General features: G+C 43.1%; 49 protein-coding genes. 5 read left to right on the top strand and 44 right to left on the bottom strand.

The genetic code is table 11. From position 1 onward, the window contains the following. Window positions 1-92: 92 nt before the first annotated feature. The 6 genes from ACPW7N_RS23415 to ACPW7N_RS23390 form a co-directional block, all read right to left on the bottom strand. The gene (locus ACPW7N_RS23415) at window positions 93-317 is read right to left on the bottom strand and encodes a hypothetical protein (RefSeq protein ID WP_425653893.1); all 225 of its coding nucleotides are present in this window, start codon (window positions 315-317) and stop codon (window positions 93-95) included. 52 nt (window positions 318-369) lie between these two features. Further along, window positions 370-1227 carry a DUF92 domain-containing protein gene (locus ACPW7N_RS23410; protein ID WP_425653892.1) on the bottom strand — a complete coding sequence of 286 codons (858 nt, stop codon included), beginning with the start codon at window positions 1225-1227 and terminating at the stop codon, window positions 370-372. Window positions 1228-1235: 8 nt separating this feature from the next. Next, on the bottom strand, window positions 1236-1763 hold the full coding sequence (locus ACPW7N_RS23405) for an ACT domain-containing protein (RefSeq protein ID WP_425653891.1): 528 nt from the start codon (window positions 1761-1763) through the stop codon (window positions 1236-1238). 90 nt (window positions 1764-1853) lie between these two features. After that, window positions 1854-2168 (bottom strand): DMT family transporter, encoded by a 315-nt coding sequence (locus ACPW7N_RS23400; protein ID WP_425653890.1) that lies wholly within the window; start codon window positions 2166-2168, stop codon window positions 1854-1856. Between the two features lie 3 nt (window positions 2169-2171). Further along, entirely contained in the window at window positions 2172-2507 is a 336-nt protein-coding gene (locus ACPW7N_RS23395) for a DMT family transporter (protein ID WP_425653888.1), read from the bottom strand. A 23-nt stretch (window positions 2508-2530) separates the two neighbouring features. Next, window positions 2531-3109 (bottom strand): TetR/AcrR family transcriptional regulator, encoded by a 579-nt coding sequence (locus tag ACPW7N_RS23390; protein WP_425653887.1) that lies wholly within the window; start codon window positions 3107-3109, stop codon window positions 2531-2533. 217 nt (window positions 3110-3326) lie between these two features. On the opposite strand from ACPW7N_RS23390, the gene ACPW7N_RS23385 reads away from it, so the two are divergent. After that, window positions 3327-4007, top strand: coding sequence for a C40 family peptidase (locus ACPW7N_RS23385; protein WP_425653886.1), 681 nt, complete (start codon window positions 3327-3329; stop codon window positions 4005-4007). 57 nt (window positions 4008-4064) lie between these two features. Here ACPW7N_RS23385 and ACPW7N_RS23380 read toward each other — a convergent pair whose 3' ends face one another. From ACPW7N_RS23380 to ACPW7N_RS23350, 7 genes are all read right to left on the bottom strand, one after another. After that, window positions 4065-4445 carry a DUF4183 domain-containing protein gene (locus ACPW7N_RS23380; protein ID WP_425653883.1) on the bottom strand — a complete coding sequence of 127 codons (381 nt, stop codon included), beginning with the start codon at window positions 4443-4445 and terminating at the stop codon, window positions 4065-4067. Window positions 4446-4460: 15 nt separating this feature from the next. Further along, window positions 4461-4850, bottom strand: a complete 390-nt coding sequence (locus tag ACPW7N_RS23375) for a DUF4183 domain-containing protein (protein WP_425653882.1) — start codon at window positions 4848-4850, stop codon at window positions 4461-4463. 157 nt (window positions 4851-5007) lie between these two features. Then, a complete protein-coding gene (locus ACPW7N_RS23370) occupies window positions 5008-6093 on the bottom strand; it encodes a YheC/YheD family endospore coat-associated protein (protein ID WP_425653880.1) in 1086 nt (361 codons plus the stop codon). A gap of 93 nt (window positions 6094-6186) precedes the next feature. Continuing rightward, on the bottom strand, window positions 6187-7095 hold the full coding sequence (locus tag ACPW7N_RS23365; protein WP_425653879.1) for an RluA family pseudouridine synthase: 909 nt from the start codon (window positions 7093-7095) through the stop codon (window positions 6187-6189). A gap of 15 nt (window positions 7096-7110) precedes the next feature. Further along, window positions 7111-7836 (bottom strand): glycerophosphodiester phosphodiesterase, encoded by a 726-nt coding sequence (locus ACPW7N_RS23360; RefSeq protein ID WP_425653877.1) that lies wholly within the window; start codon window positions 7834-7836, stop codon window positions 7111-7113. Between the two features lie 77 nt (window positions 7837-7913). Next, the gene (locus tag ACPW7N_RS23355) at window positions 7914-8258 is read right to left on the bottom strand and encodes a thioredoxin family protein (RefSeq protein WP_425653876.1); all 345 of its coding nucleotides are present in this window, start codon (window positions 8256-8258) and stop codon (window positions 7914-7916) included. Window positions 8259-8340: 82 nt separating this feature from the next. Beyond that, window positions 8341-9228, bottom strand: a complete 888-nt coding sequence (locus ACPW7N_RS23350) for a LysR family transcriptional regulator (RefSeq protein WP_425653875.1) — start codon at window positions 9226-9228, stop codon at window positions 8341-8343. A 123-nt stretch (window positions 9229-9351) separates the two neighbouring features. On the opposite strand from ACPW7N_RS23350, the gene leuC reads away from it, so the two are divergent. Both leuC and leuD read left to right on the top strand, forming a co-directional pair. Next, the gene (gene leuC, locus ACPW7N_RS23345; RefSeq protein ID WP_425653874.1) at window positions 9352-10770 is read left to right on the top strand and encodes a 3-isopropylmalate dehydratase large subunit; all 1419 of its coding nucleotides are present in this window, start codon (window positions 9352-9354) and stop codon (window positions 10768-10770) included. Window positions 10771-10798: 28 nt separating this feature from the next. Continuing rightward, on the top strand, window positions 10799-11386 hold the full coding sequence (gene leuD, locus ACPW7N_RS23340) for a 3-isopropylmalate dehydratase small subunit (protein WP_425653873.1): 588 nt from the start codon (window positions 10799-10801) through the stop codon (window positions 11384-11386). Between the two features lie 78 nt (window positions 11387-11464). Here leuD and ACPW7N_RS23335 read toward each other — a convergent pair whose 3' ends face one another. Further along, the gene (locus ACPW7N_RS23335; protein ID WP_425653872.1) at window positions 11465-11623 is read right to left on the bottom strand and encodes a hypothetical protein; all 159 of its coding nucleotides are present in this window, start codon (window positions 11621-11623) and stop codon (window positions 11465-11467) included. Between the two features lie 149 nt (window positions 11624-11772). Further along, complete coding sequence (locus ACPW7N_RS23330; protein WP_425653870.1) at window positions 11773-12321, bottom strand: helix-turn-helix domain-containing protein; 549 nt, start codon at window positions 12319-12321, stop codon at window positions 11773-11775. Between the two features lie 144 nt (window positions 12322-12465). Here ACPW7N_RS23330 and ACPW7N_RS23325 point away from each other — a divergent pair, with 144 nt between their 5' ends. Further along, complete coding sequence (locus ACPW7N_RS23325) at window positions 12466-13359, top strand: DMT family transporter (RefSeq protein WP_425653869.1); 894 nt, start codon at window positions 12466-12468, stop codon at window positions 13357-13359. Window positions 13360-13550: 191 nt separating this feature from the next. On the opposite strand, the gene ACPW7N_RS23320 is transcribed toward ACPW7N_RS23325, so the two are convergent. Beyond that, on the bottom strand, window positions 13551-13709 hold the full coding sequence (locus ACPW7N_RS23320; RefSeq protein WP_425653867.1) for a hypothetical protein: 159 nt from the start codon (window positions 13707-13709) through the stop codon (window positions 13551-13553). Window positions 13710-13925: 216 nt separating this feature from the next. Between ACPW7N_RS23320 and ACPW7N_RS23315 the strand changes: the two genes are divergently transcribed. After that, on the top strand, window positions 13926-14447 hold the full coding sequence (locus ACPW7N_RS23315; RefSeq protein WP_425653866.1) for a GNAT family N-acetyltransferase: 522 nt from the start codon (window positions 13926-13928) through the stop codon (window positions 14445-14447). Window positions 14448-14496: 49 nt separating this feature from the next. Here the strand turns inward: ACPW7N_RS23315 and ACPW7N_RS23310 are convergent, their stop codons facing one another. The 28 genes from ACPW7N_RS23310 to ACPW7N_RS23175 all read right to left on the bottom strand — a co-directional run. Beyond that, on the bottom strand, window positions 14497-16161 hold the full coding sequence (locus ACPW7N_RS23310) for an AMP-binding protein (protein WP_425653865.1): 1665 nt from the start codon (window positions 16159-16161) through the stop codon (window positions 14497-14499). A gap of 108 nt (window positions 16162-16269) precedes the next feature. Beyond that, complete coding sequence (locus tag ACPW7N_RS23305) at window positions 16270-16461, bottom strand: DUF6954 family protein (RefSeq protein WP_425653864.1); 192 nt, start codon at window positions 16459-16461, stop codon at window positions 16270-16272. A gap of 141 nt (window positions 16462-16602) precedes the next feature. Continuing rightward, on the bottom strand, window positions 16603-17067 hold the full coding sequence (locus ACPW7N_RS23300) for a hypothetical protein (protein WP_425653862.1): 465 nt from the start codon (window positions 17065-17067) through the stop codon (window positions 16603-16605). A gap of 128 nt (window positions 17068-17195) precedes the next feature. Beyond that, window positions 17196-17687 (bottom strand): YajQ family cyclic di-GMP-binding protein, encoded by a 492-nt coding sequence (locus tag ACPW7N_RS23295; RefSeq protein WP_425653861.1) that lies wholly within the window; start codon window positions 17685-17687, stop codon window positions 17196-17198. A gap of 42 nt (window positions 17688-17729) precedes the next feature. Beyond that, window positions 17730-18518, bottom strand: a complete 789-nt coding sequence (locus ACPW7N_RS23290) for an SDR family oxidoreductase (RefSeq protein WP_425653859.1) — start codon at window positions 18516-18518, stop codon at window positions 17730-17732. Window positions 18519-18582: 64 nt separating this feature from the next. Further along, window positions 18583-18981, bottom strand: coding sequence for a DUF350 domain-containing protein (locus ACPW7N_RS23285; RefSeq protein WP_425653857.1), 399 nt, complete (start codon window positions 18979-18981; stop codon window positions 18583-18585). 26 nt (window positions 18982-19007) lie between these two features. Further along, window positions 19008-20261, bottom strand: a complete 1254-nt coding sequence (locus ACPW7N_RS23280) for a glutathionylspermidine synthase family protein (RefSeq protein ID WP_425653856.1) — start codon at window positions 20259-20261, stop codon at window positions 19008-19010. Further along, window positions 20233-20637 (bottom strand): hypothetical protein, encoded by a 405-nt coding sequence (locus tag ACPW7N_RS23275; protein ID WP_425653855.1) that lies wholly within the window; start codon window positions 20635-20637, stop codon window positions 20233-20235. The genes ACPW7N_RS23280 and ACPW7N_RS23275 overlap by 29 nt, the downstream gene beginning before the upstream one ends. A gap of 35 nt (window positions 20638-20672) precedes the next feature. After that, window positions 20673-21104 carry a hypothetical protein gene (locus ACPW7N_RS23270; RefSeq protein ID WP_425653854.1) on the bottom strand — a complete coding sequence of 144 codons (432 nt, stop codon included), beginning with the start codon at window positions 21102-21104 and terminating at the stop codon, window positions 20673-20675. A 145-nt stretch (window positions 21105-21249) separates the two neighbouring features. After that, window positions 21250-22653, bottom strand: a complete 1404-nt coding sequence (locus ACPW7N_RS23265; RefSeq protein ID WP_425653852.1) for a nucleoside recognition domain-containing protein — start codon at window positions 22651-22653, stop codon at window positions 21250-21252. Next, the gene (locus ACPW7N_RS23260) at window positions 22625-23353 is read right to left on the bottom strand and encodes a FeoB small GTPase domain-containing protein (protein WP_425653850.1); all 729 of its coding nucleotides are present in this window, start codon (window positions 23351-23353) and stop codon (window positions 22625-22627) included. The genes ACPW7N_RS23265 and ACPW7N_RS23260 overlap by 29 nt, the downstream gene beginning before the upstream one ends. Window position 23354: 1 nt before the next feature. Then, window positions 23355-23606: a FeoA family protein gene (locus tag ACPW7N_RS23255; RefSeq protein ID WP_425653848.1), complete on the bottom strand. Its 252-nt coding sequence runs from the start codon at window positions 23604-23606 to the stop codon at window positions 23355-23357. Between the two features lie 191 nt (window positions 23607-23797). Next, entirely contained in the window at window positions 23798-26884 is a 3087-nt protein-coding gene (locus ACPW7N_RS23250; protein WP_425653847.1) for an efflux RND transporter permease subunit, read from the bottom strand. Between the two features lie 2 nt (window positions 26885-26886). Then, window positions 26887-28110, bottom strand: coding sequence for an efflux RND transporter periplasmic adaptor subunit (locus tag ACPW7N_RS23245; RefSeq protein ID WP_425653845.1), 1224 nt, complete (start codon window positions 28108-28110; stop codon window positions 26887-26889). A gap of 190 nt (window positions 28111-28300) precedes the next feature. Next, window positions 28301-29428: an FtsW/RodA/SpoVE family cell cycle protein gene (locus ACPW7N_RS23240; RefSeq protein ID WP_425653843.1), complete on the bottom strand. Its 1128-nt coding sequence runs from the start codon at window positions 29426-29428 to the stop codon at window positions 28301-28303. A 117-nt stretch (window positions 29429-29545) separates the two neighbouring features. Then, window positions 29546-31366, bottom strand: a complete 1821-nt coding sequence (gene pepF, locus ACPW7N_RS23235) for an oligoendopeptidase F (protein WP_425653842.1) — start codon at window positions 31364-31366, stop codon at window positions 29546-29548. 192 nt (window positions 31367-31558) lie between these two features. After that, window positions 31559-32947, bottom strand: a complete 1389-nt coding sequence (locus ACPW7N_RS23230) for a right-handed parallel beta-helix repeat-containing protein (RefSeq protein ID WP_425653840.1) — start codon at window positions 32945-32947, stop codon at window positions 31559-31561. Between the two features lie 130 nt (window positions 32948-33077). Then, window positions 33078-34373 (bottom strand): UDP-glucose dehydrogenase family protein, encoded by a 1296-nt coding sequence (locus ACPW7N_RS23225; protein WP_425653839.1) that lies wholly within the window; start codon window positions 34371-34373, stop codon window positions 33078-33080. Between the two features lie 16 nt (window positions 34374-34389). Further along, a complete protein-coding gene (locus ACPW7N_RS23220; protein ID WP_425653838.1) occupies window positions 34390-35478 on the bottom strand; it encodes a glycosyltransferase in 1089 nt (362 codons plus the stop codon). A gap of 21 nt (window positions 35479-35499) precedes the next feature. Further along, window positions 35500-36462 carry an NAD-dependent epimerase/dehydratase family protein gene (locus ACPW7N_RS23215; RefSeq protein ID WP_425653837.1) on the bottom strand — a complete coding sequence of 321 codons (963 nt, stop codon included), beginning with the start codon at window positions 36460-36462 and terminating at the stop codon, window positions 35500-35502. Window positions 36463-36476: 14 nt separating this feature from the next. Next, the gene (locus ACPW7N_RS23210; RefSeq protein WP_425653835.1) at window positions 36477-37274 is read right to left on the bottom strand and encodes a glycosyltransferase family 2 protein; all 798 of its coding nucleotides are present in this window, start codon (window positions 37272-37274) and stop codon (window positions 36477-36479) included. Next, a complete protein-coding gene (locus ACPW7N_RS23205) occupies window positions 37264-38316 on the bottom strand; it encodes a glucose-1-phosphate thymidylyltransferase (protein ID WP_425653834.1) in 1053 nt (350 codons plus the stop codon). Before ACPW7N_RS23205 ends, ACPW7N_RS23210 begins: the two co-directional genes overlap by 11 nt. 98 nt (window positions 38317-38414) lie before the next feature. Beyond that, complete coding sequence (locus ACPW7N_RS23200) at window positions 38415-39554, bottom strand: glycosyltransferase family 4 protein (protein WP_425653833.1); 1140 nt, start codon at window positions 39552-39554, stop codon at window positions 38415-38417. Window positions 39555-39978: 424 nt separating this feature from the next. After that, entirely contained in the window at window positions 39979-40305 is a 327-nt protein-coding gene (locus ACPW7N_RS23195) for a hypothetical protein (RefSeq protein WP_425653832.1), read from the bottom strand. A 91-nt stretch (window positions 40306-40396) separates the two neighbouring features. After that, window positions 40397-41080 (bottom strand): DnaD domain-containing protein, encoded by a 684-nt coding sequence (locus ACPW7N_RS23190; RefSeq protein ID WP_425653831.1) that lies wholly within the window; start codon window positions 41078-41080, stop codon window positions 40397-40399. A gap of 115 nt (window positions 41081-41195) precedes the next feature. Next, window positions 41196-42485, bottom strand: coding sequence for an asparagine--tRNA ligase (gene asnS / locus ACPW7N_RS23185; protein WP_425653830.1), 1290 nt, complete (start codon window positions 42483-42485; stop codon window positions 41196-41198). 168 nt (window positions 42486-42653) lie between these two features. Further along, window positions 42654-43832 (bottom strand): pyridoxal phosphate-dependent aminotransferase, encoded by a 1179-nt coding sequence (locus tag ACPW7N_RS23180; protein WP_425653829.1) that lies wholly within the window; start codon window positions 43830-43832, stop codon window positions 42654-42656. A gap of 223 nt (window positions 43833-44055) precedes the next feature. Then, a partial coding sequence (locus ACPW7N_RS23175; RefSeq protein WP_425653828.1) for a WIAG-tail domain occupies window positions 44056-47403 on the bottom strand: 3348 nt, incomplete at its 5' end.

Raw genomic sequence — 47403 nt, 5'->3', positions numbered from 1 at the left:
CCCGGGTTCCTACTTCTACTTGTTGATGCTGCATATCGTTCTTGCACCCCTATCTTTTGTTACATTACACATTACACATTACACATTACACATTACACGAAGCATTGCAGTTTTTGGTTACGTTGCTCACGCTCTTCCGCAGAAGACAGATCGTATTTTTTGAGCAGATGAAAAATTTCGTTTAGCGTTTGTTGTTCACGCTCGTTTTGTAAATAAGCTTGCAAAGCAGCATACAAGTCCTGTGGTAGAAAAGATGACTGCTCCTCCAATTTCTTGATCACGTCTTCTGTGCTATGATCCAATTTGCACTCACTCATGTGTCTCTCTCCTTTGACAGATTTTGAGTGATATCTGTCGATAATTTATCCATCACAGTAAAATGCTGAAAATCAATACTGAAAACAATGCACCAATCACGGAACTGATGACGTTTACGAGATCATTGTTTAACCAGGGTAATCCACTGGTGTGCAGCGTCTGTTCATTGCAATGCATTTTTCTCTCCACTGCTTTGCCACAAACCTTGCATTGATACGTAGCCTGCCATGTAGCACCTAACAGTGAATCGAAAAGAGAACCAATCAATCCTGATATTCCCCCTGCAACGAGAAGCTTCCACCACTGTACCAGCATGGATGAAGTTCCCACAGTCGATAGAAGCCCGGCAACTCCCCCGATAAATACTCCTCCGAGAAAACTTGCCAACAGTCCAACCGTGCTCACCCCTCCAGATGTACCAGGTACAACCAGCTTTCCTGTCAATATGGAACGGGGCGGTCGCTTGCTTACACTGCCGATTTCTGTTGCCCATGTATCAGCGGTTACGCTCGCCATGATTCCGATGAAGGCAAAGTACCAGAACATATGCGGCCAAAAGAAGTCCAATAAACAAAGGGCAGCGGCAATCCCGCCATTCGCCAATACCTGCCCGAAATCACGTCGTCCCGTCTTGGCATACCCTTCTTCTATCTGAGCTTTTTTGTCATGGCGCCATTTGGTCAACAGGCTGGACGTAATAAAAAATGCGAGCAGGACCCCGTACCAAACCAAATGACCTGCGGCATAAAGAATGGTACCAACCAGTATTGCACCGAAAACACCAGATCCTGAAAGAGAACGCTTCCAATATGCAGCGAATGAAATAATCGCACTCGCCAGTAACCCAATCAGCCATTCATTGATAAAGCAACATCCCTTTCTTGCTGGGAGAAAAGCAGAAGAAAACAAAGCATCTGTTAACGTAAGGAGATCACTTGTGTCACTTGCGGCAATTGCTGAATTTTCTCAAGCACCTCTGGCGTAATCTCTTCATCCGTCAAAGAAACAAGCAATGCATTTTCTCCTTTTTGTTCACGAGAAACATTCAGTTTGGAAATGTTGATCTGATGTCCGGCAAGAATGCGAGACACATCATACACAACACCTGGATAATCTCGATGGTGGACCAGCACGCCATTGGCATCTGCAGTAATCCGAGAAGAATAGTAATTCATTTCGGCAATATATGGCTCTTGATAATCTTTAGCAAACGTATATTTATTGTTTCCAACAGTAAGGACGGCCAGATGATTCGCATATTCGCCCGAGCTGGTTTGGATTGTTAACGACACATTCGGGTCGTCCTCTGTTAACCCTTCCTGCAAATACTGGGTAACCTCTTTGGCATGATCCTGGGCGAGAATCGTCATGGTTGCACTTTTCATGTTTTTTTCTAATCGAGATACTAATTTTGCGAGTGATCGTAGTTTGGAAAAATCAATCACGCATGTTCACTCCCCTATAATTGCTGTATGCTACCTTATTCTAACATGGAAGAGCGTGACGGGATATATTTCAACTAGGATAAAAAAAGATCAGGCCGAAAGCTTCAGCCCGATTGTTGCAGACAATACCATGCCAATAAAAACCATTCTTCGCCAGTCTTTTGATTCTTTGTAAAATAACATTCCTACAATGGCGCCCCCTACCGTTCCGATCCCGGTCCAAACCGCATAGGCAGTACCCATAGAAATACTTTTCATGGCATGGGATAAAAAAAGAAAGCTTAAGGCAAAACCGCCGACCATCAGTAGCAAGGACTTCCAATCTCTTTTTCGATTCAACTGATTAATGCCTGTCACACCAACTACTTCAAATGTTCCTGCTAAAATCAGACTCAACCATCCCATGGTTTACTCACTCCTTTCTTTTTTCGGATGAGGTGTCACGACTTTCAATCCCAACACACCCGCAACCAGTAACAGAATGAGAGCAAGCCTGCTCCAAACAAGTGGTTCGCCAAAAAAGATCATTTCCGTTGCTACTGTTCCTGCAGTTCCAATTCCAGTGAATACCGCATAGACCGTACCCACAGGTAATTTCCGGGAGCAACGAAGCAATAGATCAAAGCTTAGGATAAGCATGATGATCGTACCAGCCCAAGCCCACCAGGTAGCTGAGTATTTCAATCCTGTTACCCATACAACTTCAAAAAGCCCTGCAATCAAGAGCAGCAGCCACTGATTCATTTGTCTCTCCTCCCCATTTCTTTCTATTCTCGGGACAATCCTCTCCAAAAGATTTTCCAAGCTGCTTCAAATCTCTTCGCATATCGATCTGGACCACCGTACAGCATCTCAACGAGAACAGAATCCAATAAACCGATAAATGCAATCGCTGCATCTTTTGGATCTATCACACCGATCGTTTTATCCTCAAGAGCTTTCGTAAATATCGGTAGCAATAACTCTTCAAATTTATCGAGGTAACCGTATAGCAAAGTCATGATTTGATCGTGTAGGTGTTCAGGTGGAAAGAAAGAAATTCGTAAAAAGAATTTGGTTCCATTGTCGTTTTCGTATCTCTCCAGGTAATTTTCCAAAAAGCGAAATAAATAATCATGCAGCGAATCATTTCTCTCTTTGGTTAAATAATTGTTCACATACGTTAGCTCCGCTTGCACCACATCTTGGATGATCGCAAGGAATAAATCATCTTTCCCTTTAAAATGAGCATATATCGATGGTTTTTTAATCCCGACTTCATCGGCAATTTGTGATAAGGCTGCTCCTTCATATCCTTTTTGAGCAAAATGAACTAGCGCAATTTCTTTGATTCGAGATGACGTCATCACTTCAACTCCTACTCTTGCCTCATATCAGCTACCTACCTACCGTTAGTTAGGATTTTCTCACATGTGAACACTCTTGTCAAATCCTTTTCCTGTTTTCCCCCATCAAAATGGTACTATACCCACAATTACACATCATAAATCTACCAATTTTTTCGCATAGAATGAAAATTTTATCTGTATTACCATATTACTAAACACAGCTAAGGAGGACATCATGAAGAAATCGATCGCTCTACTTGCCGCATTGACCCTGTTTACTGCTTGTCCAATGATCACACTACCAACAGCCCATGCTGAAGCAGGCTCTTATTCCTCCGTTATGTACCAAGGAATGAGAAGTGATGATGTTACACAATTGCAGCAAGATTTAGAGACTCTTGGCTATTATACCTATCCTAGTATTACCGGGTATTTTGGCAGTGTAACCAAAACTGCTGTAGTTGCTTTCCAAACTGATTATGGATTAAAAGCAGACGGCATTGTGGGTTCAAGGACAGCGACTGAAATCGCTCATGCTCTTGTTAAAAAAGAGATCGTTGATGATACATATAACTATTTGAATATTCCTTATTTGTGGGGTGGATCTGATCCCTCTACAGGTTTTGACTGCTCTGGATTCATCTACTATTTGTTTACTGAACACGACGTTGTGATGGATCGGACAACCTCAACTGGTTTGTACCAAATGGGGAAGGAAATCGGAAAAGATCAGCTACGACCAGGTGATCTAGTATTCTTCAGTATCGAACGCACGTCAAATGTTTCCCATGTAGGGATTTATACGGGAAATGGCAAATTCATCTCGCCGCTTAGTTCGAAAGGCGTTTATGTTCAGTCCATGGTAAACAATTCTTACTGGACTCCACGTTATCTCGGTGCTCGACGCATCTACTAATCGAATAAATAATCGGGATAATCCAAACTGTTGACCAGTGAAGATTATCCCTTTTCTTTAATAAATTCGGATCATCTGGAGTATAATTGGAACGCCCTTCTGGGGAATGTCCGAGGATCGCAGAATGAGAAGTCCTTTCTTCACAAGATACATGGCTTGTGGTTGCAGGACACCGTTGATAAACAGGTTTATGAGTGAAAACCCGGCTGGATTGGGAATCCCTTGTGTGCTGTAACCCTTGATTCCATCCTTATTCGTGAAGGTTCGGCTTACTCCATTAGCGGTTGCATAGTAATAAACTGTATCTGTTTTTTTAATGATTTTTCTATGTTTCTTTTTCTTCCTTTTACAACTCGATTTGCAGCCACTTCTCTCGTGAATGACCAATCTACTTTTTACTTTAATGGAAATTCGTCTACTTCTACATTTCATAGACATCGGATGACTCACTGATTACGTAATAACAGTTGTGGTAGAAGTGGATGATGGAGCATAATTGACCACTTCCAGTACAACAGGAGTGTCTGCTTCAATCGGTTCAGAACCTGCTGGAACATCAATTTCGAGTGAACCTGCAGCTCCCGCCGTATAGGTAAGAAGGTCACTCATTACTTGCACGCCATTGACAAACACATCAATGTAGCTGTTATTGGTTGCCAATGTCGGCAAAGTTGTTGCGGCAGTACCTGCATCAGTATCAAAACTTCCTACGGCAATGGTTAATGTATTGCCTGCTGTTGTCTGAGCTGTTGTCACATAATAAAAACGGTTTACAGTTGGAACGGTCGTAGTCGTTGTAGTCGTTGTTGCAGAAACAAAGAGCTTTACAATTCGAAGCGGCATGATTTAAACCTCCTTTCGAGTGATTCTATTTATAATAAGATCTTTTTTGTGGAGATTCTCTGGTCTATTCCCTATTTTTGAAAATGATAAAGCAGATCCCCACCCCGCTTTTCCTTGCACACGGGATAAGAATCTGCCCTATGATTGGATTTCATTACTACTTTCTGATGTTCTCATGAATGGAAGATAAATACAATGCGTATTCAATCGGTCTTTTGATTGCCTGCTCATATCTCGTTTGCTGACCAAGATGGCGAAAAATTTCCCGACCTGGCTTTGGATTTACTTCAATCAGCCATACCCTGCCGTTCACATCAATACCGATGTCCAGACCCAATTCGATCAGTCTGCCGAAGTGATTTTCCAGCACACTTGCTGTTTGATGAGCTAAATCATGACACTCCTGAATAATCGTATAGGATTGTTGGGAGCCGAACTTCGGGGTAAGAAATTCACTGACAGGAACTGCCTTACCTCCCCCGTGAAGATTGGAGGTTGCACTTTTGTTCCCCCCGATTCGAACTCCCAAACCGGTTACGCTCCATTGTCCTTCCCCGTTTTTTTGAATCAGCAAGCGAATATCCACCGTGCGTTTCGGGATCAAATCAAGGTCCAAGCCTTGTTGAACCAGAAACAATTCATTTTTGGCCCAGTTACGAACTTTCGACATGACTGCCTGAGAAGTGTTGAGAATATGTTGGACTTTGCTGCGCTCTTTGGTTCTGCCTAGTAGTTCATATCCTTTTGCCGTTTGCTTGATCCGCAAAATTCCCCGTCCACCCGTTCCGTTGCTAGGCTTCACAAATACATATTTGTGTTTTGCCAACATTTCACGAAACTTCATCGGTTGGTAATTCCACGTCTCAGGCAGCCATTTCCTCATTTGCTCGTCTTGCCACAGTATTTGATGGACACGCCATTTATTTGCCAGGCGATTATTGGTAAAGAGCAATGGAGAGTCTTTGCGAAACTGGACATAATCTCGAAACGACTGTTTTGGTGTATAGCGATACCGATCAATGACGACATCCGGCATAGGAAACAACCGTTCCAGCCATCCCCCATTCAATGAGGGAACAAACCCCTTCACCTGACCTCTCTCCCTGTAGACATCCGCAGGTGAAAACAAGAAGACAATGGTCCCCAATTCTTTGCCTGCCTGAATCAGTCGGCGAAAATATTGTGGTTCAAGAAATCGATTACCCTCCCGCCAAGTAAGTATGCCGATAATGGGTTTATTCACACCATCACCCTTTTCATTCATTCCTTCCTTGGCAGTGTATTCAGATACAGCTAGGCAAGGTTCGCCCAAGCATGGAAGTCAGCAATCATACTTTTACGATAGACGAGAGATTAATTGCTGAAGTTCTTGTGGCATTGGAGCTTCCACTGTGATTTTTTCTTCGCCAAAGGGATGGATTAACGATAGTTTAAAGGCGTGCAATGCTTGACGACTGATTCCGTTCTTTTTGCCACCATACAACGTATCGCCAACCAGTGGAAAGCCGAGATGACTCAAATGAACTCTGATTTGATGCGTTCTGCCCGTCTCGAGGGAGCATTCCACTTGTGTTGCATACGGGAATCGCTTGATAACCCGGTAGAGTGTGACAGCATGTTCGCCTTGCGGAGTTACTCTTCTCCTGCTTGGATGATGGCGATCACGTCCAATCGGAGCATCAATTTTTCCAGTGTCTTGTGGGATTTTTCCCTGGACAACGGCCATATACATACGAGAAATCTTTCGATGCCTCAACATTTCATCTAATAACGATGAGGCCAACGCATGTTTTGCATAGAGTACTGCACCGGATGTGTCCTGATCCAACCGGTGGACATGGCGTACTTTCGCCTGTATTCCTTGCTGTTGCAAGAGTCCGGCGATATAGTGATCGAGCGTTTCGGTATGCGAGCTTTCTGTTGGATGTAGCAGCATTCCAGCAGGTTTGTTCACGATCAGTACATGATCATCTTCGTATAAAATCTCTAGATTGGTCACTTTCGGTTCAACACCATACTCTTCTGGTAGACAAACACGCATACGAAGCGTCCCCGTTTCCGTCACTTTATGGTTTTGGTTTATTGGTTGATCATTTAGCAACACTTCTTTATGTTGAAACAACAGATGAGCCATTTTTTTAGGCAAACCCCATTGTTCCCTTAGCAAATCTCCATATGTCAGCTCTGGTTGTGGTGTTTCCAGTTGACCTGTCAGCCACTCACCATCTCGGGTCATGCGAATCATTACATACAATCCTTTCTACGATAACAAGGTGAACCACTGGTCTGGATGATTCGTGCAAATCCAGACTTGATCGGATAACGAACGAATCTCTTGCATCTGATGTGGATGGTTCACGGTCCAAACCATCAAATCGATTTGCGAGTCAAAAAGCTGCTCCACTCGTTCAGATGTGAGAAATTCATGATCCATGGATACCAAATCAGCCTGCATTGCTTTGAGTTGTTCTTGTAGCAGGACAAGATTTCCACTAATGATTGGCCCAGCTTTTATTTCGGGAGCAAGTGCCTTCGCCTTTTGAACAGAAAAATGGTCAAAAGAAGTCAATACGATCTGGTCTTGCATCCCGTGTTTGCGAACAAGCTCAATCACGATCTCTTCCAGCTGTGGATACAAGTTACCTGCTTTCTTCAACTCCAGATTAATCGTTTTCTTTCCCTTGCCAGCGATAAGCACTTGCTCAAGGGAAGGGATTTTCTCTTCCGCATATTCTCGGGAAAACCATGAACCAGCTTCTAGTTTCTCCAAATCAGCGTAAGTCTGGTCTCCTACTTTTCCACGGCCACTCGTCGTACGCTCCAAAGTAAAATCGTGGATGATCACAGGAATTCCGTCTTTGGATAACTGGACATCAATTTCAATCCCGTCAATCTGTGGATGGTTCAATGCTTTTACAATAGCGGCAAGCGTATTCTCAGGCGCTTTGCCGGACCAGCCTCGATGTGCAATACATGGATTCCCCACGACAATCCCTCCCCATGTTATGTTCCTATGACCAAGAAAAAGAAACCCGCGAACAGGTTTCTTTTATGTACGCCTTCTTATTGATTTAATGCTTCACTCACCTGAACCGCACGATCCAGGAACTGCTCAATTTCTTCACGGCTTTTACCTAGTTTGCTTACAAAACGCACCAGTTCCTTCCCGCCTTGAAAGGCGACAAAGCTCGGGATTCCCATGATTTCTAGCTGCTGAGACAACTCTGGGAATTGATCACGATTCACAGCAACCATATCCAGTTTATCCTGGTAGGCCTGTTCTACTTCTGGCATGAAAGGATCGATGCGGTGACAATCAGGGCACCAATCTGTATAAAACTTCACGACAACCGGCTTACTGGAGGCGATTGTTTGATCGAATTCTTCTTGGGTTTTCAACTCTTTCATTTGAGTCCATCCTTTCATAGGTAAGCTGAAAGTTCTACGGATAAGTTTACCATATTCACAATGTAATGTGCGAAGGTATTCGTCAGAACGAATGGGTCGCCTGACGAAGGATATCCATGAATGCTTTTACAGCCGTTGATAAATGTCGGTCTTTATGAACTGCCATAACAAGCGTTCGCATCGGGCGTGATTGCAACCGGATGTAGACAGGTGTGTCGGTAACCCATGGGGATCTCGTAATCATCTGTGGTACAAATGATATTCCCATTCCGGCTGCCACTAAGGATTGTACCGTCTGGATGTTACTGCTTTCGAAAACAATTCGTGGCTTGAATCCGGCCTGTTGGCACAAGTTCAAGGAGATTTGGCGAAACCCTTGTCCTTCTTTTAATAGAATAAACGGTTGATCTGCTGCCAATTCCAGACTTACCTCATCATGCTCTGCTAAAGGGTGATGAGGCGGCACAGCAAGATAGATTTCTTCATGAATAATTGGTTCAATTCGTAGGAAGGGATCGGTGATTGGCATCGTTAGCAAACTGACATCCAGCTTACCACGCAGGAGCAGAGACTCCAATTCACTGGAGCGATCTTCGACGAGCTGGAGTTCGATCCCGGGATACAGTTGATGAAATTGCGAGAGAACCTTGGGCAGAACATGCGCTCCTGTGATCGGCAAGCTTCCTATTAATAATTTACCTGTCTCTACACTTGCATAACTTCTCATTTCTCTCTCCAAACCTTCTGCCTGATCAATCAAGTCTCTTGCCACCTGCACGAATCGCTCACCTGCATCAGTCAACTCGATTTGATTGGATAGACGGTGAAAAAGAGTAACTCCCCACGCCTTTTCCAGCTTCGCAATCTGCTGACTCAAGGATGGTTGTGCGAGATGCAATCGCATAGCTGCCTTGGAGAAACTTCGCTCTTCGGCTACTGCTACTACATAACGAGCCTGCCTTAGCTCCATTGCTTTCACCCCTATAGATAATTCCTATCGCTTCGATAATTATTATATCTTTGAACTATTATACTACGCATGATACAACTATACATAACAGATTATCAGGAAGAAGAAATAGGAGGTTCCCTTATGAAACCACGCACGTTATTTGAAAAGATCTGGGATAACCACGTCATCAATGAAGAATCAGGAAAACCAAGCTTGCTCTATATCGATCTGCATCTCGTACATGAAGTAACATCACCACAAGCCTTCGAAGGATTGAGACTTGCCAACCGCAAAGTGCGTCGCCCTGATCTTACGTTTGCGACAATGGATCACAACGTTCCAACTGCTGACCGCTTTAATGTAAAAGACCCAATCTCCCGCCAGCAAATGGATACGTTGACCACAAACTGTGCCGAGTTTGAAATCCCGCTTGCTGATTTGAACAGCCCTGATCAAGGGATTGTGCATGTTATCGGACCAGAACTCGGACTCACTCATCCTGGCAAAACCATTGTCTGTGGTGACAGCCATACGTCTACTCACGGCGCATTCGGTGCACTCGCATTCGGTATCGGAACGAGTGAGGTAGAACACGTATTAGCTACTCAGTGCTTACAACAACACAAACCAAAAACCATGCAAGTTCACGTAAAAGGCGAGCTTCCTCCCGGTGTCACTGCCAAAGACTTAATTTTGGCGATTATCGCAAAATTCGGTACAGATTTCGCGACTGGCTATGTTATTGAATATACAGGTGAAGCAGTCAAGCAATTAACCATGGAAGAACGAATGACGGTATGCAACATGTCTATCGAAGCAGGTGCTCGTGCAGGACTGATCGCACCAGACCAAACAACTTTCTCCTACTTGCAAGGTCGTCGCCATGTTCCACAAGGGGAAGATTTCCTTGTAGCCGTGGAACAATGGAAAACACTTGTTACAGATGAAGGTGCTTCCTATGATCGCACAGTTGAGATTGAAGCTGCTGACATCGCCCCTCAGGTAACTTGGGGCACAAGTCCGGGCATGGGCACAGGCATTACAGGCACCGTTCCTAACCCAGAGAACTTCCCTACATCCAACGAAAGAAAAGCCGCACAAGATGCACTTGCTTATATGGGACTTACACCAGGAACGCCGATGAGTGAGATTCCGATCGATCGTGTGTTTATTGGCTCCTGTACAAATGGACGAATGGAAGATTTACGCCGTGCTGCCGCCGTTGCCAAAGGCAGAAAGGTTGCTCCACACGTACATGCCATGGTAGTTCCTGGCTCACAAGCAGTTAAATTACGGGCTGAAGAAGAAGGGCTGCATCACGTGTTTATGGAAGCAGGCTTTGAATGGCGTGAATCCGGCTGCTCCATGTGTCTGGCAATGAACCCGGATATTTTGGAAGCTGGCGAACGCTGTGCCTCCACTTCCAATCGTAACTTTGAAGGTCGTCAAGGTCGTGGTGGACGTACTCACCTTGTTAGTCCGGAAATGGCTGCTGCCGCTGCAATCGCCGGTCACTTCGTCGATGTGCGTGAATGGCTGAAAGAAACGGCAACGGTATAGTACATTTGTAAAATAGGAGGAAAAACCGATGGAACCATTCGATATTCATACAGGCGTTGTTACTCCCCTTGACCGGGTGAATGTAGATACGGACGCAATCATCCCCAAGCAATTCTTAAAACGCATTGAACGCTCCGGCTTCGGACAGTTTTTATTCTATGAGTGGCGCTTCACTCCCGAGGGAGAACCAATTGATTCATTCATCATGAATCTCCCCCGCTATCAAGGGACTTCTGTTTTAGTTGCTCGCAATAACTTTGGTTGTGGCTCTTCTCGTGAACATGCGCCTTGGGCTTTACTTGATTACGGCTTTAAATCTGTAATTGCCCCTTCCTTTGCGGATATTTTTTATAACAACTGCTTCAAAAACGGTATTCTCCCTGTTCAGCTCTCGGAGGAACAAGTACAGGAGCTGTTTGAAAGAGCAGAGAAGTACGAAGGCTACCAGCTTAAAATTGATCTGGAACGACAAGTAGTCGAAGATGAGTACGGCCTCTCCTTCCCATTCGAAGTTGACTCCTATCGCAGATATTGTCTGTTGAATGGACTGGACGATATTGGACTTACTCTCCAGCATGAAGAGAAAATTGCGGCGTTTGAAGCGAAGCGAGCATAAAGATCAGTCAACTGTTTATCCAAGCAGAAAAAAGCGAGGCCACAAGTGCCTCGCTTTTTAGCGTATCTCCCTATCCGATCAATGGTGATTATAATCGTTCATACTTTGAAACTGTGCGTAATGCACATCGTTCGTATAATTTTGTATGCTGTATTCATCTCGTTTACGTAAACTAATTGACCCTCTCATACAAAAACCAATACCCACAATCGCTGCTCCAACAATCAACCAGGTCATTCCGCCGCACCCCCTCCATTTTATGGAAGCATTTTGTTACTTTATTTTACGCATCAAGCTTACGTAAGTTTCGGTATGACGAGAAAATGGACGTGTAGTCGTGACGATTCAATTGGATGCTAGTAGATTCTTAAACAAACTATAATTTTTCAAGAATAGTAGATCATATCTATAAATTCAAGGAGAGTATCTTGATTATTTACATATGAGTGTGGGAAAGAACAGTCGAAGGTGATGGAGTCACCTTCTTTTAATACATATTCTTGAGTATTAATTTTTAGTGTTAGTTCTCCCTTTATCACCAAAAGATATTCTTGTGTCTTTGGTAAATGACCGTCAGATTCTCTTGAAGAGTTTGGTTCCATTTCAACTGTAAAAAATTCAAAATCTCTATTTGGATTGCTCGTATAGTAGCAATAGGAACGAAATGAGTCATTATTCTCGAATTGTACCTTTGTGTCGGGTTTTCGTATCACAACTGCTTGATCAATCGCTTCATCAATCAATTTTGTATACGGTACTTTCAATCCACTTGCAATTTTCCAAATGGTATTGATGGTGGGGTTTGACTCACCTTTTTCTATTTGAGAAAGCATAACTTTACTTACTCCGGACAACTCAGACAATTGGCCGAGGCTTAAATTTCGTTCATTTCTCAGTTTTTTTAAATTACTAGAAATAACATCATTCAGATTCATAATAACTCCTTTTTGTTTGACAGTTATAACGAACAATCGTACAATATGTATAACAACAAACATAACTAACGCACGTACTGTATATTGTACGAACAAATGCGTTGAATAGCAAACAGATGCTATGTTTCTAAGGAGGGCACTACTATGGACAGAGCTAAAATCAGTTTGATCATTTCTATGCTGATTTTTGGTAGCATAGGTTTGTTTGTACGAAATATCCCTTTTTCATCCAGTCAGATTGCGTTAGAGAGAGGAATAGTCGGCACCATCTTTTTATTCCTTGCCAGTTTCCTATTTACACACAGGATTTCTTGGACAAGAATACGCCCTAATTTATGGCTGCTTCTAGCATCTGGAATCGCAATCGGAATAAACTGGATTTTCTTATTTCAATCCTATCATTATACGACAATTTCAAATGCAACAATATGTTACTACTTTGCGCCAATCTTTGTCATGTTTTTATCCCCGTTGATCCTAAAAGAGCGCTTAAAGAAGATCACAGTCCTATGTATTCTCTCTGCTATGGCAGGCATGTTTTGTATTGTCGGAATGGATAACGGTGAGACTGGAACAAATAATACGTTAGGAATAGTCTACGGTCTAGCTGCAGCAGCTTTATATGCCAGTATTATTATTATAAATAAATTTTTAAAAAACATCTCAGGAATAGAAAGTACCTTCATACAATTGTTAGTTTCAGCCATTTCATTGTTCCCATATGTTTTCCTTACTGATGGATTTCAAATGTCTACAGCTTCCAATTTATCCATAGTACTACTTATTATCGTGGGAGTTGTACATACGGGCATTGGATACTTCATTTATTTTTCTGCCATACAGAAACTGAACAGTCAAACCATTGCTACTTTCAGTTATATTGACCCCATTTCAGCCATCCTAATGTCGAGTCTTTTTCTGCATGAGGAAATGACTCTTTTACAAATATTTGGAGGTATATTGATTTTGGGAGCTACGTTTGTAAATGAAATGTTTGGGACAAAAAAAGAGTTTAATCAACTAAAAGAGAATGTTTAGCTATGATTTTGGATTCCTACCGTCGTTATTGTTTTTTAAACGATTTGGATGATATTGGTCTTACCCTCAAGAAGAGAAAATTGCTGCATTTGAAGCGAAGCGAGCATAGAGCAAGCGTCAATCGTTCATAGAAGCAGAAAAAAAGCGAGGCAACATGTGCCTCGCTTTCTCAATCGTTTAAATCCGTACTATCAATGGTTATTATGATTATTCATACTGTGAAATTGTGCATAGTATGCATCGTTCGTAAAATTCTGAGCACTGTATTCATCCCGTTTTCGAAGACTAATTGACCCTCGCATGCACCAGGCAATACCGACAATCGCTCCACCAACAATCAACCAGGTCATTCCACATCACTTCTCCATTTTATGGAATTTATGTGATACTATATAATACACTACAGTACTTCTGGCTCTCCTTCTCTCATTCGAACTACATAGCCATATACTTTCTTGATATATCCCATTTTCACAACACCTCATTTTTGATTTTTTAGTAATGTTTAACCTTATCAACTGATTGTATTATAAACGGTAAAAAGCACCTGAAAGGATGATTCTATCATGGTCGTATTTGAGACGAATCGATTGATTATTCGAGAGCATACGCAAGAAGATATTGAAAAACTATTCGCTATTCTTTCCGACCCTGTTACCATGAGTTTTTGGCCTTCGCCTCTAACTAGTGATCAGGTATCCGAATGGGTTACTATCAATATCAAAAATTATCACGATTTGGGATTTGGTCGATGGGCCATCATTCTAAAAGAAGATAATCAATTCATCGGAGACTGTGGGATTAAGCTTGCTAGTATTGATGGAACCATAGAGAATGATCTCGGGTATATCATCGATCATCATCATTGGAAAAAAGGATATGCAATGGAGGCAGCTGCTGCTTGTAAAGAATATGCACTTGGAAAATTGCAGATGAAGCGGCTATGTGCCAATATGGCGGTAGATCATATTCGCTCAAAAAACGTTGCCATTAAACTTGGAATGAGTCTTGAAAAAATATTCAACAATCAACGAAACCGTAATTTGCCAACTTATCTATTTGCCTACAATGTGCCGGATGAGCAATAAGGCTCGGAAGGAAGAACGACCCCATTTTCAGGGGCCGTTTTTTTGTTACTCACGCCGTCTCAATATCTCTTGCTTGCTCCAATCCTAGGGCTTGTATCGCCTGATCCCGTAGTTTATACTTCTGAATTTTACCTGATGCCGTCATCGGATATTCTGTTACGAATTGAATGTAATGCGGAATTTTAAAACGAGCAATTTTTCCTTCGCAGTATTCCTTAATTTCCTCTTGGGTAAGTGCACTTCCCTCTTTTACTTTAATGCAGGCTAATACTTGTTCTCCGTATTTTTCATCGGGAACACCTACTACTTGCACATCGAGTACGTTCGGATGAGTGTAGAGGAATTCTTCAATTTCACGAGGATAAATATTTTCACCGCCACGAATGATCATATCTTTGAGACGTCCAGTTATGCGGAAATATCCTTCATCATCCATCGTTGCCAGATCTCCGGTATGCAGCCATCCATCGTGATCAATTGCTTTGAAAGTCTGCTCCGGCATGTTGTAATAGCCTTTCATGACGTGATAGCCTCTTGTGCAGAGCTCACCTTGGACGCCTGTCGGCTGTTCTTCTCCTGTAATCGGATCAACAATTTTCACCTCTACGCCACCAAGAGCACGACCGACTGTTCCAACTCTTCGTTCAATGGAATCGTCTGGCCGGGTCTGCGTTATTACGGGAGATGATTCGGTTTGACCGTATGCGATGGTAATGTCGCGAATCCCCATTTTTTCCACTACATTCTTCATGACTTCGATTGGGCAAGGCGAACCTGCCATAATGCCTGTGCGCAGGGTGGAAAAATCGTATGAATCAAAGCTCGGATTATTTAATTCGGCAATAAACATTGTCGGCACACCATATAAAGCCGTACAGCGCTCTTCAGAAACAATAGACAGCACTCGTCCGGGATCAAACGTAATCAGGGGAACCATTGCGGCTCCCGTAGCCACACAAGCAAGCGTCCCCATTACGCAGCCAAAGCAATGAAAGAAAGGTACAGGCAAACAGACACGATCTTCCGGCCCGAGATTCATACAACTCGCTACCTGAATGGCATTGTTTACGATATTGTTGTGGGATAGCATGACGCCTTTGGGAAAACCAGTCGTTCCAGACGTATATTGCATGTTAATCACATCATCTGGATGGAGTGAGGATTGTCGCAAATACAGCTCGTCATCGGTCACAGATGCTGATCGTTCTAATAGGTCTTGCCAGGAAAACATGCCCGCCTGCTTCTCTTCTCCGAGAAAAATCACATTTCGCAAGTGAGGAAGTCGAGCCGATTGTAATTGTCCTGGCTCTGATTCATCCAGTTCAGGACATATTTCTCTGACCATGGACAAATAATTGGCATCTCGATAGGAATCAATCACGAGCAGCGTGGTAGATTCGGATTGACGCAGCAGATATTCCAACTCATGACTACGGTAGCTGGTGTTCACGGTGACAAGTACTCCGCCCATTTTGGACGAAGCAAACTGTGTTGTTACCCACTCCGGCACATTTGTCGCCCAAATCGCAATATTTTCCCCAGCCTGAATTCCAAGAGACATGATCCCTTTTGCCACTTGATTACAAAGACGTTGGAAATCCTGGTACGTGTATCGAACATTTCTTTCCTGGTAAACGACCGCATCTTTTGTCGGGTACAGCGCAGCAGTCTCATCTAGTAAGTCACCAATGGTAATAGAGCGTAATTGAGCCAAATTCAACTCACCCTTCCGTTCGATTCATTATTCTGTATTATCAGTATATTTTTTCGCCAAAAAAACCAGTCATTCCTGCTTGAGAAATGACTGGCTGGTGAAATTGAATCATTTTTGTGCTCTTCTCTTTTGCCAGGAACGAAATAACAAGAAGAGTACCCCATACAGAGCAAGCACAATCAGCAAAGTAACGATTCGCTCGATCATGGAGCCATCTGCCAAAATTACTGGACCTAATCCAAAAAAAGCAAGCAAGAGTGCCAAAACAGACATAACTGTGTAGACAAGGATCTTTTCCATTTGCTGTTTTCCCCCTCTGTCATTTCTATCTACTTATTTGACGAAGAAAAGCAAAAAAATGCTCCACCTGTACGCTAGGGAAAAAGTGGTTGATATATGTAGTATGGCTTTTCAAGGAAAAAACGCCCCATCACAGGAGCGTTATTTCACTTGAAGCATTTTGACCGCTTCCACTTTATATGGAAGGTGGTTGCTGTACACCAGCTCAATTCGCAACTCATGCTCTCCCTTTGGAAGTTTTTTGAGCACGAAATCGGATTCATAGACTTTGCCTATCAAGGCACCATCCAGATATAGATGGGCGTGTCCCAATCCGTGGGTGAGATTCTCTGTTGTTTCTGTTCCTTTGGGTTCAAATTGAAAGTTTTGCGTCGTCAGTTTTACATTAGCAGATGTTCCTTCTACTGTAGCTTCCACATGAAGCTGAGGCTTTGGCGAATCAAAAGGATCTGCCCCTGAGGTAGTAATTGCATTCAGATTGTCTTTATACGTACTGGATACATCCGCAGGGTCTTGCACAAGAAGAACTACTGCGCCGAGTATTACTACCAGAGCAATGACTCCTGCCAGTATGAGATTTCGTAAACTAATCACAAAAACTTTCATCATCCATTCTCCCTTTCCTGCCATTTGTACATGCTTACGCAAGAATGTACAAACATAGACTAGGAAACAGAAAAAAAAGCAGGAGTAATCTCCTGCTTAGGCATGTATGTATAGTAATCTGTGCTCTTTTAGCGATAGTTGATGTATTGCAGTTCAATAGATAAATCGGCTTTTTTGAGAGCGGCAATGACCGTTTGCAGCTCATCCTTGCTTTTTCCGGTGACACGGATTTGATCGTCCTGAATCTGTGTTTTCACTTTCAATCCGGCATCTTTGATGATGGTGTTAATTTTTTTTGCGTTATCCTTATCAATCCCTTGCACGAGCTTCACCCGTTGGCGAACAGTTGATCCAGCCGCTGCCTCCAGCTTGCCGTAGTCCAGGTTTTTAATCGAGACCCCACGCTTGATCAGCTTGCCGAGAAGGACATCCTTTAGTTGTGACAGCTTGTATTCATCATCGGAAATAAGGACGATCTCTTCCTTATCCAACGAGATGTTGCTCTTGCTTCCTTTAAAGTCGAAGCGAGTTTCAATTTCTTTCATTGCTGTGTTGATGGCATTGGTCACTTCTGCCATATCAACCTTCGATACGATATCAAACGAACTTTCTTTACTCATCGAAATACCTCCTTACAAACCCTTGCGATCCATCATTTTTCTTTAGATGGCACGTACCATTCCACCATCTACAAGAATAGCCTGCCCTGTTACGTAGCTGTTCGCCGGAGATGCGAGGAAAGTTGCAACTCTGGCAAATTCCTCTGGTTCTCCGTAACGTCCAAGTGGGATTTGTGCCTTCATTTGTTGTTGGACTTCTTCCATTGTACTACCTGTTAAATTGGCTCTGAATTGATCCAGGGCACCCAGTCTTTCTGTTGCAATTCGTCCAGGTCCAAGCGTATTGATCAAAATACCGTCAGGCCCCAACTCGGTTGCCAGTGTCTTGGCCAAACCGACGATGCCTGTGCGGAACGTGTTGGAGAGGATCAGGTTGTCAATTGGCTGTTTAAAAGAAGAGGAAGCAAAATTAACAATTCTCCCAAACTTTTGAGCCCTCATATGAGGAAGAACGGCACGAATCGCACGTACGAAACTGAGCAGATTCAATTCAAATGCCTGCTGCCATAGCTCATCGGTCATTTGATCAAAGGTTCCCGCAGCAGGACCACCTGCATTATTGATCAAAATATCGACAGAACCATATGTTTCGGCAGTCTGTGTAACGAGGCTTTCAATATCTTCTTTTTTGGTAATATCGGTGATGATGGCAAGCGGTGCGCGTCCGGTTGCTTGTTCAATTTCACTAGCCGTAGCTTGCAGGGCAGCTTCATCTCGCCCTGAAATGGTTACATTTGCCCCTTCATTTGCCAAAGCAATAGCAGTTGCTTTTCCTAATCCCTTTGTTGAAGCAAGAATGATTGCCGTACGCCCAGACAGTTGTAAATCCACTAGAACCGCGCCCCCTCTACCTTATCATTGGAAATTGTTCATTAGTATATTTTACCTTATCCGATTAAGAAATCAAACTAGGGCTGATCACGTTCGAGACGGAAACAGCAAATACAGCAAAGAGTATGGAAGGCTCCAATTGATTATTGACGATCAACTGTGAAAAGCGTTGTTTGTAGAAGATGGATGCAGTCGCAATTTCAACAAGGAAGAAGAGTAATATTTGCCAGATGATAGCTACCGCACCGAAGATGAGAAAATCCGGGATGCTCACGCTGTTTGCTATCGCAGAGTACAGATTGTTGGAAATGGCATAGATTTGACCTGCAAATACAATTACTGCTGATCGATTCTTTTGCTTGATCAACTCCCATTCATTATGCGGAGTCACAAGCGGAATGAGAAAAATACTGCCCACCAGCAATAAAAATCCTAGAAATGAGTACAAAAAAAACATAGCCATAAGTTATACCTCCTAAAGTATTGAGCTTATTCCATGGCTGCCGCCATAAAGTACGCCAGGTTTCCGGTAATGCGACCACCCACTCGGGGAAGCAATCCTCCAAACTTTCCACCGATACAAAATGCCCCAAGCAAAAGATACCCGTCCACTTCACCTTCATCTGTCTGGATGCGAAGCTGTTGAAGATCAACCCGTTGCTGATAAATAGATGGCTGTTCCCAGTAATGCTCGGATTGGTCGCTTTCATCGATTTTCCCAGCAGCATCGTAGAGTGTAACCGCTCCGCCCTCCCGACCAAACAAGGGTTTGGAAACAAACGGAATTCCTTTGCTGGTGAACGGTGACGACTCAAGGAAACTGGGCAGCATATGCTTCATCATAAAAGCCAAATCAGCTTCATCAAAAAGCGGATGACGCAGCTCTGCCAACTCCCACAGCAAGGCTTGAAATCCCTTTGATTGTGTAATGATCGATTGAACCGGCGAAATCGTAGCGAGCCTCTCTTCATTTAGACATTCGATCAATGCCTTTCCAACAGGAAAACCATCAATATCCTGATCGTGAGGAAGATGCTCCCACGGATACAGTCGATACCAGATCGAAGCTCTTTCCTCATTTGTATATAATCCATCGGGGCGAAGTCGCAAGTCCTCCAAATGTGTATAAATCGAATCAACCTCACTCATCACCTGCGCATATTGAACGGTGCCAATATCTTCATTACTGTGCTTGGTCGCACTAAACACAATTTTTCCGTCGAATCCCTCTGAACGATAGTACTTGATTGATTGTTGAATTGCGTGCTTGATCGTTTCATTCATATGTCCCGATGGGTTCTGGTACGTTGAATACCTGCGGATGACAGACTCGGCAACATACGCTGTTTCGACTACCCCTGTTGGCGTATCAGCGTTGTATTCGAGAATGAACACATCATCTCCGCAAATCGCCAGATCGAATCGGGTAATAGCATCAATCGGTACATACTTTCTTGCTGCATGGACAAGTGGTTCAGGAACTCCTAATTGGTGTATCAAATACGCATCAGGTATATATTGTTGTGTGTAGCGAAGTGCTTTTTGGAAAAGCTGATAGGCTTGCTCTGTTATTCGCGCATACTGCTTAACCCTTTCTTTGGAAAAAACAAGGAGAGAAGGAACCAGGTATTGTTTTCCGTACATCCGGTCCCAATCACACCAATTACGGGTGGAAGCAAACGCCTCTTCGTGAGTAGCAGGAAGCTGAATAACCTTACCCCCCGAAAGTTCCAGAGCCTCCACCCCCGATTCCACTTTTGGAACTTGACGAGCTCATTTGACTTGCTTTGTGCTGATAATACTTGGAAGAAGTTGAAACAAGTGCCTTTTTGCTTTTATAACCTTTTGAACTATAGAAAGAGTCGTTGTCATCATCACAATTATGCTCTATCCCATTTGCATCTTCCCACTGACATTCTTCGTATGCGGTGGCAGTGACCGGTTCTGAATCACTGCAACCCGAAACAACAGCTGCCATTGAAACGACTCCCATTACAACAAGTGCTTTTTTGTTAAAGGAAATTCGCCCCATGATTTGTGACTTCTCTTCATCTGTGACGGTCTTTTGTTTCTTTAGTTCGTGTTCAAACGTTTCCTCTACCCATTCATTCCATTTCATTTGACTGGTTCTCCTTTCTTTTTCTTTTTTTCGTTTTAGGCTTCGGGCACTACGTAGATCATGACAACTCCACGGTCTTCATCAAGAATCGAGTATTTTAGCTCATAGTCCTTCCCTGCTACTACGGTGTAATGGTCCAGTAATCTCGTAACGATCGAAGAAAAGTTCTCATGGCTCTGACTTTGAATGAGTCGCAGATTCCCCTGTACGTTTTCGTGATATTCAATGGTATATCCATATACTTTCATCGGATGTTTGGGCAACTGAACTCCATTGCCAGCTTCCAGATAAACGACTTCACCATTTTCCCAGGCATTTGATGTATGTTCATAAACTTTGCCGGAAAAAAGCGTTGCATCGACCAGTTTACGCACATGCAGCTCATCTAGCGGACATTCTACCTCGCGCAGGATGGCTGAATTCAAAACATTATCTCGATTTAAAAGCTTATACTGCAATCGTAACATGATTTCAACCTTTCTTTTTTGCGTATTGTATGGAAACGTAACCACATTATCTCATACGATTCAAATGATATACAGTTTCTTACAAAAGAAAAATACCATCTTCTAGAGATGGTACTTTCGTTTATAGGCTTATTCATTCATGCAGTCAAACCAAGCCCAAAGAGTACACAATCTGAGCAACGAGATACGTAACAACAATCGCAATCCCTGTTGGAATTAATGCCGACATCAAAGTCCATTTCACGCTGTTAGTTTCTTTGTAAATCGTATAGATGGTTGTTCCACACGGATAATGCAGCAGTGAAAACAACATCATGTTCAATGCAGTTAACCAGGTCCAGCCATGATCAAGGAAGATTTGTTTGATGTCATTCAAGTTGTCTACTTCTGTCATTGCGCCTGTTGCCAGATAACCCATTAGCAAGATCGGTACTACAATCTCGTTTGCTGGCAGCCCGAGGATAAATGCCATCAGGATAAATCCGTCCATGCCCAATGCGTGTGCAAACGGATCTAGGAATGCCGCAATATGCTCAAGGACACTGGCACCGGAAACGGTAATGTTCGCCAAAATCCAGGTGATGACCCCAGCAGGTGCAGCTACTTTCACTGCACGCTTCAACACAAACCAGGCTTTATCCCTTGCAGATTGCACAATCGTCCGAAGAATCTGCGGCTTGCGATACGGCGGTAATTCCAGTGTGTAATGTGTGGGGATACCTTTCAGTGCCGTTTTTGACAAGACCCAGGACACTGTTAATGTCACGATGATGCCGATTAGAACCATCCCCATCACCACGCCGGCTGTTACCAAGGTATGCATCGAGCTTGCAAAGCCAACTGTCATAAACAACGAGGCGAGCAGGATCAAGGTCGGCCATCTGCCGTTGCACGGAACAAAGTTGTTGGTGAGAATGGCAAGCATGCGTTCTCTTGGCGATTCAATGATTCGTGTAGAGATAATCGCTGCCGCATTACAACCAAATCCCATGGCCATGGTTAATGCCTGCTTCCCGTGACCGCCAGAGCTTTTGAACAGACGATCCATATTAAAAGCTACACGTGGCAAGTATCCCCAGTTTTCCAATAGTGCAAAGATTGGGAAAAAAATTGCCATCGGAGGTAACATCACACTAACAACCCATGTTATTCCTCGATACAAGCCAAGCACAAGAACACCGTACAACCAATCGGGTGCATTGACAGCAGTAAAACCGATGGTAATATATCCTTCCAGCCAGCCAAAGAATTGTCCAAGCATGTCGGAAGGTACATTTGCACCGACAATCGTTAACCAGATGACAATAGCCAGCAAGGCAAACATAATGGGGAATCCCCAGATAGGTGAGGTCAACACTTGATCGAGATTCTGCTTTTTCCGCTTTTCCTTGTCTGTATACTGGATGACACCGTTGCACAACTGTTTCGACGTACGATAGATATCACTTACAATCGTATCTCGGATGGATGTCTCTGGAGCCATACTTTTCGCTTGGCTTAGAAGGGCATTCCATTCCTTCTCACGTGTTGAGACCAAACGATTGGCCATAAGTCTTCATCTCCTGTTGATTCATTCGAAAAAGCTGATCTTTCAATGAAGCGATTAAGCTTGCATCTCCATCCAGGAAGCGTAATGCTAACCACCTTGCAGGGTATCGATTGCCAAAAATAGTTTTGATATACGGAATGAGCTTATCGATTTTCGCTTCGATTTGCTCACTGTATTTGATTTGCAATGGTGTCGGGTGTAGTTTTCCTGTGATTACGGCAATGACTGTATCAAGCAATTGATTCACACCAATCTCTTCTCTTGCAGAGATTTTCACGACCGGAACTCCAAGCTTCTTCGCCAAGCTCTTGTCGTCGATTTTAATGCCCAGTTTTTCTGCTTCATCAATCAGGTTGATCCCGATGACCACCTTGTCAGTCATCTCAAGCACTTGCAGGGCAAGGTTCAGATTGCGTTCCAAAGCGGTTGCGTCCAGTACAACGATTGTAATGTCCGGCTGTTCGAAAATAATATAATCTCGGGCAACTTCCTCGTCGGCTGAATTGGAATAGAGTGAATAAGTGCCCGGAAGGTCAATAATCTGGAATAGTTTATCCTGATAGGAGAATTCACCTTCCGCCCGCAGTACCGTTTTTCCAGTCCAGTTGCCTGTATGTTGCTTCAAGCCTGTCAACAGGTTAAATAGCGTACTTTTCCCCGTATTAGGGTTACCTGCCAACGCAATACGATAGCTGCTCATCTCAGTCACCTCCTACGATTTCTCCATAAATCAGTGAACTTTCTTCCCTGCGCAGAGCAATGGTGGTGTTTTGCACCTGATAAGCGACAGGGTCTCCTAAAGGGCTTTTATAGAGCACCTCAACAATTTCGTCCTGAACAAATCCTAAATCTAATAAACGACGTCTCAGCGTGCCTTGAATTTCCAATTTTACAATGCGCAGCCTTTGGCCGGGGTGAAGTTGCGACAATGTCAATAAGTTTGCTTGGCTCACAACACTTTCCACCTTACAAATAAGTTGTTTTCATGCGAATTTGTTGCACTAAGGCAAATTTTTAGGTAAAAAAAGAGAGTTGCTGATGATTACATACTATGTGGATTCGGCCTATTTTGTCAAATGAAATTCCTGCTGAAACTGTAAAATTGCGATAAAAAAAGTGAGGAGCGAGCTCCCCACTTTCATATTTATACTTCTGTTGCTTTCATTTCTTTTACCAGGCCACGTTGAAGCTTTTGCGCCAGTTTGCGCTCTTTGCGTTCCCTGCGCCATGCAAAGAAGCCCTCAAACAAGGAATACAAAACTGGAACAAGTACCAATGTTACTACTGTATGGAATGCCAGACCAAAGATAACCCCTGTCGCAAGCGGTGCCTCCATATCCGAACCTTCAGCGATCGCAAGTGCCATCGGAAGCATACCGAGGATTGCTGTCATTTTGGTCATAATAACCGGACGAATACGATCTTTGGTTCCCTGAATAATCGCCGTCTGAAGATCAAGCCCGCGACTGCGCAACAGATTAATTCGGTCAATCAAGAGAATGGCGTTGGATACAACGATACCAACGAGCATGATGATACCAATCATCGCCATTTCACCAAATTCCCGCTGTGTGAGAACGAAACCAACCACAACACCCACGACAGCCATTGGAATGGTGAGCATAATAATCATTGGATGAGAAAGACGACCGAACTGAGCTACCATGATCACATAGATTAATGCGAGTACACCTAAGAATACCATTAACCCAGACATCATATTCGAGCTTTGTTCCTTCAGTTTACCTGCAATCTCCACTTTATAGCCGGCTGGAATCGCCAATTGATCGAGCTTTTCTTCAATTTGACGTCCGACACTGCCCAAATCAGCACCAATCACTTCCGCAGAGACAGTTACAATCCGTTCCCCTTTTTGGTGTCGAAGCGAAGTTGGCGACTTCGTGTATTTCCACTCAACCAGATCGGTCAAAGGTACCTTGTTTCCTGTTTGTGTGGTAATCATGATTTGACGAAGCTGGTCAGGATGCTTCATCCAATCCTGTGGATAACGAGCAACCACATCCAGTTCAATGCCATCCGTTGTGATTGATGTAATATTTTGATCGCCAATAAAACCGCCAATTTGCGTCATCATCGAGCGTGCGTTTACTTGCAATTGATCCATGACATCCTGCTTCGGAACGAGCGTGATTTTTTCCGATCCTTTTTGGAAGTCGTTGCGAATATTGGAGATACTCGGAATCGTTGCAAGCATTTTCTCTGTTTCCGCAGTCAGTTGACGTGCTGTTTCCAAATCCTTACCGACAATTTCCAACTCAATAGGCGGTTTCTCTCCCTGACCGCCAAACGACATCTGAACTTTATCAACGCCAGGGATTGTATTCAAACGATCATTGATATCCTTCGTTAATTCTTCCTTCTCTCGTTGTCGTTCTCTTTTTCCAACCAAATTAATGAAATACTCGGCTTGATTATTGTTCACGATAACGAATACATCCATAATTTCCGGCACCTGTCTGAGGGAAACTTCTCCTACATTGGATGCTGTGATGGTTGTTTCAGCTCTTGTTCCTTCAGCCAGCTTTACATTGGCATAGATGAAGTTTTCATTGGGATTCATACCTGCCCCCATTTTGATCATAGGTGCAAGGAAAATCGCTCCGACAAACAATCCGAAGGCAACAAGAAGTGTTTTGATACGGTGCTTCAAAGCAATTTTCAACAAGTTATTAAACGCTCGTATAATTTTGTTTTCTTTTGTCGAATCATCGGTACCCAAACTTCCGTGTTTATCCTTGCGTAAAAATCGTTCAGCAAACACAGGGACAAAGAAGAATGCAGCAACTGTTGAAGATACAATCGTTGAAGTAACAGTAAACGCAATGGTTGTAAAAATGGGTTTGAGCCAATCTTCGAAATCTGCGAACACCAACGGCAGGAAAACGATAATTAGTGTTAGCTGGGAAGCAATAACGGGTGTCATAACCTCTTTGGTACCGAGGACAATCGCCCTCTCCAATGGCTCACCCTTTTCCCGGAAATGATAGATACTTTCCAGCACGACAATCGCTGCGTCAACGATGAGACCAACAGATAAGCTTAACGAAATCAAGGTAACCAAATCGATGTTGTAACCACCGATTTTCATCGCAATAAAAGTCATAAGAGCAGAAAGCGGTAATGTCGTTGCAATGACCAGGGTGACACGCCAGTTGCGCAAGAAGAGAATCAGGATGAGGATAGCCAATGATCCCCCGATGATAACGTCACGACTCAGGTTGTTGACTGCGTGCTTGATAAACGAAACCGACTCGAACATTGTATTGAGCTTATACTTGCCATTGGCTTCTGCGTTGATTTCCGAAACGACCTTTTCAACTGCCGCTTGCGTGCTAATCAAGTCGCTGTCGGATGTCCGTTTCACACTTAACCAAACGAACGGATTTCCTTTATGCAGTCCGATGGAATCTTTGGTTTTGCCACGCAAATCTTCAATCACTGCCAGCTCACTAATGGAGACAGGGCCTGATGCTGTTTGAATCATTACTTTTCCCACATCTTGAACCGTTTTAAAAGAATTATCAATCATGAGTACTGTGTCGTAACCAGAATTCTCCAGTGTACCGACAGCTTGCTTCCAGTTCGATGATTGCAATTGATCAACGATTTCACTAGGTGTAATGTTATAAGCAGACATCTTCTCTGGCTGAAGTGTGATAGCAATTTTGTTTTCAAAGCCGTTGTCTTCTACTTCTACCTTTTTGACTCCGGGTACTGACTCAATTCGATCTGTGATCGTAGTTTTGGCAATAGTCAGCATGGCTTGGGGATCAGCACCGGACAATGCATAGTCAATTAAACTGTCATCACCAAAGCTGTCCTGCGTAATAGTGATGTTGTCTACCCCTTTGGGAAAATCATTTCGCAAACGATTAACTACACTTTGAACCTCTTGCTTTACTTTTTCGCCTGCATTTTCCTCAGCTGAAATATTGATAAATGCATGGCCCGTTCTTGACGTTGACGAGTAGTCTTTCACTTCGGCAATTGATTTAATTTCTTTCTCAATGGGCTCCGTCACCTTTTCTTCCATTTCTTCTGGTGGTAGCGAGCCCCCTGAGATGGATACGTTGATTTCCGGGAAGTTGGTTTTGGGCACCAAAGATACTGTAAAGCTGAACAGAGAACCTAATCCGGCAAGAATGATCAGCGACGTCGCCAAAAAGACGATGAGCTTGTGCCGGAGCAAAGACTGTATCAAGTTTTCCATGACTACTCTCCTTTCGGCACAACTTTCTCGCCGTCAACATAATACGTAATTCCCGAGCGAATCAGTTGATCGCCGACTTGCACGCCTGAGAGAATTTCCATAAATTCTCCTACTACGTGGCCCACTTGCACTTCCTGTTTCTTTACGACCCCGTCACGAATGACCATGACAAAGCGGTTGGCCTGATTGATTCCGACACTCTCCAATGGAACTACAAGTCCGTTGACACTTCTCGGTTTTTCGACTTGGCCGATCATGCCGCCCCTCCAGCTACGATCTGGATTGGAAACAGTAACCTCGATGCGGTATTTTCCGGTTTTGGCATCAACTACAGGGGATACGAAGGAGATTTTTCCTTTGGACTTCACTCCCCCTGAATTGGTAACAGACACTTCTTCTCCCACACGGTATTGTGCGATCGTTTCATTGGAAACGTCAAAATGTATCGTAACTTCAGACAAATCAACCAGGTGTATAACCTCTTGGCCTGGATTCGATGATTCACCAATCGTTTGTGAGACATTTACAATCGTTCCTGCAAAAGGTGCCACCAGTTTTGTATCCTGCAGTGTCTTTTTGGCTTGTGCTACCTGGCCTGCTGCTTGTTTAACAGAGGCATTGACGGCTGCTATATCTTCCGGCTCCGCTCCTTTTAACAGTTTATCCAAAGCGATCTGCTCGTTCTTAGCCGAAATTTTGGCCTGCTCAAGTTCTCTCTTTTTGTCAGTTAGTTCATTTTGTGAAATGGCCCCACCCGAGTACAGCTTCTCTGCTTGTAAATAATCCGATTCTGCTTTCTCCAGACGTTGATTCACACTGGCGACTTGCAGTCTTTGTTGGGCAATTGCTTCTTGTGATGCGCCTTTCAATGTTTTGGAACGTTGGGCATTGGCTTCATCAATCTGACCGGAGGCTGCTGCGAGTGCCTGTTGATAGTAGGCTGTGTCAAGGGAGGCGAGTACTTGCCCTTTTGCCACTTGATCGCCGTTCTTTACACCCAGTTGTGTTATTTTTCCGGATGTTCCAAAGGAGAGAATAATATCCTCTTTTGGCTCAACAATCCCCGAAGCCGTAAGTAAAATCTGCGTTGCCTGTGATTTCACCTTGTATGTTTCTACTACCTTTTGCTTTACTTCCTGTTTCTGCTCATCTGCGGCTGGTGCTGCTCCACAACCGGTCGTTGTTACTAGAACCGCAGCAAGGCAAAATGCCAATCCTTTTTTCACGATTAATTCCTCCAGACTCATTTCAGTAATACCAGTTTGCCAGTTTATCCCTCTCGCGGTAACGGTCACTGGAAGGAAATCATCTCCATCCGAAGACGGAGATGAGTGACGTTGGTCATTTTTTCCACAATTACCATTACGTCTGAAATCTAGAGGAATTTCAAGTAAAAAGATAAAAATTAATAAACATTTAATGTTCCAACTCCCAAAATGGCGACGGCTCACGCATGCTTAGCAGGAATCCGCAAGCTATCAAATTGGTGATAAATGAGCTGCCTCCATAGCTGATGAAGGGCAGCGTCAGGCCTGTGATAGGTGACAGACCAATATTCATCCCCACATTTACAAAAATCTGGAATGACCACATCGTTACCATCCCGCTGATAAAGAAGCTGGCAAACAGGTCGGGGGTCTCTATGGCCCAGTGAATAAGCTGATAAAACAAGAGAAAGTACAGGAACAATAACGCACTTGCTCCCATAAACCCCCATTGGTGTGCGATAACAGCAAAAATAAAATCCGTATGCTGTTCTGGTAGTTTCTCTTGATTGGTTTTGAGGATTTGTAAAATGCCCATACCGCCTAGTTGACCACTCCCGACGACTTTTCTGGCTTGGATATACTGATAGCCACTGCCGAGCGGATCGTCTTCCGGGTGCAAAAATGAGGTAAGTCGCTCAAACTGATGAGGCCGAATGATCTGATAGAACATATCCGTCGAGTAGCTATAAAGTGAATAGAGGGCAACGAATAAGGCAACAATCGCAGAGACAAGGGCAATATGAACCCAAGAAGATACTCGGGTCATGACAAAAAAACACCCCAGTAAAGACAGATAAACCAACGCCATCCCGAGGTCAGGTTGAATCAGAACCAGCATCATCGGAAATGTTATTGTCCCTACGACCAACAGTAATTGACGCAACTGAAAAAAGCTGCCGTTTTGCTTCTCATAAAGCCGGGCAAGCATGATGAGTGTCGTCAATTTGGTTAGTTCCGAAGGCTGTACGCTTAGAATTCGCAGATCAATCCAACTGAGCGCCCCGTTTACTTTTTTCCCGAGCACGAAGACACTGCAAATAGCTGCAATTCCAACTACATAGATAAGGAAAGCATACCTTGACCAAATACGATAATCTACCTTACTGATCATCAACATAAATGAACATCCAATGCCGATCCATACTACCTGTTTGATTGCTAGTGTAGATAGTGGATGAGCTTTCGTTGCCATATACACAGCAGCCAGACTATAAAAAATTAAGCCGAATAAAACGAAATAGATAATGGCAGCATTCCGCTTCTCGATCTTCTCCAAGGTACCCACCTCCTGAGACAAAACGATCAGCGGTTAGTTTGCCCAGTGAAATCATTTTTAGACATAATAAAAAGCTCGCCTTTAAGCGAGCTTTTGTCAGTGATTGTTTCCCCTAAGCTATTCTATGTTTGTCACTCCAGCCAGTTCTTCCATCTCTGTCAGCAGTTCCTTGAATACTTGCAATGCATCCTGGATCGGGTCTACTGTACTCATGTCCACGCCAGCTTTTTTGAGCAGGTTAATCGGATAGTCAGATCCCCCGCTCTTGAGGAAGGCAAGATAACGGTCAACGGCTGGTTGCCCTTCTTCGAGAATCTGTTTGGAAAGAGAGGTCGCAGCCGAAAAACCAGTTGCATATTTGTACACATAGAAATTGTTGTAGAAGTGAGGAATTCTTGCCCATTCCAGATCTACCTCATCGTCCACGATCATCGCATCACCGTGGTACTCCACATTCAATTTTCGATACATCTCGCTTAAGGTATCAGCAGTTAACGCCTCTTCTGCTTCTACTTTGGCGTGAATGAGTTTCTCAAATTCCGCAAACATCGTCTGTCTGAAGACGGTCCCCCGGAATTGCTCCATGTAATAGTTGAGCAAATACATTCTCTTCTCTTTTTCGGTAGTCTTCTCCAACATATGGTGCATGAGCAGTGCTTCATTTAAAGTGGAGGCTACCTCAGCGACAAAAATTCGATATTCCGCATACGTATACGGTTGGTTCTTGTTAGAAAAATAGCTGTGAAGGGCATGACCCATCTCATGAGCCAATGTAAACATGTTGTTTACATTATCCTGATAGTTCATCAGTACATACGGATGAGTAGTATAGGAACCCCAGGAATACGCACCGCTTGTTTTACCTTCGTTCTCATAAACATCAATCCAGCCAGAGGTAAAGCCTTCCTCAAGTACCTTTCCGTAGTCTTCGCCGAGTGGTTTCAACGCTTCCTTGATGGTTTGAACTGCTTCATCATATGGTATTTCCATATGGACTTCTTTCACAATCGGAACATACAGGTCAAACATGTGCAATTCATCCAGTTCCAATAAGCGTTTGCGCAGCGCAACGTAACGATGCATCAACGGAAGCTGTTCCCGAACAGCAGCAATCAAATTGTCATATACCTGTTGATCAATATTGTCTGCAAACAGAGATGCTTGCAAAGCTGACTTGTATTTACGAACACGTGCATAAAATACATCACGCTTCACAGCGGAGGTCAATGTCGCTGCAATCGTATTTCGGTGTTTTCCATACGTTTCATAGAGTGCTTCGAAGGCATCTTTGCGAACCCTGCGATCTTTACTTTCCATGAATTGTGTATAACGCCCTTTGGTTACCTCTACCTCTTCTCCCTTTTCATTTTTGATCATCGGGAATTTGATGTCTGCATTGTTCAACATGCCAAAAATCGTTGAAGGTGCTGCTGAAATATCGCTTACCTGTGCAAGGAGTGCTTCTTCAGCAGCAGACAACGTGTGTGGTTTTTGACGTGTGATTTCTTCCAACACCAGACGATAATGGTTAAGGCCCGATTCACTTCGCTGCATTTCTTCTAATTGCTCACTTGGGATTGCGAGTATTTCTGGCTGTATGTAGGAAATTGCACCGTATGCTTGAGTGGCAAGCGATGAGGCACGATCGGTCAATGCCTGATATGTGGCGTTTGCATTGTTTTCATCTCTGCGCATTCTCGCATAAACATAGATTTGATCAAGCAGCTTGGTCAAATCATCTTGAAGCGATAATGCTTCCAATAGATCTTTACCTGACTTAGCCAATGTCCCTTGTTTGGATTGAACCTGTTCCATCAGTCCCTTAGCTTGTTTTACATCTTCTTCCCATGCTTGGTCGGAAGGGTAGATATCTTCTAGTTTCCACTTATATTGATTCGGAATTTCATCACGTTTTGGCAGTTTCTGCGTCTTATTCATTGTTTCACTCCTTCAATAAAATGATGATGATTTGCCCATAGAATAGTATGCCAATACAGCATTACACATAACGTATCCCAAAATATTCCTCACGTCAATTCAGATCCTGTTCAAACGAACGAGTATCAAACTACGAAAAAAGCTGACAATGGTATGTCCCATTGTCAGCTAGTAGCCCTTACGAGTCAATTTTTAGTCGATCACAGGAAATGAACGTTCGAGAAAGTACATTTCTGATGCTACCAGGTGTTGTGCGGTTACCTGGATTTTTGATGCATCGAGATTCCAAACGGAAACCGCTACTTGATTGGTCCCAGACACGTTGACCACAATTTCATAAATGGAGGTTGCACTAACGCTAAACTCCTGATAACTAGCCCTTTGTGGTTGAAGTGTTTGACTGGTTTGCGTGATCTGTGTTTTCACACCAGTCGAAAGATTGAATACTGTAATGGTTATATCTGCCTCAGAAACAGTATCATCGTTTAAGACAATTACTGCTGCTGTTTTGATCGGTGAGCTCGCTACCATGATTGGGCCCGTCGTCAACACTGATTGCGGTACTTGAAATGTACCTGCTGGCTGCGTCAAGAAAGGTACCGCTATATCGACTACTGCTGCATTCGGGTCAATCACCGCATCTCCTGTACCAATTGGGAAAGGACCCGTTGCAGAACCCCACCAGTTATTTGTAGCATCCAATTGCAGATTTGGTGGGTCGTCATCATACGCACCCAATGCAACATTCAACCCGGCTACAGCGTTACCTGAAATATTGTTGTTTTTTATGCGGATATTGGTGTTGGGGGTAGCAACGAATGTTGTTGTTATTCTTATCCCGTTCGACACCCCGTTTTGTATGACATTTCCCTCTATATCTGTATTACTCGTATTCCCCCCAAAGAAAATGGCACTTCCTTGTGAGTTGGTTAAGACGTTATTTGCAATTTTCACATTACTAGTGTTGGTCAGTGCGATCGAGTTATCGGAGATCATTGTGTTATTTGAAATGATTGAATTGCTTTGAGTTGGTGCAACTGGTGACAAGTTGACAGATGCAGTAACGTGCCCCGAAAACAGGTTCTCATCTATCCAAAAACTTGAACCGCTTTCCGAGAACACTGCATTCCCGTTACCTGCTCCTGACTGATTATTATTTTGAAAAAAATTGTGTCTTACTTGAGTTACAAGTGTACCACTTGAAAGCAAATAGATTCCGAAAACATTGTTGCGAATAATATTGTTGAAAATCCAATATCCTGAGTCTGCAGCAGATGTAGTGATTCCAGGTCCTAATGTATTATCCTGGATCGTAAATCCGTCGATAACTACTCTTTCATCGGTTACCTGTACGATCCCAGAAACGTTATCAATAGAAATGATTGATTCTGTTGACGCTGTTCCAGGTCTTGTTCGAGCGTCTACACCTGCTTGGGCACCAAGCAACTGAACGGGTTTATTTACGACAACTGATTCGTTGTAAACCCCTGCGGCAACACGAATTGTATCAAACGGATCTGCTGCTGCAATTGCTGCTGTTATTGTGGGTTGATCATCTGGTACTAGTATTACTGACGGCACATGTCATTCCTCCCTTTATTTACCATCACCTTTCGCAATATTCTATTACTGCTTTTCCAATCGCTCTTGTACGAACACATCAAAGAGATCGCACATTTTTCGTAAAAAATTAAAAACGCCCATCATTTGACTAGGGCGTTTGTCTGCCAACACCGAAATACGTAAATCCCATTGACCGTAAATGCTGTACGGGCCATGCATTGCGACCATCAAACAGAACTGAATTGCTCATCACTTCCATCACTCGATTCCAGTCCAGTTCAAGCAGTTGTTTCCACTCTGTTACCAAAATAGCCGCATCTGCATTGGCAAGCGCTTCGTAAGGTTCGGTTGCGTACCGAATTCGAGGGTAAAGTTCCTTTACATGTTCCGATGCTACTGGATCATAGACGGTCAGTTCTGCTTCCTTCTCAAGCAAAGCTTCAATGATTGTCAATGCAGGAGCTTCTCTTATGTCATCAGTATCCGGTTTAAATGACAAACCTAACAGAGCGATTCGCAAACCCTTTGCATCCTGAAAATGAGTTGACAGCTTTGATAAAAACCAGTCTGGTTGCGTTCGATTGACTTTGATCGCTTTCTCAATGATGGTGAGTTCTACGTCATTTTCTTTCGCAACTTCAACCAAAGCTGCCGTATCTTTGGGAAAACAGGATCCCCCATAGCCAATCCCAGCATGGAGAAATTCTGGTCCAATTCGGCTATCCAATCCCATCCCTTGGGTTACCACACGAATATCGGCATTCACTTTATCGCACAGTCTGGCAAGCTCATTTGCAAAAGATATTTTCGTTGCAAGAAACGCATTGGACGCATATTTTATCATCTCTGCATTGTTGGTCGTTGTGAACAGATTTGGAGCCTCAAAACCAGCATAAACTCGTTCCATTATTCGTTTGGCAGCATCTGAGGCTGATCCAATGACAATGCGTGAAGGATGAAGAGAATCGTGCATGGCATTTCCTTCCCGCAAGAACTCCGGATTGGATACTAGCAAGATATCACTACGATCCCCCAATAAGCGGCTTACTTGATCGGCTGTGCCAACTGGAACAGTACTTTTCAACACGATAAGTTTATATTCCTCGGATGGAGCGAGGGCTTTCTTTACATCAGATACTGCTTGGTATACGTATCGCAAATCGGCTTTTCCCGAATAATCAGACGGAGTACCGACACAGATAAAAAAGATCGTTGCCTGTAAAGCACACTCATCCAGTGATGTTGTAAATCGAATTCGCTTTTCTTTAACCACTTGTTGCAGCATTTCATCCATTCCTGGCTCATAGATCGGAATGATACCTTGATTGAGCTGATTGATCTTTTGTTCATTCATATCAATACATGTTACCTGGTGATTATACATGGCCAGGGATATCGCTGTTGTTAATCCAACGTATCCCGTACCGATAACCGCTATTTTCATCATGAACCTCCAGAGGTTACATTCTAGAAGAACGACGACGAATTAAATCCAGATATAAATTTTCAAGAAGGAGTCGTTGCTTTGAAATATCGTGATTCTTCTCTACTTTGGCTCTCGCATTATCGATGATCTCTGACCACATTTCATATTGAAACAACGCTTGCATCATCATGTCGGACAGTTCAGACACAGAGCCTTCCTTTACGAGAAATCCGCTCTCCTGGTGATCCACCAGTTCGGGTATCCCTGCATGAAATGTTGAGACAACCGGTCGTCCAACCGCCATCGACTCCATAATAACATTGGGGATGCCTTCCTGATTACCATCTTTGGCTGTTTTGCTTGCATTGACAAACAGATGGCAAGCTTCCATTTCTCTACGGACTCCGCTTCTTGTCTTCGCACCTTTCATCGTGATGTAGCGTTCCAATTTATATTTTTTGATTAACCGTTTCAGCCTTCTTCGTTCTTCTCCCTCCCCTACAATGGTCAGCCTCGCTCGTGGGTAGACACGACGTAACTTGGCGAAGGATTTGATCAGGATATCCATTCCTTTCTTTTCAACAAGACGTCCAACACTTAACAAGCGAAACTCCCCATTTTTAACGGGAGGTAATGGTTTTTGGGAGAAGTAATTCAAATCAATACCTGAGCGAATCAACGTAATTTTTTTATCCGGACACCCCAGTTTTCGCAATTTGTTTCGCATGTGCTCACTTACGACTGTAAAGGCATCTCCCTTTTTGAACAATTTCCTTAGTCTGATTCGATAGATTCGATTTTGTTTTACACGCTTGGAAACATCGACACCATGAAATGAAGTGATCAAGGGAATTCTGGTTTTTCTGGCTTTGGAGAGAAGATCCAGTCCGGCAGGTCCAAACCTGGCATGCATCACTCTGATTTTTTTCCTTTTAAGCCAACTACTTAGTCCTTTTAGTGATTTTCTTACATAAATTGGGTCATAAGGAAATGAGGACAAATTCACTGGTTTGCTTCTCGACAAGACAATCGGTTTGACTTTTGTATGTCCGATTAATTGTTGATAAATGAACGTCTCACTGATTGGCAAATAATTTCTACGGTATAAAAGGATACGATCCATTTGATCCTCCTTGCGAGAAAATCATTGGAATTTTTTTAATCCATACAGTGTAGCAAGATCTTTTACTTCTTTTTGCAATCCAGTCTCAAGAGAGACTTTCGGTTGGTACCCAAGCTGTTGTTGTGCTTTGGAGATATCCGCACGAGTGTGTCTGGAATCACCCATTTGCTCAGGAAGAAATTGAAGAACTGGTTTTCGTCCCATCAACTCGCCTAGGCAATCAACCACTTCAAGCAAAGAAACTTCCCGATTTCCCCCAATATTGTACACTTCACCCGGTTTCCCATTTTTTGCAGCCAACCAATTCGCCATGACTGCATCGCTGATAAAGGTAAAATCTCTCGTCTGTTTTCCGTCTCCATAGATGGGAAGCGCCTCATTGTTAGCAATCTGTCGGATAAAACGATGAAATGACATATCGGGTCGCTGTCTTGGACCATAGACCGTAAAGTAACGCAACAGCACAATTGGTAAATGGAATGCCTCTGAATATACTTGACAGAGTGATTCCATCGCCAGCTTTGTCACACCGTATGGGGACAGCGGATGAAGCGGTGCCTCCTCGTTGGTGAAGCCCGGTTTCATGGTTCCGTAGACAGACGAAGAAGAAGCAATGACGATCGATTGAATTGACTCTACTCGTCTGCATGCTTCTAGTAACTGCTGTGTAACAGCGACATTATGATCGATATATGTGGAAAATGCTTTGCCCCAGCTTGATCGTACGCCTGGCAAAGCAGCTTGATGAAAAACAATTTCAACTCCGTCTAACCATTGATCCCATTGATTATCTTGTAACAAAGAAGAATAAAAGGAGAAACGGGGGTGGTTAATAAATGAAGAAAGATTGCGATGTTTGATCGTAACATCGTAATTTGTCAGGAAGCCGTCAATGCCGATGACTGTATTACCCTCTCCAAGGAGATGCTCTGTCAGGTGCGATCCAATAAATCCTGCACAACCTGTGACCAAGACTTTCCTCATTTCTCTCCCCCCTGTCATTTCTTCTTGCGCTTCACGAGTCGTTTAACAACTACATATTTATTACGGAAGCCGAATATTGGTTTGTACTTGTTTCCCCAACGTTTTAAATAAAATCTGATAGTTCGTTTACGCAAGTGATTGCGCTTTTCTATATGCTTGGGATTCGTCAGTTGTTTTTCATGTTTTGTTCGGTTGTACATTGTTTTGTTGATCCATTTCAATTTGTACCGTTCAATCAGGCGAAGGATGATTCGTCTGTCTTCCATGTATCTGCCACCGAACTTATCAGAAGTATCCCATCCTCCCACTGATTTGAGCGCACTTACTTTATAACAACGTGGAGCCATGATGACTCCGGTAAATCGCAAGAAGGAATATTTGCTCTTAAATTGCCTGTGTACGACCTTCGACTTAAAGCTGAATTGCCCATTATGATACTTCCAAGTTGCAATATTTCCGTAGTATAGCGCTGCTTTTTCCTTGTTTCTGATAATTCCATTGGCAAGGCGCTGCAGTGCTTTACGTGGCAACCAGTCGTCCGAATCAAGCTGAACCATATAATTCGTTGTAACCAGGTTCATCGCTTCATTTAGTACTTTGGATATCCCTACATTTTTGAGCAGACGATGATAAAAAACATTCGGATGGTACAAATACTTTTGGACGACTTTCTCCGTTTTATCTGTGGAGGCATCATCGATAATGAGGATTTTCCAATTCGAGTACGTTTGTCTGATTACACTTCGTATAGCCCGTTGTACAAAATTTGCTCGGTTGTAGGTTGGAATGACAACAGTGAATTCAACACTCATTGGCCGGGTCCCCTTTGCGAATTGGTATGGAGATATACGATTTGTCGCTAACGATAAGAACACCTGATTCATTCGATGGTGTACCGATTATCTGTGATGAGCGACCAAATACGCTATCTTTGATTACCCAGTCAATTCCTGTCAGTGAGGTATCTTCCAGCAAGATGCTGTTCGTAATTTCTTTACAATTCGTAACAGTTGCACCGTCCTGAATCGAAACATAGGGACCAATTTTGCTGTTCCGCAACGTGCAGTTACTCCCGATTATCACGGGTGGATTGATCTGACAATTCTCTACAATGGTATCGACTCCCATACCATAGTTTTCAAATTGCCGATCCAGCATCCAACGATTCGCTGACAACCATCGTTCCATTGTACCTACGTCAGAGTAATTTTGATTTGTCGTAGTATAAGCGATTTCCTTACCCTGTTCCAGTAGCGTGCGGATGGCATCAGTAATTTCGTATTCTCCGCGAGAAGAAGGCTTCAACTGATGAATTGCTTGAAATATAACCGGGGTAAAAAGATACGCACCAATTACGGCAAGGTTGCTCTTGGGAACCTGAGGTTTCTCAGTAATCGATACAATGCTTCCATTCTCAATTTCAGCGATCCCGTAATCTTGCGGACGATCTACCTCCCGAAGCATAACAGCACAAGATGCGTTCGAATCTTGGAATGTCTGGTAGATTTTTTGCAGAGAGTCCATCAACAGATTGTCTCCTAATAAGACGATAAAAGAATCGCTATCTACAAACGATTCAGCTAATTGGACTGCATGTGCGATTCCGAGCGGTTTGCTTTGCTCTATCAATGTAATTGATGCCTGAAACCTGCTTCCATCTCCCACATACTCGCGAATTTGTATTTGTGAAGGATTAACAACAATTCCAATATCGGTTATACCAAGACTAATAAGTTTTTCAATGCAGTAGTGAAGAACTGGTTTGTTAGCGACTGGGAGTAGGGTTTTGGGTTGCGAGTATGATAAGGGATAGAGTCTTGTGCCACGACCTGCACATAAAATTAACCCTTTCAATGTAATCACTCCCGTAACATCTGACATAGTTACAAGGTATGCTTCGATGTACAAGTGGAGTGGACTTCTACCTAAGTAGTGCTAGATTTTTTGTTTTTTCACGTAAGGCAAGAGTAAAAAACCCTCAAATATCCTTCCGCTGTAGCTCCCCAATTTAGTTGCCTTGCACGAAGGTATGCCCTTCTGCTCATTTCCTGTTGAATGTATTTTCTGCTCCACATGAGTCTCCACCACTCCGGCAAGTCATCTACCCATTTGTTCACGGGAATTAGAATGCCTGTTTCTTCATTGATGATGACCTCAGAAATTCCACCTTGAGTGGAAGAAATAACGGGTTTACCAGCAGCCATCGCTTCCAGATTCACCCGGCAAAATGCTTCTTTCCAGACAGAAGGCGTAGCAACGACATCAGCCAACTGATAGTATATCGGCATTTTTTTTGAAGGGACAAAATTGACAAAGGTTACCCTGTTTTTTACTGGCTTTGCTAGTTGATGAAGATAGCGTACATACGCATTTTTACGATTACTTCCATAACCGGTCCCGCCAACAATTACCAGGCGAGCTCGTGGATCGTTCATTGCAATGGTGCGAAATCCTTTAATTAACAAATGAATTCCTTTTTCTTTCATAATTCGCCCAGCAAAAAACAACACTCGTTCATCATGGGTGATACGAAATTTGTTTCGAATTTCTCCGACTTCAGGCGAGAATGCAGCTCTTGCATACGGCTCCAGTTGAACACCTAGGTGAACGGCATGCACTTTGGATTCGTTTATCATGTGTTCGTCGATGTAATATTTGCGAAGAAACTCGCTATTCGTAATCATTGCATCAATCTGTTTTGTTACTTTTTGCATTTTATGGGGGGAGATGTGGTAGGAAGAGGCAAACACATGGGAGTGCATATTCAATATGATCGGTGTCTTGGGCATTTTCTTCCGTACGGTGGGGACATAAAGGGGGCGATTTTCAATCAGGATCACATCTGGATTTTGATTGGTGAGGTCATCTGCAATTCGACGAATGTAATCATCTGCTCCCTTATACTTAACTCGTATATAGTGGATATTTCCTTTCTGCTGAGAATGCGGGAAGGCATTGCTTTTTCGCGAGTAGATGATAACATGATGGTTCCGTGCGAGCTCTTTGCTAACTTCATCAATGTCATGCTCAACTGAACTTCCCTTTACTGGTGGCACCGTAAAGGGCCCTGGGCTGATTATAGCAATTTTCATACGTTCCCTCCTCGCTTATCCGCTATATCCTATGTGATAAAAAAAGAGAAGGTACTTCCTTCTCGTAGAAATAGACGAAGATAACGATTCGGCTTTTTTCCTACTTGGCGTAGGCAATTACAGCCTAGTCACATGGTTGGCTTGCGGCAAACTATTTCTTGTGTCAAAAATAAGAGAGCTGTGGGCTAAAATATCTTCATAGGGTACATTCGAATGATTTACTAGAATAACGACACAATCCTGGGCAGTCAGATTGTCTCGGGATAATGGCCCATTGCACTCTCCCTCATCAGATGATCAATGTGCTATTCATATGTGGAACAACCCCACGGGGATATGGTTAAATACCGTATATCCGGCAAAATAATCCCTCTGTAAAAAAATAAACCCGCCTGAAAGGGTGTTTTTCAAACGGGTTTGAATCTTATTTAATTGCTTCCCACTCTTTTTTGAGTGAAAGTACCACTTGATACAAATGTGCTCTTTCCTTGGAATTGTTGGAAATAATCTCCTGTATCGAATCACGGAGACGCTGGATTTCTTGATCTCGAATAAGTAATTCATTCCGCAGTGTTCGCACTTCTTCCGTATAATTTTTTACTACTTCCATGAAATCTTCCAGTTTGCCATGTGACACGGCTTTTTCTACTCGTTTGACATAATTGTACTGTCCAACGGCTTCCCGAATTTCTCCGCAAAAAACGTCGGGCGCTAACCGATGAGACAGGCTGTGTTTTTTACGATCTTCCATAGTCCTTCCTCCTTCTACAATAGCATATGTAGGCGAATAACTATGGGTTAATGGTTTCCTAAACACAAAAAAACCGTTGGAAACTTTGTGTTTACAACGGTTGCTTTTGGGCTACTGCTGATGTGCGACGAAAGCGCATACTGTAATTTCTCGCTTCTTCCACACTGTTGATTTGTTGTCTTTGCCATTCTAAGAGAATCCGGTCAATGTATCGAATGTAAAGCTTTCCAACAGAAGCAGCCTCTCGCAGGGCCGTCAACACTAACTCAGACGAATACTTGTCCTGCTCGAGCCAAATTTGCAGTGTCTCAATTTCAAAAGGAGACAGTGGTCGTCCAAACGTCTGTTCAAAATGAGAATACAGATTATTGGGTTGATAGTGAGTAGCAGCTACTTCGGCCAATGAATTGCTGTATGACTCTGTCACGGCTTGCTGCTCTTCTCTCAGGCACTGATACAACCGACGGTACAGCGGTTCCAGATTATATCTCTCCGAACGCATGCCTGTTTGTTCGTCAATCATTTCGTCAATCGCTATATATTCTTCTTTCATTAGCTTTTGCAGCATTTGGATTAATCGTAAACTGGGCATGGCTACCCGATCCTCAAGCTCTGCCAGCGTAGGAAAGAGATTCCCATCCTGTTGGAATGACAATAGATGGATAATAAGCATCATCTCTTCATCGGATATCGCCATCCGTTTATATTTTTTTAATAACAAATTTGAAACAGATGTCGCACCCTCTTGAAGAATTTGCAGTATATGTTTATCCATGATGTCATTCACCTCATACTAATTATAACAAGCATCCATGTGCCAGAGTAAGAAAAAAATATGACACTCCGCTCGCGGGTAACGGAGTGTCCTTTCCCATTTATGCAAGTAAGTCTTATGGATAGAGTCTATAAAGGAGACGTGGGAATGGAATGGTTTCACGAACATGATCAAGTCCGCAAATCCAAGCTACCGTACGCTCCAGTCCAAGACCGAAACCGGAGTGTGGAACCGTACCGTATTTACGAAGGTCCAAATACCATTTGTACGCTTCTTCAGACAGTTCATGCTCCTTGAAACGCGCTTCGAGTAGAGCCGGATCGTCAATACGTTGGCTACCTCCGATAATCTCTCCATATCCTTCTGGAGCGATCAGGTCAGCACACAGCACAACTTCTGGTCTTTCTGGATGTGGCTTCATATAAAATGCTTTGATTTCAGTCGGATAATGAGTGATAAACACCGGCTTGTCAAAATGTTCAGCGATCATCGTCTCATCTGGAGCACCAAAGTCGTCACCCCACTTGATTTCACTGCCTTTTTCCTGCAACAGTTTAATCGCATCATCATAACTGATTCGTGGGAATGTTCCTGTAACATTTTCGAGTTTGGTAACATCTCTCTCCAATGTTTTCAATTCTTTCTGGCAGTTCTTCAGTACGGACTGCACTACATGAGAGACAAAGTTCTCTTGAATACGGAGATTTTCCTCATGATCGACAAATGCCATCTCTGGTTCGATCATCCAGAATTCAATCAGGTGGCGGCGTGTCTTGGATTTCTCCGCACGGAATGTTGGACCGAACGAGTATACCCGCCCTAATGCCATTGCTGCCGCTTCCATGTAAAGCTGTCCGCTTTGAGAAAGGTAAGCATCTTCATCAAAGTACTTCGTATGGAACAGGTTCGTCGTACCTTCCGCAGAAGTAGGAGTCAGGATTGGCGGGTCAACTTTGTAAAATCCGTTTTGTTGGAAAAATTCGTAAACAGCTCGAATAATTTCCGAACGAATAGCCATTACCGAACGTTGACGAGGAGTACGCAACCACAGGTGGCGATTGTCCATCAGGAAGTCAACACCATGCTCCTTAAGGGAAATTGGGTAATCTTCCGCAATTTGAATGATCTCAACGCCAGTAACCGTCAATTCATATCCGCTTGGTGCACGTTCTTCGGCACGCACAATACCTGTTATGTACATCGAACTTTCTTGTGTCAGCTTCGTTGCATTTTCCCATACTTCCTCGCTTACTTCCGCTTTTACGACAACCCCTTGAATGAAACCGGAACCGTCACGCAGTTGGAGGAACTGGATTTTACCACTGCTGCGTTTGTTATACAGCCAGCAGCCAATTTTCACTTCTTGTCCCACATGCTGCCCTACTTGGGCAATGGTTGTTAGCATTCGATTTTTCCCTCCATTACCATTACAGATAGCCTTTACAATTATACTATTGTGACGGAATGAATACAAGATTACCCACCCGACACAAGCTATCGCTAACGTCGGGCGGGGCCCCATACAAGAAAACCTGCCGAAGTGATCAGGCAGGTCTTTGTATTTTTGCTCAGCTTATTGTCCTTCGACGAAACGTTTGATTCGCTCGATGCCTTTTTCCAGTTGCTCCATAGAAGCAGCATAGGAGATGCGAACGTTGTCTGGCGATCCAAATCCGCTTCCTGGAATGAGTGCCACTTTTTCTTTTTCAAGCAGCGCTTCACTCCACTTGTCAACAGAATCATACCCAGCTTTTTTCATTGCCTCGGAAACATTCGGGAACACATAGAAAGCACCTTGAGGCTTCAAGCAAGATATTCCTTCAATTTGATTAAGCAACTCTACTACACGGTCACGACGTTTCACGAATTCCACCTTCATGGTTTCGAGTGGCTCCTGTGGCCCGGTCAACGCTGCAAGTGCTCCATATTGGGCAAACGAGGTTGGATTGGACGTCGAGTGGCTAGACAAGTCAACCATTGCTTGAATTAACTGTTGATTACCAGCAGCATAGCCCATCCGCCACCCAGTCATGGAATACGGCTTCGACATCCCGTTGATGATAATTGTATTCTCAAAAGCTTCCTGACTAAGATTCGCCACACTGATGTGCTCCTGACCATCGTATACCAATTTCTCATAGATCTCGTCAGAAACCATCAAAACTTTGTGAGTGAGACAAACATCTGCGATCTCTTCCAGTTCTTTTTTGGAATAGATACTGCCTGTCGGGTTACTTGGTGAATTGATAATAAGTGCTCTCGTACGTGGTGTGATTGCAGCCTTCACCTGGTCAGCCGTTACTTTGAACTCATTAGACTCAGGACCTTCAATAAACACAGGAACCCCATCTGCTACCTTAACCATTTCAGGATAGCTTACCCAATAAGGGATAGGAACAATTACTTCGTCACCTGGTTCGAGTAGTGACATAAACAGATTGAACAAGGCATGCTTGCCCCCGTTGGTCACAATGATTTGCTTTGGACCAAAAGTGAGGTTGTTATCTTTCTCGAACTTTTCCTGAATAGCCTTGATTAGCTCAGGGATACCAGCAGTTGCTGTATATTTGGTTTTCCCTTCTCGCATTGCTTTTTCTGCCGCTTCTATGATGTGTGCAGGAGTATTAAAGTCAGGTTCTCCAGCACCGAGACCTACTACATCTACACCCTGACGTTTCAGTTCATTTGCTTTCGCTGTAATGACAAGAGTAGGAGACGGAGCTAGAACTGAGACTCGTTTTGCAAGCTTCATGGTAAAAAAGAACCCCCTCTAATTAGTTAACATAATACATGTTATGTATTCTATGGTTTACCCATTTCATTTTTTACACCATTAGCCTAACATACCTTGCTTTCATTTGGTATAGCGATGCCTGAAATTGTGAATAAAATCTTCTTGATTGAAACAATAAAATTCAAAACCGTCATTCCTGTTCGGATGGTTATCTTCTCAGAAATGACGGTTGATTGAATTCTTATGTTAATTTATTTTGTAGTTCTTCTTCTTTCTCCTGTTCAATTTCTATCGCGGGCTTAAGCTCATCATCATAATCCTCTTCTTCTTCCACTTCCGCCTCGCAGATCGCTTCATCCTGTTTGAAATATTCATCCTCAACGTCAGTCACGGCTTCAATTTCCACTTCTATATCAGCTTTTGCCTCAGTTTCAGCTTTAGTATCAAATTCATCTCTAATTTTAATCTCAGTTTCAACCTTACTGTTCGTTTCAGCCTTCCATTCGGCAACTACCGCTTCTGATTCACATACTGCATCAACTACTTCTTCAACTGTTTCTTCAACCTCTGCCATAAAATCTTCTTTGACTTCATTCTTTACTTCTGTCTTACCTTCTGCTTTAACTTCTTCCTGAACTTCAGCATCAGCATCAATTTCTGTTTCAACTTCTGCGACACAATCCGTAACTGCTTCTAATTCGGTTTGTTCCTGAAGTTCCGATTGATCGGTGTCAATGATATCCAACTGATCGCTCGAAGCCTTTTCGCCCATTGCAATCCAATGTAGAACACCTTGTACTGCTGACCTAGCCTCCATACGAGTAATCTGCACTACTGCATGAGTACGATACAATTGCTTAATGCTTGCGAAGCAATTTGACTGATTTGTCATGGCGACAAGCACATATTCTTCAGAGGCATAACGTTCTTGCAACCGAATGGTTATGTCATCTGTTGTTTGTTTCTTATTGAATGTATAGCTTGCAATCCCGCATTGTTGGACTGTCTTCGTTTCACCCGTAATCGTTTGAATGGGGGTAAATGCCAGTTTCGACTCGGTCACTGCTTGATCTTGCAAATGGTCTGTAGTAATACTTGCGGAAGCGAGATGATGAGATTTAATACTTGCATCATTCACTTTATCGCTGGTAATAGCCTGATCGGCAATATGATAGGTTTTGATGCTCCGATCATTTACTTTTGCACTGGTCACAGCCAGGTCAGCAAGATGTTGTGTTTGAATGCCACCAATTTTTACTTTGTCACTGGTAATTGCTTGATCAGTAATGTGCTGGGTTTTGATGCTGCTGTTTTTCAGTTGGTCACTGGAAATCGACTGATCGGCTATGTGCTGTGTCTTTACACTGTTGTCTTTGATTAGGTCGCTGGTTATCGCTTGCTCGCCGATATGATTGGTTTTGATATTTCCGTTTTTGATTTTATCACTGGTAATCGCCTGATCCGCAATGTGGTCAGATACGATGTTTCCTGCACTAATTTTGCTAGTGGTGACAGCTTGATCAGCAAGGTGTTGTGTCATTATCGTTCCTTCGGGTAATTTTTCGCTAGAAATCGACTGGTCCGCAAGATGGTGTGGAAGGATGCTTCCCGCTTTCAGCTTATCACTAGTAATTGCATGATTAACAATATGTTCGGTATTGATTATGCCACTTTTTAATTTGTCGCTAGTAATTGTATGGTCAGCAACATGATAGGTCTTGATGCTGTTATCTTTAATTTTATCACTCGTGATCGCATCTTCAGCCAGATGTTGCGTTTTGATGCTTCGATCACACACCTTGTCACTGGTAATTGCAAGGTCTGCTATATGGTATTCAGTTATCTGCTGTTTCCCTATTTTCTCATAGGTAACTGATTCGTTCACCAAATGACGAGTGTAAATTGAATTTGGCATAATGTGAATCTCGCCAATTTCGTCCTCACCAATTTTCTCACTCGTAATGACTCCTTCACCGAGATGATACGTGTCGATGGATGCTTCACTGATCTTGCTGCCAATAATTGATTGATCCTTGAGATGATGTGTTTCGATGACAGAAGAATCGATATGTTGCTCTTTGATTGATTTATTATGGATGTGCTCTGATTGGACAGCCCCAATATTGATATGGTGCTGATACACGCTCTTTGTTTGGAGATGCTCTCCACTCACACTCTCTTCTTGAATTTTATCAGCACTAATAGCACCTTTATCAATGTGCTCCACTTTTATGATTTTATCTTGTAAATGCAGGGATTGAATCGATTGAGGTGCAACGTGTTGACTGTGAACGGAAAGGTCTGCAAGTTTGTCTTTGGTTATCGAGCCGTTCGAGATATGGTAATCCTTTACCGTGTCGTGTGCAATTTTTGCTGTTGTAACCGCATAATCAGATAGTTTGGAACTTGTAACGGATGATCCCGTCAATTTGTCTGTGGAAACTGATTCTGCAGCTAGCTTGGAAGCCGTGATGGAATGGTCTGCTACATGATTCGTCTGAATGGCTAAATCATTAATGTGCTGACGATCTATGATTCTGTCTTTCAAGTGTGGTGAATCAATGGCGCGTTTTGAAATTTTATCCGCTGTAATCGATTGTTCATTGATGTGCTCAGTCTGAATGGATTCAAAGACAATATGCTGAGGATAAACACTGCGCTCTGCCAGCTTCGCAGCAGAAATTGCCCCATCTGCGATTTTTGCTTCCGTTACCTGATTGTCGCCGATCTTTTTATTGGTTATCAAAGAGTCATGGAGGTGGCGGGTTTGAATGGAAAACGGCTGAAGATGGGTATCACTGATTGACTCTTTTACAATTTTAGATGAAGTTATCGATTGGTCTTGGATGTGTTGTGCAGTGATTGCATTTTGAGATATTTTGTCGGATGTCACTGATTCATTACTTAGATGGCTCGTTTCAATGGCAAAATCAGTGATATGCCTTCCGTATATCTGCTCAAACGCAATGTTTTCACTTAGGATGGCGCCGTCCCCTATGTGTTTGTTGTGGATTGCTTTCAACTGTACATGTTGTGGGCCAATGATTTCATCATTCAATTTCTCAGGTGTGACTGCCCCATCACGTATTTTGGCAGTAGTCACTGCCCCATCAGACAATTTAACAGAGTTCACCACATAATTTGCCAAGTTGTTTGCTTGAATCGAACCGTTCTTGATTTTTTCTGAAGTAATGGCTTGATCCTGTATTAATTCAGTTGTAATGGCTTGATCGTGAATGTGGCGAGATTGAATCGAACCTTCCGCAATTTTAATGGAATCAATCGTCTTATCTGCCAATTTTTCCGAAGTGATGCTATTGTTCATCAGTTTGTTACCTGAGATTGACCGATCCTGTAATTTTTCACCCGATAATGACTGGTTGGCGATATGCTCATCAACGATTGCTCCAGGGGCAATTTTATTGGAGATCACGGAATGATTCGCTAATTTAGTTTTCTCAATCGCATAATCTTTAATTAAATCTGTTTCAATACTACCATGTTTAATTTTAGTCGCATCAATGGAGCGATTGGCTATTTTTTCTGCTGTTACGGATTGGTCCATGAGATCGTCTGTATAAATAACCGG

Source organism: Brevibacillus nigriterrae, from assembly GCF_049846925.1.
GTDB lineage: Bacteria > Bacillota > Bacilli > Brevibacillales > Brevibacillaceae > Brevibacillus_H.
Note: the sequence above shows the minus strand (reverse complement) of the source record. Positions and strands in the feature narration are given on the sequence as shown.

Coding starts and splice junctions, on each gene's coding strand:
- ACPW7N_RS23415 (WP_425653893.1), bottom strand. CDS start 317: ATGAGTGAGTGCAAATTGGATCATAGCACAGAAGACGTGATCAAGAAA.
- ACPW7N_RS23400 (WP_425653890.1), bottom strand. CDS start 2,168: ATGGGATGGTTGAGTCTGATTTTAGCAGGAACATTTGAAGTAGTTGGT.
- ACPW7N_RS23395 (WP_425653888.1), bottom strand. CDS start 2,507: ATGAATCAGTGGCTGCTGCTCTTGATTGCAGGGCTTTTTGAAGTTGTA.
- ACPW7N_RS23390 (WP_425653887.1), bottom strand. CDS start 3,109: ATGACGTCATCTCGAATCAAAGAAATTGCGCTAGTTCATTTTGCTCAA.
- ACPW7N_RS23385 (WP_425653886.1), top strand. CDS start 3,327: ATGAAGAAATCGATCGCTCTACTTGCCGCATTGACCCTGTTTACTGCT.
- ACPW7N_RS23380 (WP_425653883.1), bottom strand. CDS start 4,445: ATGTCTATGAAATGTAGAAGTAGACGAATTTCCATTAAAGTAAAAAGT.
- ACPW7N_RS23375 (WP_425653882.1), bottom strand. CDS start 4,850: ATGCCGCTTCGAATTGTAAAGCTCTTTGTTTCTGCAACAACGACTACA.
- ACPW7N_RS23365 (WP_425653879.1), bottom strand. CDS start 7,095: ATGATTCGCATGACCCGAGATGGTGAGTGGCTGACAGGTCAACTGGAA.
- ACPW7N_RS23355 (WP_425653876.1), bottom strand. CDS start 8,258: ATGAAAGAGTTGAAAACCCAAGAAGAATTCGATCAAACAATCGCCTCC.
- ACPW7N_RS23350 (WP_425653875.1), bottom strand. CDS start 9,228: ATGGAGCTAAGGCAGGCTCGTTATGTAGTAGCAGTAGCCGAAGAGCGA.
- leuC (WP_425653874.1), top strand. CDS start 9,352: ATGAAACCACGCACGTTATTTGAAAAGATCTGGGATAACCACGTCATC.
- leuD (WP_425653873.1), top strand. CDS start 10,799: ATGGAACCATTCGATATTCATACAGGCGTTGTTACTCCCCTTGACCGG.
- ACPW7N_RS23335 (WP_425653872.1), bottom strand. CDS start 11,623: ATGACCTGGTTGATTGTTGGAGCAGCGATTGTGGGTATTGGTTTTTGT.
- ACPW7N_RS23330 (WP_425653870.1), bottom strand. CDS start 12,321: ATGAATCTGAATGATGTTATTTCTAGTAATTTAAAAAAACTGAGAAAT.
- ACPW7N_RS23325 (WP_425653869.1), top strand. CDS start 12,466: ATGGACAGAGCTAAAATCAGTTTGATCATTTCTATGCTGATTTTTGGT.
- ACPW7N_RS23320 (WP_425653867.1), bottom strand. CDS start 13,709: ATGACCTGGTTGATTGTTGGTGGAGCGATTGTCGGTATTGCCTGGTGC.
- ACPW7N_RS23315 (WP_425653866.1), top strand. CDS start 13,926: ATGGTCGTATTTGAGACGAATCGATTGATTATTCGAGAGCATACGCAA.
- ACPW7N_RS23305 (WP_425653864.1), bottom strand. CDS start 16,461: ATGGAAAAGATCCTTGTCTACACAGTTATGTCTGTTTTGGCACTCTTG.
- ACPW7N_RS23300 (WP_425653862.1), bottom strand. CDS start 17,067: ATGAAAGTTTTTGTGATTAGTTTACGAAATCTCATACTGGCAGGAGTC.
- ACPW7N_RS23295 (WP_425653861.1), bottom strand. CDS start 17,687: ATGAGTAAAGAAAGTTCGTTTGATATCGTATCGAAGGTTGATATGGCA.
- ACPW7N_RS23285 (WP_425653857.1), bottom strand. CDS start 18,981: ATGGCTATGTTTTTTTTGTACTCATTTCTAGGATTTTTATTGCTGGTG.
- ACPW7N_RS23275 (WP_425653855.1), bottom strand. CDS start 20,637: ATGAAATGGAATGAATGGGTAGAGGAAACGTTTGAACACGAACTAAAG.
- ACPW7N_RS23270 (WP_425653854.1), bottom strand. CDS start 21,104: ATGTTACGATTGCAGTATAAGCTTTTAAATCGAGATAATGTTTTGAAT.
- ACPW7N_RS23265 (WP_425653852.1), bottom strand. CDS start 22,653: ATGGCCAATCGTTTGGTCTCAACACGTGAGAAGGAATGGAATGCCCTT.
- ACPW7N_RS23260 (WP_425653850.1), bottom strand. CDS start 23,353: ATGAGCAGCTATCGTATTGCGTTGGCAGGTAACCCTAATACGGGGAAA.
- ACPW7N_RS23250 (WP_425653847.1), bottom strand. CDS start 26,884: ATGGAAAACTTGATACAGTCTTTGCTCCGGCACAAGCTCATCGTCTTT.
- pepF (WP_425653842.1), bottom strand. CDS start 31,366: ATGAATAAGACGCAGAAACTGCCAAAACGTGATGAAATTCCGAATCAA.
- ACPW7N_RS23225 (WP_425653839.1), bottom strand. CDS start 34,373: ATGAAAATAGCGGTTATCGGTACGGGATACGTTGGATTAACAACAGCG.
- ACPW7N_RS23220 (WP_425653838.1), bottom strand. CDS start 35,478: ATGGATCGTATCCTTTTATACCGTAGAAATTATTTGCCAATCAGTGAG.
- ACPW7N_RS23215 (WP_425653837.1), bottom strand. CDS start 36,462: ATGAGGAAAGTCTTGGTCACAGGTTGTGCAGGATTTATTGGATCGCAC.
- ACPW7N_RS23210 (WP_425653835.1), bottom strand. CDS start 37,274: ATGAGTGTTGAATTCACTGTTGTCATTCCAACCTACAACCGAGCAAAT.
- ACPW7N_RS23200 (WP_425653833.1), bottom strand. CDS start 39,554: ATGAAAATTGCTATAATCAGCCCAGGGCCCTTTACGGTGCCACCAGTA.
- ACPW7N_RS23195 (WP_425653832.1), bottom strand. CDS start 40,305: ATGGAAGATCGTAAAAAACACAGCCTGTCTCATCGGTTAGCGCCCGAC.
- ACPW7N_RS23190 (WP_425653831.1), bottom strand. CDS start 41,080: ATGGATAAACATATACTGCAAATTCTTCAAGAGGGTGCGACATCTGTT.
- asnS (WP_425653830.1), bottom strand. CDS start 42,485: ATGCTAACAACCATTGCCCAAGTAGGGCAGCATGTGGGACAAGAAGTG.
- ACPW7N_RS23180 (WP_425653829.1), bottom strand. CDS start 43,832: ATGAAGCTTGCAAAACGAGTCTCAGTTCTAGCTCCGTCTCCTACTCTT.